Raw genomic sequence first — 56,445 nt, 5'->3', positions numbered from 1 at the left:
CCCATGCTCTATCGCGCCGAGCATCAGCGATAAAAGCTCCTTGCAGAGAGCGGGCAGGGGAGTGGCGACCACCATGGTGACGATGTCGTCGGCAAGACCAGCCTTGCTCTCCGGCGTCAACTCGTTGACGACAAGCACGATCCGGCCGCCGACATTCTCTTCACGGAATGCCGAAATCGCCCCCTCCATGCCGCCGCCGCAGACATAAAGGCCGACAAGGTCGGGGTGTTTCTGCAGCAGCGTCAGCGTTGCCTCATGGGTGATTTCGGCGGTCTCCAGATTGATCAATGTTTCGACGACATCGAATTCAGGGGCATTCTCCCGGAAATAGGAGCGGAAACCGATCTCCCGCAGCTCATGACCGTGAAAGCGATGGCTGCCGACGAAACAGGCGACTTTCCCCGGCTTGTCCGCCGTTCGCGCGATCATCCAGGCTGCGGTGCGTCCGACCTTGCGGTTGTTCACGCCGACATAGGCGTCGCGCACGCCGGTGGCGAGATCGGAGAGCAGCGAGAAGACGGGAATGCCGCGCTCCTTCAGTTCCTCGACCGCCGTGGTTACCGCAGGATAGTCAGGGCCGACGACGGCAACGGCCTGATTGCGTGCGCCAAGTGCCTTGATCTTCTCGTTGATGGCGGCAGGGGTCGTCGCAGCGGGGTATTCAATCTGAATCTGGAGACGGGCGGTGGTGACGGCACGCGCAGCTGCTTCGATTTCGCGGGCGAAGGCCTGATAGAAGGCCTGCGTCGGTTTCTGCAGCAGGAAGGCGAGCTTGTATTGCGGCAGATCCTCGAAGACACGCTGCCGGATGAGGCCGACAGCGTGATAGCCGATTTCCTGAGCCGCATCATAGACCCGTCGCGCCGTTTCCTCCCGTACGCGATGGCGAGCATTGAGAACACGGTCGACAGTGGCGACGCTGACGCCGGAGGCGCGGGCAAGATCGGAGATGGTGGGGCGGCGCATTGAGTGTTCCTGATGTATTCAATCATGAATGCGAGCCACTTGTGATGGCTTTTGATAGATTACATCAAGCCTGCATTGAGCCTCTCCCAAAGTCAACCTATTCTGCCGGCAACAGCATAACGGGAGGCGGACAATGGCGACCCAGCCAAAGAAGCGTGACTACGACCTGCTCGGGGAAAGCGGCCGCACCGCGGTCGAGATGGGACTGGCGGCTGCCGAATGGTATCACACCGAGATTGCGCGCAAGGAGATGAAGGCGCTGATGCAGCGCTCCGATGCGCCGGCGATCCGTGACACGGTCATCTGGCTCGGCAGCATGGTGGTCCTTGCCGGTCTCGGCATCTATTTCTGGGGCTCCTGGATCGCACTGCCCTTCTTCCTCGCCTATGGCGTTCTCTACGGCTCTGCCTCCGACAGCCGCTGGCACGAATGCGGCCATGGCACCGCCTTCAAGACACGCTGGATGAACGACGCCGTCTACCAAATCGCCTGCTTCATGATCATGCGCAATCCGGTGACCTGGCGCTGGAGCCACACGCGCCATCACACCGATACGGTCATCGTCGGCCGCGATCCGGAGATCGCCGTCATGCGGCCGCCGGATCTCTTTCGGCTGATCCTTAATTTCTTCGGCATCCTCGACGTCTGGCATGCCGTCCTCGACATGCTTCGCAACGCCGTCGGTGTGATCAGCGCGGCGGAAAAGACCTTCATTCCGGAAATGGAGCAGCCGAAGGCGATCCGCATCGCCCGTATCTGGCTGGCGATCTATCTTGCGACGATCGCGGTTGCGGTGGCCACCGGCTCGATCCTGCCGCTGATGCTGATCGGCCTGCCCCGCCTCTACGGCGCCTGGCATCATGTGCTGACCGGGCTCCTGCAGCATGGCGGCCTTGCCGACAACGTCATCGATCACCGGCTGAACAGCCGCACGGTGTATATGAACCCGATCAGCCGCTTCATCTATTGGAACATGAACTATCACGTCGAACATCACATGTTCCCCATGGTGCCCTATCACGCGCTGCCGCGGCTGCACGCGATGATCAAGCACGATCTGCCGGCGCCGAACCCGTCGATCTGGTCGGGTTACCGTGAGATGATCCCGGCTTTCCTGCGCCAGCTACGCAACGAGGATTATTTCCTGAAGCGGGAACTGCCGGCCACCGCCCGGCCCTACCGCGAAGAATTCCACAACGAACTCGCCCAGGCGGCACAATAGTCACAATCGAGGGAGCATAGAGATGAGCGGAAACTGGATCGAAGTCTGCGGCAAGGACGAGATCGACGAAGAGGATGTCATCCGATTCGATCATGGCGGGCGCACCTTCGCGGTCTACCGGAGCCCCGACGACGAATTCTTCGCCACCGACGGGCTCTGCACGCATGAACAGATCCATCTCGCCGACGGGCTTGTGATGGATGAAATCATCGAATGCCCGAAACATAACGGCCGCTTCAACTACAAGACGGGCGAAGCCAAGGGCGCTCCGGTCTGCGTCAATCTCAAGACCTATCCGGTGAAGATCGAAGGCGACACTGTCTTCATCGCGGTCTGAGGGAGGCGGACGTGGCTCATTTCGTCATCCTGGGTGCAGGCGAATGCGGTGCGCGCGCCGCTTTCGCTCTGCGGGAAAAAGTTTTTGCCGGCGAGATAACGCTTGTTGGCGCCGAACCCCTTCACCCCTACGAGCGACCGCCGCTTTCCAAGGTGTCTGCTACCGATGCCGGCGATCCGAAATTCATCGCCGCTGCGGAAAAATACGCCGAAAGCGGCATCCGGCTGCTGACCGGTGTTGAAGCCAGGGATTTCGATTCCTACTCCCGGACGGTCATGCTTTCGGATGGCACCGCGCTCTCCTACGACAAACTTCTGCTGGCGACGGGCGCGGCCGCGCGATCGTTCCCCGGCGCTCCGGAAGGCAATCCGCATATCCGTTCGCTTCGGACTCATGAGGACGCGGCCGCTCTGCGCGACGCGATGAGGCCGGGGCGGCATATCGCCATTATCGGCGGCGGCTTCATCGGGCTGGAACTTGCCGCGACGGCGCGCCTGCTTGGCGCCGACGTCACCGTTATCGAGGGGCTGGAGCGTGTGCTGAAACGTGGTGTGCCGGAGGAGATCGCCCATCTGCTGACCGAACGCCACCGCGCCGAAGGTGTCGATATCCGCTGCGGCGTCTCGATCGAGAGATTGACTGCTGAAAGCGGAAAGGCGGTCGTCAAACTGTCGACTGGCGAGATGATAGAGGCCGATCTCGCCCTCGTCGGCATCGGCGCACGGCCGAATGTCGACATCGCCGAAAGGGCAGGCCTCGCCATCGAAAACGGCATTGCCGTCGACACCTATTTGCGGACCTCGGCGCCTGATGTCTTTGCCGCCGGCGACTGCTGCTCCTTCCCGCTGCCGATCTATGGCGGCCGGCGTATCAGGCTCGAATCCTGGCGCAATGCCCAGGAGCAGGGCACATTGGCCGCAGCGAACATGCTCGGCCGCGACGAAGCCGTCTCATCCGTGCCGTGGTTCTGGTCGGATCAATACGACCTGACGCTGCAGATATCAGGCCTCGCCGAAGGGGCGGTCCGGCATCTGCGCCGCGACCTCGGCCCGGACGCCTTCATTCTCTTCCATCTCGACGCCGATGGCCGGTTGGTCGCCGCAAGCGGCATCGGACCGGGCAATGCAGTGGCGCGCGACATCAGACTTGCTGAAATGTTGATCGCGGCTGGCGCCCATCCGGACCCTGCGGCGCTGACATCAAGCAACGTCAAGCTGAAATCCCTTCTGGCCGCTTGAGCCTCCTGACATTTTCAAAGGAATCGATGATGAAAAAACATAAGCGCGCAACCGTTGCCGACCTGCTTGCGGAAAAGGGCAAGCGTCAGCTGACCATGCTGCGCGTCACCTCGCTCGAGGAGGCCGAAGCCGCCGAAAAGGCCGGGATCGACATGGTCTCGGTGCCGCCATCGCTGCTCGGTCCGGTCTTCCGCGAGATCGCCCCCACCCCCTTTGCCATTCCGGGTCTCGAATATGGCGACCATGTCTCGGCGGAAGACTATCTGCGCGCTGCCTTCGCCGCCCTGAAGGCCGGCGGCGATGCCGTCTATTGCGCGGCAAGCCTGCAGACGATCCGGCGCCTGCGTGACGAGGGTGTTCCCGTTTGCGGTCATCTCGGACTGATTCCCTCGAAGGCGACCTGGACCGGCGGCTTCCGCGCCGTCGGCAAGACGGCTGCGAGTGCGGCCGAGATCTGGCGGCAGACCAAAGCGCTGGAAGAGGCCGGCGCCTTCGCCGCCGAAATCGAAGTCGTGCCGGGAGACGTCGCCGCCGCCATCAGCAGCAACACCTCGATGCTGATGATCTCGATGGGGGCGGGCAGTGGCTGCGACGCGCAATATCTCTTCGCCGACGACGTGCTCGGCGCCAATCGCGACCACTATCCGCGCCACGCCAAGGTCTACCGCAACTTCGCCGCCGAACATGACCGGTTGCAGCGCGAACGCATTGCCGCCTTTACCGAATTCGCCGAGGACGTCAGGACCGGCGCTTATCCGGAAAAGCGTCATGGCGTCGGTATCGACGAGGCCGAACTGAAAATTTTCCTCGACCGGCTGACTGACGAGACTGGCAAGCGCTGATGCCTGCCCGGCGGCTCCTTCTCCCCAGCGCGGAGACGGAGAAAGTTGCATTGGCTTCCGTCGCCGCCTGTGGCAGGAATGATCCGTTCGATTCATTCGGAACGGAGTATTCGGTCCCCTGTGACGATCGGCTTTGCGCATGCGGAACTGATTGCGGTGCTCGTCGCGGTGACGGGGGATGAGCCGCGCGTCATGACCATCCGGTCCGGCAGTGCGCTGCCGTCGGGTCCCTTCGAAATGGGCCATCGCACCCTGCAATCGGGCTTGCGCGAGTGGGTGCAGGAGCAGACGGAACACCCGGTCGGCTACCTCGAGCAACTCTATACTTTCGCAGACCGCGACCGGAACAACGAGATTCTCGGCGGCCGGACGATCTCGATCAGCTATCTCGGCCTCGTCAACGAGCAGGCAGGCGCCGGCCGGCCGGGTTGGCACGGCTGGTACGACTATTTTCCCTGGGAAGACCATCGGCAGGGCAGGCCGGCGGTGCTGGACGAAATCGTGGTACGCCTCAGAAGCTGGGCGGATGCCGATCCGGCCCGGCGCGACCATCGCCATCGTCGCGCCGACTTCACCTTCGGCCTCGACGGCGGCGGCTGGAACGAGGATCTGGCCCTGCAACGCTACGAACTGCTTTACGAAGCCGGCCTCGTGGCCGAAGCCGGAGGCGGGGTGGAGGCCAATCTCGGCCGGGCAATGTTTGCCGATCACCGCCGCATTCTGGCGACAGGGATCGCTCGGCTGCGCGCCAAAATCAAATACCGTCCGGTCGTCTTCGAACTGATGCCGGAGAATTTTACGCTGCTGCGGCTGCAGCGCACCATCGAGGCCCTGGCCGGGCTGACGCTGCACAAGCAGAATTTCCGTCGCCTCATCGAACAGCAGGAACTGGTAGAGGAAACCGGCGGAACGGAAAGCGAGACCGGCGGCCGGCCGGCCAAGCTCTTCCGCTTCCGCCACACCGTGCTCGAAGAACGGGCGCTCGCAGGAACGAAATTGCCGCTCTCCCGCAATTGACATATGCTCACAGCGAGAATATGTCTTTGCCTATGATATGCTCAAATAGAGCATAATTAGGAGCCGGCCATGAATCACCCTGTTTCCGCATCCTCGCTGTACAACCGCGTCAGCCGCGTCATTCCCAAAGCCGAATGGATGTCGTTCGAGGACGACGTGGACGCCATCCTCGAGCTCAAGCGCCGCCGCAACGCCGTCATTCTCGCCCACAACTATCAGACACCCGAGATTTTTCACGGTGTGGCTGACATCGTCGGCGACAGCCTGGCGCTCGCCCGCAAGGCGGTCGAGGTCGATGCCGATGTCATCGTGCTGGCCGGCGTGCATTTCATGGCTGAAACCGCCAAGCTTCTGAACCCCAAAAAAACCGTGCTGATCCCCGATCTCGCTGCCGGCTGCTCGCTGGCGGATTCGATCACGCCTGAGGATATTGCGCTGCTGCGCCAGGCCCATCCCGGCGTCCCCGTCATCACCTATGTCAATACCTCGGCCGCGGTGAAGGCCGCCTCCGACATCTGCTGCACCTCGGGCAATGCCAAACAGGTGGTGGAGTCGCTCGGCGTGCCGAAGGTGCTGATGATCCCCGATGAATATCTCGCCCGCAACGTCGCCCGCGAGACGGATGTCGAGATCGTCGCCTGGCATGGGCATTGCGAAGTACATGAACTCTTCACCGCTGACGATGTTCGCCAGCTGCGTGAAAATCATCCCGGCGTGACGGTTCTCGCCCATCCGGAATGCCCGCCTGACGTCGTGGCGGAGGCCGATTTCGCCGGCTCCACCGCCGTGATGTCCGATTATGTCGGCAGGCAGAAGCCGGCGCGGGTCGTGCTGCTCACGGAATGCTCGATGAGCGACAATGTCGCCGTGCACCACCCCGACGTCGAGTTCATCCGCCCCTGCAATCTCTGCCCGCATATGAAGCGGATCACGCTTGCCAATATCCGCGCCGCACTTGAGGAGAATCGCCATGAAGTGACGGTCGATCCGGCAATCGCCGTCGGCGCCCGCCGCGCCGTCGAGAGGATGCTTGCGATATGACCGAGATCCTTGACCAGCTGACCGGCCGCACCGTCATCGTCGGCAGCGGCCTCGCCGGGCTGATGACGGCGCTGACGCTGGCGCCGGAACCGTCCGTCATCGTCACCCGCGCCGCCCTCGGCGCCGAGACCTCGAGCGCCTGGGCGCAGGGCGGCATTGCCGCCAGCATCGGCGCCGACGACAGCGTCGCACTTCATCTGGCCGATACGCTTTCAGCCGGCGACGGGCTCTGCGACCGAAGTGTCGCCGCCGGCATCATTGCGGAGGCGCCGGCAGCCATCGCAGCGCTGGAACAAGCCGGAGTCCGCTTCGACCGCAATGAAGCCGGAAAACTCTCGCTCGGATTGGAAGCGGCCCATAATCGCCGCCGCATCGTCCATGCTGAAGGCGATGGCTCGGGTGCGGCAATCATCGAAGCGCTGGTGCGGGCTGTGGCGCGGACGCCTGCCATCACCGTGCTCGAAGGTTTCGAGGCGCGACGGATTCTGATGGATGGCGAGCGCGTCGCCGGCCTGCACTGCGCGACCGCAGCCGGCAGGGCCGCCGTTCTTCCGGCTGCAAGGCTGGTACTCGCCACCGGCGGGATCGGCGGGCTTTATGATGCGACCACCAATCCGATGGGCAATTTCGGTCAGGGGGTTGCGCTCGCGGCAAGGGCGGGTGCCGATCTTGCCGATATGGAATTCGTGCAGTTCCATCCGACGGCGCTCGATTCGCGCCGCAGGCCCCTGGCGCTTGTCAGCGAGGCGGTGCGCGGCGAGGGGGCCTTGCTCGTTAATGAACGCAGCGAACGGTTCATGGCCCGCATATCGGGCGCCGAACTTGCGCCGCGCGATGTGGTGGCGCGCGCCATCAGCGCCGAGATCGCCCGCGGCGGCCGCGTCTTCCTCGATGCCCGCAAAGCGCTCGGCAGCCGCTTTGCCACACGCTTCCCCGTCATCGCTGCCCTTTGCGGCGAGGCCGGCATCGATCCGGCCCAAGACCTCATCCCGGTGCGTCCGGCCGTTCACTACCACATGGGCGGCGTCGCAACGGATGCGAATGGCCGCAGCTCGGTTCCCGGCCTCTGGATCGCCGGCGAGGCCGCGTCGACCGGTCTGCACGGAGCCAACCGGCTTGCCAGCAACTCGCTGCTGGAGGCGGCTGTCATGGGCATGCGGGCGGCGCGCGACATATCCGCCATGCCGGCGGGCGGCACCGGCGACGTCTCAGTAGAACAACTGCCGGCACCGGCCGACGCATCCCCCGTGCGGGCCGTCGTCTCGCGCCATCTCGGCGTGCTGCGCAATGCCGACGCCCTTCACGCAGCAATCGCCGCATTGCTGCCACTTGCCGAGGGTGACGGTCCTGCCGCTGATCCGGCCATCGTCGCATTGCTGATCGCCGTCTTTGCCAGCCTGCGGATTGAATCGCGCGGCGCCCACGCCCGCACCGATTTTCCCCTGAAGCTCGCCGATGCGCAGCGCCGCCGGATGCGCCTTTCCCAAGCGCTGGAGATTGCCCGTGCCACACCATCCTATCCGCTGGCCAGGAGCGCCTGACATGAGCCTCGTTCCGCTTCCGCGTCTGATTGTCGAACCCCTGGTGCGGGCAGCCCTGCTCGAAGATCTCGGCCTTGCCGGCGATATCACCTCGGCGTCGGTCGTTCCCTCAGATCACCGCTCCACAGTGGTCATGGCCGCCCGCCAGCCTGGCGTGATCGCCGGCCTCGATGCGGCCGACCTCGCCTTCACGCTCGTCGACCCCGAAATCGTCATGCGTCGCCACATCGAGGACGGCGACGCCGTCAAATCGGGCGACGTGATCGCCACAGTCGAAGGTCCGTCACGCGGGCTCTTGACCGGCGAGCGCACCGCCCTGAATTTCCTCGGCCATCTCTCGGGGATCGCCACCGTCACGGCCGGGATTGCCGCCGCCATCAGCGGCACCAAGGCCTTCGTCGCCTGCACGCGCAAGACGACGCCCGGGCTGCGGGCGCTGGAGAAATATGCAGTGCGGGCCGGCGGCGGCATGAACCACCGTTTCGCACTTTATGACGCGGTGCTGATCAAGGACAACCACGTGGCCATATCAGGCGGCGTCGCCGAGGCGATCCGCCGGGCGCGGGCCGGCGTCGGTCATCTGGTGAAGATCGAGGTCGAAGTGGACCGGCTCGATCAGTTGCAGGAAGCGATGGCCGTCGGCGTCGATGCCGTTCTGCTCGACAATATGACGCCGGACCAGCTGCGCGAGGCCGTCGCCATCGTCGCCGGGCGGGCAATCACCGAGGCATCCGGCCGGGTGACGCCGGCAACGGCCGCCGCAATCGCCGCTTCCGGCGTCGACCTTATTTCGGTCGGTTGGCTGACGCACAGCGCACCAGTGCTGGATATCGGCCTCGATTTCGTCGAGGCCGACGGCGCGGCGCAAACCAGCACCAAATAGATCGCGCAGATGCTGTGATCGATCAGGTCGCTTGCTGTTGGTTGCCGCTGTGGAGGCGGCAGCGGCTGGAATAACTGATGGAAATCACGTCGGGGGCAAAGTGTTGGCAAGCATTTCCGGCCGCTCATGTGAGAAAATGCAAATATTCGGTGTAAAAACTTCTTTTTGCGCTATGCGCGGGCCTATTATCGCTCTAACATGTTCCTGAGCGGCCGGTGCGCATGCGCGTCTGGTCTTCAGGGGTGAGAAGCGGGATGCAACGGACATCCGGACAGATGTCGACGAACAGGCTCTGCCTGCTCGGAAGACCGCGACTGCTGGCAGCGGGGAGGGAACTCCCCTTGCCGGAGAAGTCTTATTTTCTCTTCGCCATGCTCGCCGCCGAAGCCAATCTCGAACTCGACCGCGAAACCGTCAGGCGACAGCTCTGGCAATCGGAAGCTCCGGAAAAACGCGCAGGCAGTCTGCGCCAGCTGCTGGCGCGCATCGAGCAAAGCATTCCCGCCGATCTGCCACCGCTGCTGAAAGCGACCCGAACCCATATCGGGCTTGCCGACGGCTGGGAAGTCGACGTCCATATACTGAAACAGAAAGGGCCGCTCGCAGCCGACGACGGCGACATTCTGAATGGCGAATTGCTCGAAGGCGCGAAGTCGCCGACGCAGGGCGCCGAGGACTGGCTGACCTTCGAGCGCCAGCGTGTCGATGAATTGCGCGCCGCCCATCTGACCAGGCTGGTCGAAACCGCCGATGACAGATCGGATGAAGAGCAGGTGACCTTCGCCCGTCGCCTGCTGGAGCTCGACCCCGCCAGCGAAACGGCCTATCGGGCCCTGATGCGCACTTATGTCCGGATGAACGATCCGGCCGCGGCCCGGCAGTCCTATCTGAAGTGCAAGAGCCAGCTGAAGGACGACTTCGACACCGAGCCGGAGGAAAGCACTACCGCGCTTGCCCGCGAACTCGGCCTGATCCCTGCAGCTCAGGCCGCGGCGGCAGAGCGCCCGTCAGCGGCGCTCGGCGGCGTCGCGGATCCGCTCGGCCAGCCGCGGATCATCATCCTGCCGCCGGAAAGCATTTTCACCGATCCGCTGATGGAGCGCGTCGGCAGGGCCCTTCTCGAAGACGTCACCATCGGCCTCAGCCAGCAGCGCGGCTTCAAGGTGATCGCAGCCCACACGAGTCTCGAGATCCTCAGCCGGGCGGTCGATCCGTCGCGCGCCGTACCCGGGCCGCTCGACCTCAGCTTCGACTATGCGGTTTACGTCACCATCCAGGGCCGCGACGAGGATATCTATGCGACCTGCCGGCTGACCCGGACGACGACGTCGGAGGTGATCTGGGCTCTGGAACTGCCGCTGGTCATGCAGAAGATCAGCGAATCCTTCGCGCATCTGACACGGCGGATCGTCTCCTCGCTCGCCGACACGATCGAGCGCCACGAGCTTGCGATGCCCATCGGCGAAGCGCCGCCATCCGCTTACCGTCTCTATCTGGAAGGCAAGCGGCTGATCGCCCAGACCGACCTGCAGCATCTGCGCCAGGCGCGTAAATGGTTCAGATCCTCGCTTAATCGTTACGAGAATTTCTCGGCCGCTCATGCCGGCGTTTCGCGCGCGCTCGGCATGGAATGGCTCATCCGCGGCATGCAGGACACCGAACTGCTCGACGAGGCGAATGGCGCAGCCCGGCTGGCGCAGCAGAGCGACCCGAACAGCGGCCGAGCTTATCGCGAACTCGGCTTCGTGGCGCTGTACCGACGCCGTTTCGACGAAAGCCTGGAATATTTCCAGCAGGCTCAGGATCTCAATCCCAACGATGCCGACATCCTCGCCGATTATGCCGACGCGCTGTGCCACAACGGCGACTTTGACAAGGCGCTGGATCTGAACAATGCGGCTTTCAAACTCAATCCGCTGCCGCCGGATTACTACTACTGGAATCGTGGCGGCATTCACTTCGACCGCGGCGAATACGACCAGACGATCGAGGCGCTTGAGCCGGTGAAGTCCAAACAGGCGACCGCCCGGCTGCTCGCAGCCGCTCACGCCATGACGGGCGACATGAAAAAGGCCGGCAAATATGCTAACGTCGTGCTGGAGAATTTCCCCGATTTCCGCAGCGAAGACATCCGCCATTTCGTTCCCGACCGCGATCCCCGCTATACGGAAGCGCTGATTCATGGCCTGCAGCTGGCCGGACTTCCTTGATTGCACGGCCTTTTAACGAAGCCTGTAACGGTTAAATGACGCAGACAGTGTTCCCCTGCAATGGTTAACGGCAGCCGGCTGCCTATCCATTGGAGATGGACAATGAAAACCACTGTTGAAGCTCATGCAGCAATGCCCTCCCAGCCGCGTTTCTCGGCCGCAGCCAAGGCTGCGATGAAGCAGGACGAACTTAACGTCGCTGCAAACGCTCTCGAAAACCTGACACATGCGCTGAAGTTCCGCTAAGGGCGAGATCGGTATGTCCGCTTTCGCCGACCTTGACACGCTTGCCGATGATCTCAAGCGATCATCGGCCGGCGTCAGCGACTATCACGACCGTGCATTCACGCCGGCGCAGACCCTTGCAGCCATCAGGCCGTATCTGCGCGAATTTGGCATCACGCGCGTCGGCCTGCTGACCGCCCTCGACGTCCTTAACATCCCCGTCGCCTTCGCGACGAGGCCGAACAGCCATACGCTTTCGGTCTTCCAGGGCAAGGGCATCGACAATGATGCAGCCATGGCTTCGGCCGCAATGGAGGCGATCGAGACGCGGATCGCGGAAATTGCGCCTGCCGACCTGACGCGGGCGACGGTGGAGAGCATGCGGGCGGAACGCGCCGCCATGATCGATCTCGACAATGTCGCACGATGCGCGCCCGATGAAATCGGCGGTGATCCCATCCCCTGGTGCTCCGGACTTGACATCCTGTCCGGCAGCAGCGTCTTCGTCCCCTGGTGGCTCGTCGGCCTCGACCATCGCGGCGAGCGGCCGCGGGGCTTTGAGCAGTCGAGCGACGGGCTTGCCTCCGGCAATACGCCGTCCGAAGCGGTCCTCCACGGACTTTGCGAGCTGGTGGAGCGCGACGCCTGGGCTCTGACCCAGCTCAAATCGCCGCAGCGCCTCAAGGAGAGCCGCATCGACCCCTCCTCCTTCGGCGATGCGGTCATCGACGTCATGACAGACCGGATCACACGTGCCGGCATGCGGCTGCTGCTGCTCGACATGACAACGGATATTGGCGTTCCGGCCTTTCTGGCCATCATCATGCCCGGAAATCTTTCCGATCGCGTCGACGCGCGCTGGTCGCATGTCTGCGGTGGCTGCGGTTGCCATCCCGATCCTGTCCGCGCCGCGCTGCGCGCCATCACCGAAGCCGCGCAGAGCCGGCTGACCGCGATTGCCGGCAGTCGCGACGATTTCTCACCGCGCATCTATCAGCGGCTCGATCGGAGTACGGCGATGCAGCAACTGGTCGAACTCTGCCAGAGCGACGGCCGGATGCGCTCCTTTCAGAGCCGCCATCACCGTCCGGCGACGATCCAGGAGACCATCGGCCGGATAACCGACCGGCTGGCTGCGACCGGTATCGAGCAGATCGTCGTCGTCCCCTTCGCCCATCGGCCTTTGCCGGTCTCCGTCGTTCGGGTGATTGTGCCGGGCCTGGAGGTCGACATATCAGGTCAGTACGTCCAGCTCGGCCTGCGCGCCGTCAACACCATGAGAGGAGCCCAATCATGAAGGTTCTGTTCGTCGGTCCGAGCCTTGGTGGCGGTCTTGCCGCAGCGAGAAACATGTTTCCCTGCATCGATTTCCGTCCGCCCGCCGCCCGCGGCGACATCCTGAAGGCGGTGGAGGATGGCGCCACCGCGATCGGTCTCGTCGACGGCTATTTCGGCGATCTGCCTTCGGTCTGGCACAAGGAAATTCTCTATGCGCTCGAACATGATGTCGCCGTAGCCGGCGGCGCCAGCATGGGCGCATTGCGGGCTGCAGAATGCGCTCCGTTCGGCATGGTTGGCCTCGGTTCAATCTTCAAAGATTACGAGTCAGGACGGCTGCTGGACGACGAGGCGGTCGCGCTGGTGCACGCGCCGCAGGCGCTTGGCTGGCTGCCGCTTTCCGTACCCTGGGTCGATTTTGAGCCAACGATCGAGGCGCTTTATGCCAACGGCGATATTACCTCGGCCGAGCGCAAGAAGCTGCTGCTCTCCGGCCGCTTCCTGCACTTCTCCGAGCGAACCTATGCGCGCGTGGTCGACGAGTGCCATTTCCGCAAACCGCGCCGCGACCATCTCCTCGCCGCCCTCCGCAAGAGCCGGGTCGAACGCAAGCGAGACGACGCGCGGCTGGTGCTGGAATGGCTGCGCCGCGACGAATTCGCGCCCGTCAACCGTGACTGGCGCTTTGCCGCGACCTCGCACTGGGAACTTTTGCACGCCGAAGTCACACGTAATGTGACTCCTGTAACGCTTGAATAACGGTCGCAGCGAAAAGATGCAGTGGTGATGGAATCTGAGGCTTCACGGCCAAAGGGGCGGGAACAATGTTTGAACAACATAACGAAGGTACCGGCAGTGAATACGCAAGGATCTTCCGGCTGCTGTCAGCAGCCAAGGAGGAGGCTGAAAAGCTTCAGCTGCGTAATCTGATGCACCTGACGAACATGGCGCTGCTGCAGGTCGTAATCGATTGGGACGGCATAGACCCCGACAGGGAACTTGACGTCAACCTCGAGAAACTGCTCGGCAGCAAGGCCAAGATCGCAATGAAGGACGCTAGCGAGAATCTGATCCTGATCGATCGCCATTGACCTTCATGCAGCCCGTTGGGATCGCGTGAAGGAGATTCGGCCTATTCGGCCGCTTCACCGTCGACCTGTTCGGTGTGAGCGATTGCCTGGACAAGCTTCAGGATCTTCTTGCGAAGCGCTTCGTTTTTGATCGAGAAGAACGCCGCATTCAGGAGGACACCCTCGCGCGAAATAACGAATTCCTCGCTGGGAGCGGGGTTGTCGTTAGCCGTAACAGGGGTAGACAGGTCGTCGAAAAACGTCCTGACGTCGACATTGAGCGCACCGGCTATTTCAACCAGCATGCTGGCGGAAACGCGGTTGGAGCCTTTTTCGTATTTCTGGATCTGCTGAAACGTTACGCCGACACGATCGCCCAATTCCGTCTGCGAAACTTTGCGCAGCAGACGCTGTATGCGGATCGTCTTTCCCACATGAACATCCACTGCGTGCGGTTCTTCTTTCATTTGTTTTCCCTCCTGAGGACACGGACATGAGGTTATTCGCCATATCCGTGTCTGACAACTTTTAACTGAGACACACAAAGCTAGCAATTGTTTGGCTGTAAGTCGTCCCAAAGCGAAACACTGCATCGCTTCATATTAGCAGCAGCAAAAAACATGCCAAAGTAGCACTTTTGGGGAGTACATCATCCGATTTCAGGGGTCTCGAGCATGGCACACAGAGGTTTATGGTGGACTTCTCAGCCAAAGGATCGGAAAAGGCGTAAACAGAAATTTACAATGACCAAAGGCGCTGCGCATTGGCGAAGAGCAGTTTGGAGCGCTCCGCCTCGCTGCTGCCGGAGATGACGGCATGGGTGGCGGCAACCCAGGTGGAGAGGCCGCCGCCGAGCGTACAGACCGGCCAGTCGCTGCCCCAGACGACACGGTCCCAGCCGAAGCTTGCGATCACATGTTCGATATAGGGCGTCAGGGTCTGTGCTGCCCATGTCTCGGCATCGGCATAGGCAACGACGCCGGAAACCTTGCAGATCACGTTCGGCCGGCGAGCAATCTCCGATATGCCGGCTTTCCACGGCTGGAAGGCATCGGAGCGGATATCGGGAACGCCGCAATGGTCGAGAACGAACTGCACGTCGGGCGCGAGATCAACAAGAGCGACGACGCGACCAGCCTGATGCGGCAATGTGCAGAGGTCAAAGGTCAGGCCGCTGCCGCCGATGCGCCGAATATTTTCGCGGAAAAGGGCGCCTTCCGAAACTGTATCGGGCACGACATGAAGCACGCGGCGGAAACCCTTGACAAAGGGATCGGCCTTCTGACGCTCGAGGTAGGCGGCAAAACCTACCTCCTCGGGACGGCAGGAAACAATCGCCCCGGCAATCAGGCTGCCTTGCCTTTTGGCGATCGATGCAACGTGGTCAGTTTCGGCCTGCATGATGGCGGGATCGACATCGACCTCCATATGCAGCGCTGTCGTAATGCCGCAGCGCCGCGCCTCGACTGCATAGGTTTCATAGGGAAAATCGTGATCAAGAGCCGGCACGCCGGAGAGCCAGGGATAGGAAAGTGCTGAGCGATCAATGATGTGCAGATGAGTGTCGATGAGCACGCGTTCCTCCCAGGCCGGCTGTGCCTCAACCTATCCCCGGTGAATGCATCATTCAAATAGAAATTGTCAAAGGTTGGAGTGAGCGACGTCGGCGCCAGCAAGTTGTGAAAGCTCGGCGGCCGCCTTCTGCACCAGCGTGATCGTCTGGGTAATGTCGGGAGCGGACGGCGCATTGACAAGAGCGATAAACGGGCAGGTGAGGGCGGCGATGCAACGCCGATCCGGCCCGAGAACGGGCGCCGACAGATTGTAGACGCCGGATGTCTGAGCGCTCGCCATCATCTCGTAGCCGCGCTCGCGGATCTGATCGAGACGATCGTAGAATTCGACGCCGAGCTCGATATCTGCGCGGTTGCGCACATGTTCCGATATCATCATCTCCCGCTCCTCATCGCTGCGGAAGGCGAGCAGCACATGCCCAGAACCGGTATCGAACAGGCTGATATGGGCGCCGATGCGGATCGAGAACCCCCAATAATCCGGCGCCTCCTGCTGGGCGATGACGACGGCGGCCCCGCGATCGAAGACAGCGAGATGATTGGCCTGGCGCGTGCGCTGGGCGAGGTCGCGCATCAGCGGCGTGGCGTAGGAGGCGAGCCGGCGCACCGGCGCATGCAGTTGCGCAAGCCCGAAGAGCTTCAGCGTCAGCGAATAACGATCGCCATCCAGCCGGGTGACGTAACCGCGACGCACCAGACGGTCGAGCATGCGATAGAATTCATTGGGGCTGCGGTCGAGCCGCTTGGCGATTTCCGCCTGGGTGAGGCCGCTGTCGACGCCGGCGAGCAGTTCGAGGATATCGAGGCCCTTGTCGAGGGCAGGGGCCCGATAGCGGTCTGACTCGTCGATCTCCATTCCTTCCTCCTATGAATATAACTTTGCATATACGCAGAACCGAGGCCGGAAAAGGAAAACTTCGCTTGACCCTTAGCCAATCGTCTGTTTGTCTATAAACAGACAAATTATTGATGAAGACAACCTAGCCGGCGGAAACGACGAGAGGCGAGGCTTTCGCGGCTTGCCCTGGGCCGGCCGAAATGTGCAAAGAGGGAAAATGGCAGACTTTGATAGACGACCTATTCCATCCTGCGCGGCGTTCGGCAAAATAAGATCCGCATGCATCGTCTCGCATAGACAATTCCAGAAGAGGCCCATGACATGACAAACAGACTTTCCGGCAAGACCGTTCTCATTACAGCCGCCGGCCAGGGCATCGGCCGGGCGACGGCCGCAGCCTTTGCCGCGGCCGGTGCCAAGGTGCATGCGACGGACATCAACACCGAGGCGCTGGCGACGCTAGCCGCGGAAACCGGCGTCTCCACCCATAAGCTCAACGTGCTCGACGGGGATGCGGTCACGGCGCTCGTCGCCGAGATCGGCGCCGTCGACGTGCTGTTCAACTGCGCCGGCTTCGTGCACGCAGGCTCGATTCTCGAGATGCAGGATGCCGACCTCGAGTTCGCGTTCGACCTCAACGTCAAGGCGATGATCCGCACCATCCGGGCGGTGCTGCCCGACATGCTCGAGCGGAAGGATGGGGCGATCATCAACATGGCTTCCGTCGCCTCCAGCATCAAAGGTGTGCCGAACCGCTTCGCCTACGGCGTCACCAAAGCGGCTGTCATCGGGCTCACCAAATCCGTCGCCGCCGACTACGTCTCGCAAGGCATCCGCTGCAACGCCATCTGCCCCGGCACGGTGGAGAGTCCGTCGTTACAGGACCGCATGCGCGCCCAGGGCGATTACGATGCGGCGCGCGCGGCCTTCATCGCCCGGCAGCCGATGGGCCGGCTCGGCTCGCCGGAAGAGATCGCAGACCTCGCCGTCTATCTCGCCGGCGCCACCTACACGTCGGCCAGGCGATCGCCATCGACGGCGGCTGGACGATCTGACGTCAGGCAGTGACGGCCGGCGATAGCCGGCCGGCAGATAGCCGGCCGACCCGGCTATCGCAATTGGCCAATAAATCGGGAGGAACACAACATGACCCGCATCACCGACCTTCGCGTCTTCGATCTTCGCTTTCCCACCTCGCAAAGCCTGGATGGATCGGATGCGATGAACCCCGATCCCGACTATTCGGCCGCCTATGTCATTCTCGATACGGACGCCCCGGGCCTTGCCGGCCATGGCCTGACCTTCACCATCGGCCGCGGCAACGACATCTGCTGCATGGCGATCGAAGCGATGCGCCACCTCGTCGTCGGCGCCGACCTCGGCGAGGTGCTCGCCCATCCCGGCAAATTCTGGCGGCATCTGACGAGCGACAGCCAGTTGCGCTGGATCGGTCCGGAAAAAGGCGCCATTCACCTGGCGACCGGCGCGGTCGTCAACGCCGTCTGGGATCTGCTCGCAAAACAGGCCGGCAAGCCGGTCTGGCGGCTCGTCGCCAACATGTCGCCTGAGGAAATCGCCGATATCGTCGACTACCGCTACCTCACCGACGTGCTGACGCGCGATGAAGCGGTCGCTATCCTCAAGAAGGCTGAAGGCGGCAAGGCGGAACGTATCGCCATCCTCGAAAAGGAGGGTTACGCCTGTTACACGACCTCGGCCGGTTGGCTGGGTTATGAGGATGAGAAATTGAGTCGGCTCTGCCAGGAGGCGATCGATGCCGGCTTCAACCATATCAAGATGAAAGTCGGCCGCGATCTGGACGACGATATCCGCCGTCTGCGGATCGCCCGCGAAGTCATCGGTCCCGATCGCTACCTGATGATCGACGCCAACCAGGTCTGGGACGTCGGCCAGGCGATCGAATGGGTCAAGGCGCTTGCTTTCGCCAAGCCCTTCTTCATCGAGGAGCCCACAAGCCCCGACGATGTCGCCGGCCACCGCAAGATCCGCCAGGCAATCAGCCCGGTGAAGGTCGCAACCGGCGAGATGTGCCAGAACCGGATCATGTTCAAGCAGTTCATCGCCGAAGGCGCGATCGATATCGTCCAGATCGATTCCTGCCGCATGGGCGGGCTGAACGAGGTTCTCGCCGTCCTGCTGATCGCCGCCAAGTTCGGCCTGCCGGTCTGGCCGCATGCCGGCGGCGTCGGGCTCTGCGAATATGTGCAGCATCTGTCGATGATCGACTATGTCGCGGTGTCAGGCACCCGGGAGGGCCGCGTCATCGAATATGTCGATCACCTCCACGAACATTTCCTCGATCCCTGCCGGATCGAGAACGCCGCCTATATGCCGCCCAGCCTGCCCGGTTTTTCCATCGAGATGAAGCCGGATTCGATCAGCGACTATACGTTTCGGGGCTAATGCCTGTCGCCCAGAAGTGTACGGATCGAATTTGATGCGACGCGCTTAGCGCATCGGCCGACGCAGGTTGGAAGCGCTACAGCATCCGCCTGAAAAGACAGGCAGCGCTGGAGCACATCTCATGCCTCGTCCTTTACGGCGCTCGCGGCCATGTAGCTGAGATCCTCCCAGAGGCTTTCGGCGAAGCTGCGCAGGACCGTCAGCTCGAAGGTGTCGTCGCCAGTGCGGGCGATCTGCACCGAGATGTGACCGACCATCGTCATCACAGAACTGCCTTCCGCAAAGGCGGCAGGATCGAGATCGACCGCCGTGCCTTTGGAAAGAAGCAACCTTGAGGAGTGGCCGGAAACGCCGATGCGGATGCGGCCGTGGCTCTGGTCCGTGACGAAGGCTTTTCCCGCAAGCGCCGCCGTAAGAGCCTCAGACCTGCGTGGGCAAGCGGCTGGTCGCCGGCGACGAACCATTGCCTGAAACCGGCTTGCGGATCGAACTTTCCGCAAAGCCCGCTTTCGCCAGCTCAGCCGCAAGCGCCGCCGGTTCGATCGCGCCGAGCACATGCAGCAGATGGCCTCCGGCAGGGCTTCTAGCCGGATGCCTGATGCCGCTATGCTGCTATGTGCCGTCCCGGCGAGAACCGACCGGTGCTGGGGAAGATCAGGCATGGAGCTTCTCGTTTTCGGGATCGATAAAGACGGGATGGCAGAGCACCGCATCGGTGAATTCATTGCGCAGGCCGTTCCAGACCGTCACCTTTCGCCGACGCGCTCAGGCCCGCGCCGGACGAGCGCCAGGCCGATCGTATGGCCGAGGCTCGGCGAGAAGGCGCTTGACGTAACGTAGCCCTGATCGTTTTCGAGCGTCGCCGCAGCGCCCTCCGCCAGGATGTGCGAGCCGGTGCGAAAGCCGCTTGCCGGGTTGAGCGGCTTGACGCCGACGAGGCGCGGGCGCTCGGGATCCTGCAGGCCTTGCGCGCGAGCATCGCCTTGCCGATGAAATCGGGCTTGGTCGACGAAACCATGCGGCCGAAGCCGAGGTCGCCTGGCGTCACCGTGCCGTTGATTCCGCATGGGTGATATGGCCCTTTTCGATTCGCATGACGCCGAGCGCTTCGGCGCCGTAAGCGCAGATGCCGTGTTCTCGCCTGATGCCATGACGGCGTCGGCGACGCCTTCGCCGTAACCAGCAGGCACGGCAAGCTCGTAGGCGAGTTCGCCCGAGAAGGAGATCCGGAAGAGCCGGCCTTCGAGGCGGCCGCCAAACAGTGAACCTCGCGGGCGCTCATGAAGGGAAGGCGGCGTCGGATATGTCCTCGTCGACGATCTGCGAGAGAATGGCGCGCGACTTCGGCCCGGCCACGGCCATCTGCGCCACTGATCGGTCGAGGAGGCGAAGCAGACGTCGAGCTCTGGCCAGAGCGTCTGGGCGCAGAATTCGAGATGGGTGAGGACGCCCGCGGCAAGCGCGGTCGTCGTCGTCATGAAGAAATGCTCGTCGCTGAACCGGCTGGTGGTGCCGTCGTCATAGATAAAGCCGTCCTCGCGCAGCATGATGCCATAGCGCGCCCTGCCGACGGGGAGCTTGGCGAAGCTATTGCAATAGATCCGATCGAGGAAGGTCGCGGCATCGCGGCCGAAGATTTCGATCTTGCCGAGGGTCGAGACGTCGCAGAGGCCGGCATTCTTTCTGATGTTCAGCACTTCGCGATCGACGCTCTCGCGCCAGGTCGTCTCGCCGGCCCGCGGGAACCAGGAGGAGCGATACCAGAGACCTGTCTCGACGAAGACCGCGCCGTTCTTTTTCGCCCAGCCGTGCAGCGGCGATTTGCGCGCCGGCTGGAAATCTTTGCCGCGCGATGCCCCGGTCAAGGCGCCGAAGGAAACCGGCGTATAGAAGGGCCGGAAAGTCGTCGTACCCACCTCGGCGGGCGATACGCCGCGCGCCTCGGCGAGAATGCCGATGGCGTTGATGTTGGAAAGCTTGCCCTGGTCGGTCGCCATGCCGCTGGTGGTGTAACGCTTGGCAAGTTCGACATGACCGTAGCCTTCACGGACGGCGAGGCCGAGATCCCTGAGATGCACATCGTTCTGGTAATCGACAAAGGCCTTGCCCTTCGCGCCTTTAACCGACCAGAGCGGCTTCGTGCGCTGAGCCGTATCGGTGGCTGAGGCAAAGGCCGGTTCCGCTGCGAAACCGATCGACTTCAGGGCGGCGGCCGCCTTTGCGGCGCCATCGCCGAGGCAGGCGGTGATTTGCGCGAGGCCGGCAGCCGAGCCGGCAACGGCAAGACCATCCTGCGCAGCCGGAGCCAGAAAGGCGGATGCTCCTGCGACCATTGCGGTTTGCCGCCGCGATGGCAGGCAAGATGGATGATCGGGCTCCAGCCGCCCGACATGGCAAGTGCATCGGCTTCGATCCGACGCACACCGTCTTCGGACTCGACGCTGACGCCGTGCAGGCGCTTGCCGCCGAACGCATCGATCACCCGGGCGCCCTGCAGCACCTCGGCGCGGCCCTGCCAGGCCTTGCACGCATCCGCGCGGCTGTCGACGATCGCCGCAACGCCGAGTCCGGCCGCTTCAAGGTCGGCGGCGGTGCGGTAACCGGCATCGTTGGTGGTGAAGATCACCGTGCTTGTGCCCGGCGCCACTGCCTGCCGGTTGAGATAGCTGCGCATGGCGCCGGCCATCATCACGCCGGGAATATCGTTGCCGCCGAAGACGAGCGGCCGCTCCTCGGCCCCCGTCGCAAGGATCGCCTGCCGGGCAATGATGCGCCACAGCCGTTCCACCGGACGATCCGGATCGGGCATCGCCACATGCTTCTGCACCCGCTCCACCGCGCCGAACATATTGTCGTCGTACCAGCCGAAAACAGTCGTGCGCCGCAGGCGGCGCACATTCGCAAGCCCTTCGAGTTCGGCAAGCAGCTCGCCAAGAAAGGTATCAGCGGGTTTGCCTTCAACCGCGCCGCTTTCGGGAAGCAGGCTGCCGCCAAGTTCTGCTCCCTCGTCGGCGAGGATGACGCGCGCGCCTGCGCGGCCTGCCGTCAGCGCTGCGGCCAGACCGGCCGGGCCGGCGCCAATCACCAGTAGATCGCAGTGGGCCCAGCATTTCTCGTAGGCATCGGGATCGGGCTCATAGGAGGCCCGCCCGAGGCCCGCCGCCTTGCGGATCAGCGGCTCATAGAGCTTTTCCCAGAGCGCCGCCGGCCACATGAAGGTCTTGTAGTAGAAGCCGGCGCTGAGGAAGGGCGAGAGCAGCCCATTGACCGCGCCGAGATCGAAGCCGAGCGATGGCCAGCGGTTCTGGCTCTTGGCCGCCAACCCCTCATAGAGCTCGATCATTGTCGCGCGTGTGTTTGGCTCGGTGCGCCCGCCGCTGCCTGTCGTCACCAGCGCGTTCGGTTCGGCAGCACCGGCGGTCAGCACGCCGCGCGGGCGGTGATATTTGAAACTGCGGCCGACGAGCTTGATACCGTTGGCAAGCAGCGCCGAGGCGAGTGTGTCGCCCGGATGGCCTTCGAGCGCCTTGCCGTCGAAGGTGAAGCCGAGTGTTCTAGTGCGGTCGATGCGGCCGCCGGAGGAAAGACGGAAACTCGTCATACCGCTTCTCCGCCGATTTTGGAAAGGGCGGCATCCCGGACGCCATGGACCGCATGGGTGACGGTATCTCGTTCGACGATCAGCCAGCGACGGCATCCGGAAGAATGGTGCCAGTATTCGCTATGGCGGCCGCGCGGATTGTCGCGGAGGTAGACATAGTCGTACCAGGCATCGGCGCCGGCATCCGGCGCCGGCCGGACAAGGTTCGCATCGCCGCGGATCGAGAATTCCTCCCTGGGCCGGACGCCGCAATGCGGACAGGAAATCAGGCTTGCCATGGTCGAATGTCCTCAGTGCAGATTGGGCTGGGCGCCGACGCCCTTTTCGTCGATCGCATAGCCGCTCGCAAAGCGGTCGAGCCGGAAGGCGCGGGCCGTCTGGTGCAGTGTATTGCGGGCGATCAGATGGGCGTAACAGAAGCCGGAGGCGGGTGTGGCCTTGAAGCCGCCGTAACACCAGCCGGCGTTGAGATAGAGATTGTCGATATGGGTGCGGTCGATGATCGGCGAGCCGTCCATGCTCATATCCATGACGCCGCCCCAGGAGCGGAGGTAGCGCACACGCGACAGCGACGGGATCATCGCCAGTCCGGCTTCGGCGACGTGCTCGACCGTGGCAAGATTGCCGCGCTGGGCATAGGAATTGTAGCCGTCTATGTCCCCGCCGAAGACCAGCCCGCCCTTGTCCGACTGGGACACGTAAAAGTGCCCGGCGCCGAAAGTGACGACATTGTCGATGAAGGGTTTCAGCCCTTCGGAGACGAAGGCCTGCAGCACATGGCTTTCGATCGGCAGACGAAGGCCGGCCATATCAGCGACGACGGTGGAATTGCCGGCGGCCGCAAGCGCCAGCTTGCCGCAGCCAATGAAGCCTCTGCTGGTTTCGACGCCTGTCACCCGGCCGTTTTCCCTGCGGATGCCGGTCACCTCGCACTGGGTGATGATGTCGACGCCGCGGCTGTCCGCGCCGCGGGCATAACCCCAGGCGACTGCGTCGTGGCGCACCGTGCCGCCGCGCGGCTGGAAGAGGCCGCCCATGACGGGGAAACGGGCATTGTCGAAATCGAGGAAAGGCAATTTCCTGCGCACCGCCTGCCGGTCGAGAAGCTCGGCGTCGACGCCGTGCAGCCGCATCGCATTGCCGCGGCGCGTATAGGCGTCGCGCTGCGCGTCGGAATGAAAGAGGTTGAGAACGCCGCGCTGCGAGACCATGGCGTTGAAATTGAAATCCTGCTCCAAGCCTTCCCAGAGCTTCATAGACAGCTCGTAGAATGGGTTGTTGCCCGGCAGCAGGTAGTTCGATCGAATGATCGTCGTGTTCCGGCCGATATTGCCGGAGCCGAGATAGCCCTTTTCGAGGACGGCGACATTGGTTACGCCGAATTCCTTTGCAAGATAATAGGCCGTGGCAAGACCATGACCGCCGCCGCCGACGATGACCACGTCGTAATGCGGCTTAGGCGCGTGGTCGCGCCACGCTGGCGCCCAGCCTTTGTTGCCGCGAAGGCCGTTGAACAAAATCGAAAGAGCGGAATAGCGCATGGGTCAATCCGAATAGAACCGTCGGATGATGCCAGAAACTGCGTGGCCCACTTGCCCAAAAGGGGCATAAACGGTTAGAAAAGAGACATGCCTTCGTGCGATAGCAGAAATACCCAGGAGATTGGCTTCATCCTGATTCCGGGATTCGCGCTGATGTCCTATGCCTCGGCGACCGAGCCGCTCAGGGCGGCAAACCTTCTGGCGGGCCGCGAGATCTACCGCCTGTCGGTCTTCTCCCCGGACGGCGCGCCGGCGCTCTCCTCCTCAGGCGTCAGCGTGCCCGCGGAGCCTCTTCCCGCCAGGGGTTCGGATCTCGGGACGGCCTTCGTCTGCGCCGGCGGCTCGCCGCGCGACTGGGGCTATCCTGGGGTGCTTGCGTGCCTGCGGCAATTGTCGCGCGAAGGTGTCAGGATCGGCGGCATCTCGGGCGGTCCCTATCTCATGGCCGCCGCAGGTCTGCTTGCCCGCCGCGACTTCACCATCCATTGGGAACATGCGGCCGCCCTCCTCGAAGCTTTCCCCGATCTCACACCACGTCAGGCGCGCTTCGTGATCGACGCGAACCGCATCACCTGCGGCGGCGGCATTGCGCCTCTCGACATGATGCATGTGCTGATCGCCGAGCGCATGGGACCGGACTTCGCCCGTCGGGTCAGCGACTGGTATCTCCACACCGAAGTCAACGAGCCGGCGGCCCCCCAGCGTGGCTCGCTGGCCGAGCGTTACCGCGTCCACCACCCCGGCCTGCTCAGCATTCTCGAACGGATGGAGGAAACGATCGAAATGCCGCTCGACCGAGCCGCCATGGCGCGCATCGCCGGCGTCACCCCCCGCCATCTCGACCGGCTCTTTTCAGCCCATCTCGGCATAACCTTTCTCGATCAATACCACCGGATCAGGTTGCAGCATGCCCATCGGCTGCTGAAGCAGAGCCCGCTTTCCGTCTCGGAGATTGCGATGGCCACGGGTTTTTCCAGTCCGAGCCATTTTTCCCGGCTGTTCCGTGCCGTCTACGGCCTAGCTCCGCGCGAGGCGCGGCGGGAATAGTTTTCTTCACGGTTGAGGAAATTTCACTATGGCGATAGGGTTGCCTTTCGGCAAAACGAAGGCAGCAGCATGAAAACAAAGCTCGAGACGACAGGGCAACCGGAACAGTCGCAGGGCGGGCGCCCCGCCTTTTCCCAGGATCCGCACGCTGTTCGGGAGCCGAAGGAAAACAACCTCGAAATGGCGATCGGCCATGAGGTGCGCGCCTACCGCAAGAAACTCGGCATCACCGTCACCGATCTCGCGGCCGCGACCGGCATTTCCCTTGGCATGCTGTCAAAGATCGAGAACGGCAACATTTCGCCGTCGCTGACGACGCTGCAATCGCTGTCGCGGGCGCTCGGCGTGCCGCTGACGGCCTTCTTCCGCCGCTATGAAGAGCCGCGCAACGCCGTTTTCGTCAAGGCAGGGCAGGGCGTGGAACTCGAACGGCGCGGCACCCGCGCAGGCCATCAGTATAATCTGCTCGGCCATATCGACAACAACACCAGCGGGGTCATCGTAGAACCCTATCTCATCACGCTGACGGCCGATTCCGATGTTTTCCCGACGTTCCAGCACGAGGGCATGGAGTTTCTCTACATGCTCGAAGGCGAGGTCATCTACCGCCACGGCGACCAGCTTTTCCAGATGCAGCCGGGCGACAGCCTGTTCTTCGACGCCGATGCGCCGCATGGGCCGGAGCAACTGGTAAAACTGCCGAGCAGATACCTCTCGATCATCAGCTATCCACAGCAGAGCTCCAGAGGCTGATTTGCCTTAGAAGAAAAAATTATTCTTAACAGTTGATGGAGGCAATCGGACCTGCTAGTCCTTTCTCAAAATGAAAGGAGGCACTGGCTATGTGCGGCATTGTTGGATTGTTCCTCAAGGACAAGAGCCTTGAGCCTCAGCTGGGAAACCTGCTTTCGGATATGCTGATCACCATGACGGATCGCGGACCGGACTCGGCCGGCATCGCGATCTATGGCGGCTCTGCCGAGGGCAAGGCGAAAGTCACCATCCAGTCCGCCAATCCAGGTGTGGACTTCGACGGCCTGGCCGGCGATCTCGACAAAGCCGGCATCAAAGCCCACGTGTGGATCAAGAGCACGCATGCGGTCATTGAGTTTGATGCCTCCAAGCTTGGAGCAGTGCGCGAGGCGCTCGAACGCATCCGCCCGGCGGTCCGCCTCATGGGATCGGGCGAAACCGTCGAAATCTACAAGGAAATCGGTCTTCCGAAAGACGTCGTGGCGCGCTTCGGCGTCCGTTCGATGAGCGGAACCCACGGCATCGGCCATACCCGCATGGCGACGGAATCCGCCGTCACCACGCTCGGCGCTCATCCGTTCTCGACCGGCGCCGATCAGTGCCTCGTGCACAACGGCTCGTTATCCAACCACAACAACCTGCGCCGCGAACTGGTTCGCGAAGGCATGACCTTCGAGACGCAGAACGATTCCGAAGTCGCCGCCGCCTATCTGACGGCCGAAATGGCCAAGGGCAAGGATCTCGGCCAGGCACTGACAGGCGCCCTCGACGATCTCGACGGCTTCTTCACCTTCGTCGTCGGCACCAAGTCCGGCTTCGGCGTCGTGCGTGACCCGATCGCCTGCAAGCCCGCCGTCATGGCCGAGACGGACCAATATGTCGCCTTCGGCTCGGAATACCGCGCGCTGGTCAACCTTCCCGGCATCGAGAATGCCCGCGTCTGGGAGCCGGAGCCGGCGACCGTTTACTTCTGGGATCACGACAAGGCCGCCTGAAGGGGCACCTGAGAGCCAAGAGGCGGCTCGGGCCGTCTCTCCGACCAACGAGGTACCAATGCCCACATTCGATCTTTCCAACACCCCGCTTCGCGAACTGAACAGCGCCCTGCATGCCCTTTCCAAAGGCGCCAACGACACTGAATTCGAAGTTATCAATCCCCGCGGCAGTCATGCCGTCGCCGTCGGTATCGACAGCCCCGTCACGGTCGCGGTCCGGGGATCGGTCGGCTATTACTGCGCCGGCATGAATGACGGCGGCAGGGTGACGGTTCATGGCTCGGCCGGACCGGGTGTTGCCGAAAACATGATGTCCGGCACCGTCGTCATCGAGGGCGACGCCAGCCAATATGCCGGCGCCACCGGCCGGGGCGGCCTGCTCGTCATCAAGGGCAATGCGGCATCGCGCTGCGGCATTTCGATGAAGGGCATCGACATCGTCGTTCACGGCAGCATCGGCCACATGTCGGCCTTCATGGGCCAGTCCGGCCATCTCGTCGTCCTCGGCGACGCCGGCGACGCACTGGGGGATTCGCTCTACGAAGCCAAGCTGTTCGTCCGCGGCACGGTCAAGAGCCTCGGCTCCGACTGCATCGAGAAAGAGATGCGGCCGGAGCATCTGGAAAAGCTCGCCGAGCTGCTTGACAAGGCCGGCGTGACGGACGTCAGACCTGAAGAGTTCAAGCGCTACGGCTCCGCCCGCAAGCTCTACAATTTCAACATCGACAACGCCGACGCGTACTGAGGCGAGGGACATCAATGAGCTATCACAATCCCTATACCCCGCCGCGCAAGTCCGCGACCTTCGACGACCATACGCTCGCCGAAATCCGCCGCGCGGCAGCCACCGGCATCTATGACATTCGCGGCGCCGGCACCAAGCGCAAGGTTCCGCATTTCGACGACCTGCTGTTTCTCGGCGCCTCCATCTCGCGCTATCCGCTCGAAGGCTATCGGGAGAAGTGCGACACCTCGGTGGTACTCGGCTCGCGCTTCGCCAAGAAACCGATCATGCTGAAGACGCCAATTACCATTGCCGGCATGAGCTTCGGCGCGCTGTCCGGCAATGCAAAGGAAGCGCTCGGCCGCGGCGCGACGATCGCTGGCACGTCGACCACGACGGGCGACGGCGGCATGACCGATGAGGAACGCGGTCATTCGCAAACGCTGGTCTATCAATATCTGCCGTCGCGCTACGGCATGAACCCTAGGGATTTGCGCCGCGCCGACGCGATCGAAGTCGTGGTCGGGCAGGGCGCCAAACCTGGCGGCGGCGGCATGCTGCTCGGCCAGAAGATCTCCGACCGCGTCGCCAATATGCGCAACCTGCCGAAGGGCATCGACCAGCGTTCGGCCTGCCGCCATCCGGACTGGACCGGCCCTGATGATCTCGAAATCAAGATCATGGAGCTGCGCGAGATCACCGATTGGGAGAAGCCGATCTACGTCAAAGTCGGCGGCGCGCGCCCTTATTACGACACCGCCCTTGCCGTGAAGGCGGGCGCCGACGTCGTCGTGCTCGACGGCATGCAGGGCGGCACGGCGGCGACCCAGGATGTCTTCATCGAGAATGTCGGCATGCCGACGCTCGCCTGCATTCGTCCTGCCGTCCAGGCGCTGCAGGATCTCGGCATGCACCGAAAGGTGCAGCTGATCATCTCGGGCGGTATCCGCTCGGGCGCTGACGTGGCGAAGGCGCTGGCGCTCGGCGCCGACGCGGTCGCGATCGGCACGGCGGCGCTCGTCGCGATCGGCGACAACGATCCACGCTGGGAAGCGGAATATCAAAAGCTCGGCACGACGGCCGGCGCCTATGACGACTGGCATGAAGGCAAGGATCCGGCGGGCATCACCACACAGGACCCGGAGCTTGCAAGACGTCTGGATCCGGTTGCGGCCGGCCGCCGCCTCGCCAACTACCTCAAGGTCATGACGCTCGAAGCCCAGACCATCGCGCGCGCCTGCGGCAAGAACCACCTGCACAATCTCGAACCGGAAGACCTTGTTGCATTGACGATCGAGGCATCGGCCATGGCGCAGGTGCCGCTCGCCGGCACCAACTGGATCCCTGGCAAGGGAGGCTTCTGATTTCTACCAGCCGGGCAATACCCCGGCCGTCTCATATCCATAACGAAAGTGTCTCGAAGAAATCCAAAGGGGAACGAGAATGACACTGGACCTTGCTGCTTTTGCGAGAGACAAAGGCATCAAATATTTCATGATCAGCTACACCGACCTGTTCGGCGGCCAACGCGCCAAGCTGGTCCCGGCAGAAGCCATCGCCGATATGCAGAAGGATGGCGCGGGTTTTGCGGGCTTTGCAACCTGGCTCGATCTGACGCCTGCCCATCCGGACTTGTTTGCGGTTCCCGATGCTTCCTCCGTCATCCAGTTGCCCTGGAAGAAAGACGTCGCATGGGTCGCCGCCGACTGCGTCATGGACGATCGACCTGTCGAACAGGCGCCGCGTGTCGTGCTGAAAAGACTGGTGGCTGAAGCTGCGAAGGAAGGGCTCCGGGTGAAGACCGGTGTGGAGCCCGAGTTCTTTCTCATCTCTGCTGATGGCTCGGTGATTTCAGACCAGTTCGATACTGCCGAGAAGCCTTGCTACGACCAGCAGGCCGTGATGCGTCGGTACGATGTCATCGCCGAGATCTGCGACTATATGCTGGAACTCGGCTGGAAGCCCTATCAGAACGACCATGAGGATGCGAACGGCCAGTTCGAGATGAACTGGGAATATGACGATGTCCTGAAGACCGCGGACAAGCACTCTTTCTTCAAGTTCATGGTCAAGTCGGTCGCCGAAAAGCACGGCCTTCGCGCTACCTTCATGCCGAAGCCCTTCAAGGGCCTGACCGGAAACGGTTGCCATGCGCACATCTCGGTCTGGGACGTCGATGGCAGGGTAAACGCCTTCGCGGACAAGGAAATGGCCTTTGGGCTGTCGGCTCAGGGGAAAACCTTCCTCGGCGGCATCATGAAGCATGCCTCCGCGCTGGCCGCGATCACCAATCCGACGGTCAATTCCTACAAGCGCATCAACGCGCCGCGCACCACCTCAGGCGCCACATGGTCGCCGAACACCGTAACGTGGACGGGCAACAACCGCACCCACATGGTGCGCGTGCCGGGGCCTGGGCGCTTCGAGCTGCGCCTGCCGGACGGCGCGGTCAATCCATACCTCTTACAGGCGATCATCATCGCGGCCGGCCTCGACGGCATCCGCAGCCAGGCAGACCCCGGCCAGCACTACGATATCGATATGTATGCCGAGGGCCACCTGGTGAAGGACGCGCCGCGCCTGCCACTCAACCTGCTCGATGCGCTGCGTGCCTTTGATGCCGACGAAGGCTTGAAGGCGGCAATCGGGGCTGAGTTTGCTTCCGCCTATCTCAAGCTCAAGCACATGGAATGGAATGCCTACTGCTCGCATTTCACCCAGTGGGAACGCGACAGCACGCTCGATATCTGAGCAACCGGACCGACGTCTTCGCCATGCCGGGTTGGACAGCTCGGCATGACCGGACCCTCTGTACCTGAAAGGGCGAAGGAAGAGACAGCATGAAGAGCTTCGTACTTACCGTATCCTGCAAGTCGACGCGCGGCATCGTTGCGGCGATTTCGAGCTATCTGGCCGACAAGGGCTGCAACATCATCGACTCCAGCCAGTTCGACGACCTCGATACCGGCAGGTTCTTCATGCGCGTCAGCTTCATTTCCGAGGAAGGGCTTTCCGGCCCCGAAATCAGCGCCGATTTTGCCGCCGTCGCCGCCCCCTTCGCAATGGATTACGAATTCCACGACAGCGACAAGCGCATGAAGGTGCTCTTGATGGTGTCGCGCTTCGGCCATTGTCTCAACGACCTGCTCTACCGCTGGAAGATCGGGGCGCTACCGATCGACATCGTCGGCGTCGTCTCCAACCATTTCGATTACCAGAAGGTCGTGGTCAACCACGACATTCCCTTCCACTACATCAAGGTGACGAAGGAGAACAAACCGCAGGCCGAGGCCCAGCTCGTCGACCTCGTCGAGCAGACCGGCACCGAGCTGATCGTGCTCGCCCGCTACATGCAGGTTCTCTCCGACCAGCTCTGCAAGCAGATGTCGGGCAGGATCATCAACATCCACCACTCCTTCCTGCCGAGCTTCAAGGGCGCCAATCCCTACAAGCAGGCCTATGGCCGCGGCGTCAAGCTGATCGGCGCCACCGCCCATTACGTCACCGCCGACCTCGACGAAGGCCCGATCATCGAGCAGGACACGGCGCGCATCACCCATGCGCAGTCGCCCGACGACTATGTCTCGATCGGCCGCGACGTCGAAAGCCAGGTGCTGGCGCGCGCCATTCATGCCCATATCCACCACCGCACCTTCATCAACGGCAACCGCACCGTCGTCTTCCCGGCAAGCCCGGGAAGCTACGCATCCGAACGCATGGGGTGAGAGATGGTCGAGGTCATCGACGGCAAGAACGTAGCTGCATCGGTAATTCAGACGGTCAAGAGTACGACGGCGGCGCTGGAAAAGATGAGCGGCCTCACCACTGGCCTTGCCGTCGTCAATGTCGGCGACGATCCCGCAAGCCACGCCTATGTAGGCTCCAAAAGCCGCATGGCCAAGGAATGCGGCTTCAAGTCCGTCCAGCACACGCTGCCGGCGGAAACGAAGCAGGAAGAGCTCGCGGCCCTCGTTGCCACGCTGAACGCCGATCCGTCGATCCACGGCATCCTGGTGCAACTGCCGCTGCCGAAGCCGCTCGACAGCGAGCCGATCATCCAGTCGATCCTGCCGGAAAAGGATGTCGACGGCCTGAGCGTCGTCAATGCCGGCAAGCTTGCCACCGGCGACCTGAAGACCGGGCTCGTCTCCTGCACACCGGCCGGCGCCATGGTCTTCGTCCGCCGCACCCATGGCGAGGATCTCTCCGGCCTCAACGCCGTTGTTATCGGCCGCTCCAACCTGTTCGGCAAGCCAATGGCGCAATTGCTGCTCAACGCCAATGCGACGGTGACGATCGCTCACTCCAGAACCAAGAACCTCGCCGAGGTCTGTCGAAACGCCGACATTCTGGTGGCCGCCGTCGGCCGGCCGGAGATGGTCAGAGCCGATTGGGTCAAACCGGGTGCGACGGTGATCGACGTCGGCATCAATCGCGTGCCGGCGCCCGACAAGGGAGAAGGCAAGACCCGGCTCGTCGGCGACGTCGCCTTTGCCGAGGTCTCCACCGTCGCCGGCACCATCACGCCGGTTCCGGGCGGCGTCGGGCCGATGACCATCGCCATGCTGATGGCCAACACCGTCATCGCCGCCCACCGGACTGCCGGGCAGGTGCTGCCGAAGTTTTGAGTGGAATGCCGCCCGGCGGGCTTGCCATGGCGTGAAAGATTTATATAGTCAGGAAACAAATATTCCGTAGAGGAAATAAGAGGGAACGGAAATGGCTCTATCATGGCGTTTCTCCGCCTTGGCGGATAGGCATCGCGCTCTGGGATCGAAGCTCGAAGACTGGAGCGGTATGGGAACCGCCTGGACCTACGAGAAGGACATGTCGGAAGAGCATGTCGCGGTCCGCACCAAGGCCGGCATCATGGATGTCTCGGGCCTGAAGAAGGTGCATCTCGTCGGCCCGCACGCCATCGCCGTCCTCGACTACATCACCACCCGCGACCTGACGAAGATCTATCCCGGCCGCTCGGTTTACGCGACCATGCTGAATGACCGCGGCCACTTCACCGACGATTGCATAGTCTATCGGACCGGCCCGAATTCCTGGATGCTGGTGCATGGTTCCGGCTCCGGCCACGAGGAAGTCGTCAAGCAGGCGGCGGGCCGCAATTGCGCGGTGCTCTTCGACGACGACCTGCATGACCTGTCGCTTCAGGGTCCGCTTGCGGTCGACTACCTCGCCAAATATGTGCCCGGCATCCGCGACCTCAAATATTTCCACCACATGCAGACGACGCTGTTCGGCGCACCCGTGATGATTTCGCGCACCGGCTATACCGGCGAACGCGGCTACGAGATCTTCGTACGCGGCCAGGACGCCGTCATGGTCTGGGACAGGATCGTCTGGGAAGGCAAGGAGATGGGCATCATCCCCTGCTGCTTCTCGGTCCTCGACATGCTGCGCGTCGAAAGCTACCTGCTGTTCTACCCCTACGACAATTCGCAAATGTATCCCTTCGCCGACCAGCCGCCCGGCGACAGTCTTTGGGAACTCGGACTCGACTTCACCGTCAGCCCCGGCAAGACGGGCTTCCGCGGCGCCGAGGAACACGCCCGTCTCAAGGGCAAGGAGCGCTTCAAGATCTTCGGCATGCTGATCGATGCCGACGGACCGGCCGACCTCGGCGACGAGGTCTTTGCCGACGGCAAAAAGGTCGGCGTCATCACCTGCCCGAGCTATTCGTCGCTGACGAAGAAATCCATGGCGATCGCCCGCCTCGACGTTGACAAGGCGGTGCACGGGACGAACCTCGAAGTCCGCGGCAAGACCGTCAGGGCAGGCGCCACCGCCCATACGCTCCCCTTCGACGATCCGGAGAAGAAGAAGAGGACTGCCGTAGGTTAAGGAGCACGCCAATGCTCGTTGCAGGCATCAAGAGCCGACCAGTCTATCCAGGCCTGACCATCCAGCCGCGCGCCCGGCGGCACATTTTCGCGCTCGAAGGGGAGGGCGCCAAGGCTCTCCTCGATCAGCAGCTGGCGCTTGACGAGACCGTTCTTTCCCGCAGCGAGATTCTCTATGTCGCCCGCGGCTCGCAGGGAACCGGCCTCGACGAGGCGTTGCGCCGCCTCGGTGCCGACATGTTTTTCACGGCGCCGACCATCGCGACACTGCTCTTCCGGTTGAAAGGCTCACTCGCCACCGCCCAGATGGGCACCCGGCTATATCTCTCGGGCACGGAAGGCTTCATCGGCCAGGCGATGCTCGTGGCACTCGACTATGGCATGGATCACGCCTCGATCATCACCGAGCATCGCGGCTCGCTGGCCAGGCGGGTGCAATGTGTCCATTGCAAGGGCATCACAGACGACGTTACCACCAGCCCCTTCGCCTGCAGTCATTGCGGACTCTCGCTTCTGGTGCGCGATCATTATTCCCGGCGGCTCGCCGCCTTCCAGGGCGTCAATATCGACGCGGAAGAGCCCGGCAGCGGGCCCGATCCGGAGGAGTTGTTTCTTTGAGCGGTGGCACTGAAATTCCCGTCCGCGTGGCGCGGATCACGCCGATCGCCGAGGGCGTCAAGCGTTTCCGCTTCGAGCGCCTCGATGGCAAGCCGATGCCCTATTTTTCCGGCGGCGCCCATGTCATCGTCTCGATGAACGACGGCAGCCATACGCGCCGCAATGCCTATTCGCTGATGTCGCCGCCGCATGATTGCGCGGCCTATGAGATCAGCGTGCTGCATGTCGAGGATTCACGCGGCGGCTCCACCTTCATGCATGAGAAGGTCAGCGAAGGCGACGAGCTGAAGGTCAGCTATCCCGTCAACCTCTTCCAGCCGGACTGGCGCGGGCGCAAGCATCTTCTGATCGCCGGCGGCATCGGCATTACCCCCTTCATTGCGATGATGGAGCAGTTTTCCCGCGAGGGCGCCGCCTTCGAACTGCATTATGCCATCCGCACGCGCGACCGCGGCGCCTACTGGCGGGAACTCCTGGAGCGCTATGGTCCGCATCGCATCAAGATCTATTGCGATGCTGAAGGCGGCGCCATTCCGTTGACGCGCCTGCTCGACCGTCAACCGCTCGGCACGCATCTCTATGTCTGCGGCCCCACAGGCATGATCGACGGGGTGCTGAAAACAGGCCTCGACGCCGGCTGGCCGGAGCAGAACCTGCATTCGGAACGGTTCCTGTCGTCGCTGCCGGGCAAGCCCTTCACGATGGAGCTCATCCGTTCCGGCAAGACCGTGAAGGTCGGCCATCATGAAAGCATGCTGGAGGCAATTGAGGCGGCGGGCGTCGACGCGCCCTTCCTCTGTCGCGGCGGCGCCTGTGGTCAATGCGAGACCGCTGTCGTCACCTGCGACGGCAAACTGCTGCACAATGACGTCTATCTGACGAGCGAAGAAAAGGCATCCGGCAGCAAGGTGATGATCTGTGTTTCCCGCTTCGAGGGAACCGCACTGCATCTTGATCTCTGACGGCATCGAAAAAGGAGACCGGACATGGCAATCGCCTTCAAGCAGGAAACATTCCGGGACGATTTCAGTTATCGGAACAGCCCCGGAAACATCCGCCGCTTCCCGTTTCCCTTCGACCGCGACGAATACATGTATTCGGTCAACATGGAGCCGCATGTGCGCGGCCGGGCGGGCACCGTCTACGAAAACCTGATCGATGTTGACGAGCATTACGTCGCCGAGATGCACGATCGGGCGCTGGTGCTGAAGGAAGATCCGCTGCGCTATCAGGCGCTGCCGCACATGATGAGCGCGCAATGGGACACGCTCGAACTTTTGATGGAAGAGCAGGCAGCGGGTTACCCCGACCATTTCACATTGATCCGCAACGGCGACCAGTGGCGCTGGATCAACCGCCCGCTCGGCATCGACGACAGCTTCACCTTCGGCGATACCTCGACGCTGCCATATGAGCCCTTCGAATATATCACTCGCCAGGCCCAGGGCGATTTCTGCATCGTCGACCAGCGCGACGGCAATCTGTGGATGGATGCCGGCATGGTGACGACCCAGGCCGACTGGTCGCTCGATTTCGATATCGGCATGAACTTCATGGAATGGCACGGACCGGTGCCGCTCGCCCATCAGATCGGCGTCTTCGACCGTGCGCTGAAATTCCTCCTGAACCTGCAGCAGGGAAAGCCGACGCGGCGCTTCAACTGGACGATGACGATCAATCCGCGGCTCGATACCAGCCCGGAGAACTATCACAAATGGGGTCCCGACCGCACGACGGTGACGCCTGACAATGTTGGCCAGAAAGTGCATCTGCGGGTCGAGCTGCAAAGCCTCTGGCGCCTGCCGCGCTCCAACGCCATCCTCTTCGTCATCCGCTGCTACCTGATGAACATGGAAGAGCTCGTCACCGTGGCGAAATGGGCGCGGCGCTTCCCGCGGGTGCTGAAGACGCTGCCGCCGGAACTCATCGACTACAAGGGCCTCACCCGTTACCGCGAGACGACGATCGACTGGCTTTCCAAATATGACGATGGGGCTCCGACCAGCCCCGGTATTTATCCGGACTGAGAGAAATGCCGTAACATTTTGAATTTCTGGGTACATCCTCCTTCGATTTTAATCGAGGAGTTATCCAGGAGACGATGCCATATAATCAAGAGGGGAATGCTTCATGACAAGAGTAGCCGTCATCGGTGCCGGCCCGTCCGGGCTTGCGCAGCTGCGCGCCTTTCAATCGGCTGCCCAGAAGGGCGCCGAAATCCCGGAGATCGTCTGCTTCGAAAAGCAGTCGGACTGGGGCGGGCTCTGGAACTATACCTGGCGCACCGGCCTGGACGAATATGGCGAGCCGGTCCATGGCAGCATGTATCGCTATCTCTGGTCGAACGGGCCGAAGGAATGCCTCGAATTCGCCGACTATTCCTTCGAGGAGCATTTCGGCAAGCCGATCGCCTCCTATCCGCCGCGGGCCGTGCTCTGGGACTATATCAAGGGCCGCGTCGAGAAGGCGAATGTCCGCCACTGGGTGCGCTTCAGCACGCCGGTGCGCATGGTCCGCTTCGATGATGCCACGAAGAAATTCACGGTGACGGCGCATAACCGCATCGAGGACCGCATGTATGATGAGGAATTCGATTATGTGGTCGTCGCCACCGGCCATTTCTCGACCCCGAACGTGCCTTATTTCGAGGGCGTGAAGACCTTCAACGGCCGCGTCCTGCACGCCCATGATTTCCGCGACGCGCTGGAGTTCAAGGGCAAGGACATTCTGATCGTCGGCCGCAGCTATTCGGCCGAAGACATCGGTTCGCAATGCTGGAAATACGGCGCGAAATCTGTGACGACGAGCTACCGTTCAAAGCCGATGGGCTTCAAATGGCCTGAGAATTTCGAAGAACGGCCGCTGCTGACCAAGCTCGAAAACCGCACGGCGCATTTCCTCGACGGGTCGACCAAGGAAGTCGACGCCCTGATCCTCTGCACCGGATACCAGCACCATTTCCCCTTCCTGCCTGACGACCTCCGGCTGAAAACCGCCAACCGCCTCTGGGCCGACAGCCTCTACAAGGGCGTGATCTTCGACAAGAACCCGCAGCTCTTCTATATCGGCATGCAGGACCAGTTCTATACCTTCAACATGTTCGACGTGCAGGCCTGGTGGGCGCGCGACGTGATGATGGGCCGCATCACCCTGCCGCCGGAAGAAGAGCTGAAGGCCAATTTCGACATGTGGAGGGCGCGCGAGGAGACGCTCGAGGATGCTGAGCAGATGATCTGGTACCAAGGCGATTACGTGAAGGAACTGCTTGCCGAGACCGATTATCCCTCCTTCGACATCGAGGGCACAAACCGGACCTTCATGGAGTGGGAACATCACAAGGCCCACAACATCATGGGATTCCGCGACCACGCCTATCGGTCTCTGATGACTGGCAACATGTCGCCGACGCATCACACGCCCTGGATCGAGGCGCTCGACGATTCCATGGAGGAATATTTGCGCAACTGACGAGGCGGACCTGCATCGCGGGAGGAGGGTGTTCGTGCACTCTCCTCCCGCATCATGACCAATTGCCTGAAGCATCTCGCGCAGAATGTGCAGCGAGGTGGTCGGGCGAGCGCTGGAGAAGCGGACGGACTGGAGGATGGAATACCGCATCGGCGACGCCAGGCGCCATCTCATCTGGGTGACGGAGACCGGTGGCGGCATCTGGGACGAGAAGGGCGAACTTCTCGATCTCGAGGGCAGCATCATCAATATCCAATCGCTCTATCAGCGAATCGACGAACGGACCGCTGACATGCGCGTCACCGCTTCGAAAACCAATGAGATCCTGCAATCGCTTCGCTACCTCAGCTGCTCGCCGTCAAGCCGGCATCGAGGCGGCCCGTGCCGGCACGGCAGGGTCAGGCTTTGCCGTGCTTGCCACCGAGATGCGCACGCTCGCCAACTCCTCGGAAGAGGCCGCACGCGCCATTTCCAACGCGCAAGCAAGCCGGAAGGCTGAGCGTTAGGAAGCAGAGGCAGATTTGCGGCTCACGTCGAGGGGCCGCATCATTAACCGTCCGGGGCGCGCTGCAGTATCATGGTTTTTCAACGACTTGCGGAAATCCTTCGTCTGAAGAACCTCATCCCATTATCGGTAATGTTAGGGCCGCGTTAACTATTTGTTAACCATACCGGCGGTAGACATGGTCAACGATTTCTTCACACAGATGACCAAAGTGCTAACAGACGCTCGCTCTATCCGCATCAAGGGCCGCTCTTTCCTGGCGGTCATGCTGTCTCCGGACCTCCCGATCGATGATTGGTTGGCCAGGCTCGACGATCTGGCCGCACGATCGGCCGGCTTTTTCCTGGGACGTCCCGTCGTCCTCGACCTGACGGATCTGCAAATCGACAGGCCGCAGCTTAAGGAACTCATTGCTGAACTTGCCAAGCGCAATGTCAGCATCATGGGCATCGAGGGCGCCCGGCCGTCGATTCTGGGCGCGGGCATGCCTCCCGCGCTCAAAGGCGGCCGCTCGGCTTCCGACATCGAGGTTCAGGCAAGAGAGCCCGCCGATCCAGTCGGCAAGCCGGGAACGCCCGAGGTTCGCGCTGCGACAACGCAATCGATCGTCATCAGGGAACCGGTGCGCTCGGGGCAGTCGGTGATCTTCCCGGAAGGCGACGTCACCATCGTCGGCTCGGTCGCCTCGGGCGCGGAAGTCATCGCCGGCGGCTCCGTCCATATCTACGGCGCATTGCGCGGCCGAGCCATGGCAGGCTCCATCGGCAACGCATCGGCGCGGATCTTTTGCCGCAAGCTCGAAGCCGAGCTGGTGGCGATCGATGGGATCTACAAAATGGCGGAAGACATGGCCCCCAATCTTCGCGGACAGGCTGTTCAGCTCTGGCTCGAAGAGGACGCGATCATGGCGGAAAAACTGATCTGACCCGGCTGCGGCCACGGCAAAGGAGAGAGAAATGGGGAAAGTGATCGTCGTCACGTCAGGTAAGGGCGGGGTTGGAAAGACGACCTCGACCGCCGCATTGGGAGCGGCGCTGGCGCAACGCAATGAAAAGGTGGTCGTCGTCGATTTCGACGTCGGCTTGCGCAACCTCGACCTCGTGATGGGCGCCGAGCGGAGGGTCGTCTACGACCTGATCAACGTCATCCAGGGCGACGCGAAGCTCACCCAGGCGCTGATCCGCGACAAGCGGCTTGAGACGCTGTTCCTGCTGCCGGCCTCGCAAACCCGAGACAAGGACAACCTGACGGCCGAAGGCGTCGAGCGCGTCATCAACGACCTGAAGCGCTACTTCGACTGGATCATCTGCGACAGCCCCGCCGGGATCGAGCGCGGCGCGACACTTGCCATGCGCCATGCCGACGTGGCCGTCGTCGTCACCAATCCGGAAGTCTCGTCGGTGCGCGATTCCGACCGCATCATCGGCCTGCTCGATGCCAAGACCGCCAAGGCCGAACGCGGCGAGCGGATGGAAAAACACTTGCTGCTCACCCGCTACGACGCCAACCGCGCCGAGCGCGGCGACATGCTGAAGGTCGACGACGTCCTGGAGATCCTCTCCATCCCGCTCCTCGGTATCGTGCCGGAAAGCATGGACGTCCTGCGTGCGTCCAACATCGGTGCGCCGGTCACGCTGGCGGAAAGCCGCAGCGCAGCTGCGATGGCTTATTTCGATGCGGCTCGCCGGCTCGCCGGCGAAACCCTGCCGATCACGATCCCCGAGGAAAAGCGCAATATTTTCGGCAAGATCTTCGGACGGAGGGCAGCATGAACATTTTCCGTCTTTTCAATAAACAGCGCACGGCGCCGGCCGCCCGCGAACGCCTCCAGGTCCTCCTTGCCCATGAGCGCTCGTCGGCGGGATCGGACTTGGTCTCCCTGCTGCGCGAGGAAATCCTTGCGGTGATCGCAAAGCATGTCGAGCTCGACCACGACAAGGTGCAGGTGACGATCGACCGCAACGAGTTCGTCTCCACGCTTGAGATCGATGTCGAAATCCCGCTGAACGCGGCCGTGCAGGCCGCCTGAAGGCAAGATTCAGGAGACGACCGACGCGCTGACATCGGCGTCTCCTGAGCGCGAAGCAGGCATTACGAGCGCGGCCGCGTCTTCTGCGGGTCGTAATGCGAAAGCGGCACGATTGTCGCCGGCAGGCGCTTCTGGTGGCCGTCGAGCTTGCCGATCTCGACTTCAGTGCCCGGGCTTGCATGCATCACGTCGATGCGGGCGAGCGCGATCGTCTTGCCGAGAACAGGCGAGCGCGTGGCGCTGGTGACGACACCGACTTGGGCGCGGCCGATATGGATGCAATCGCCATGGCCGACCGCCTCGTTCGCCTGGATGTCGAGGCCGACGAGCAGATGGCGCGGGTGCTCCTTGCGTCGGATCAGCGCCTCGCGGCCGATGAAATCGTCCTGTTTGGATTTCAGCGGCACGGTAAAGCCGATGCCGGCCTCGAACGGATCCGTCTGGTCGGTGAATTCGTGGTGGGCGAAAATCAGGCCCGCCTCGATGCGGACCATGTCGAGCGCTTCCAGCCCCATCGGCTTCAGCCCGTGCGGCTGGCCTGCCTCCCAGACGGCGTCGAACACCGTCAACGCATCCTTCGGATGACAGAAGATTTCGTAGCCGAGCTCGCCGGTAAAGCCGGTGCGCGAGATCACGACCGGGGGCCCCTCGAATCCGCCGATGCGGCCGACGGTGAAGCGGAACCATTCGAGCTCACCGATCGCGGGCTGGCGCGGCGCCGTCCAGATGATCTCCTTCAGGATATCGCGGCTCCTGGGGCCTTGCAGGGCGATGTTGTGCAGCTGGTCGGTCGATGAGCGGACCCAGGCCTTGAAACCCTTCTTCTCGGCCTGCTGACGCAGCCATATGCCGCTGAAATCATCGCCGCCGATCCAGCGGAAGTTTTTGTCGCCCAGCCTGAAGAGCGTGCCGTCATCGATCATGCCACCATTTTCGTAGCACATCGCGGAATAGACGACCTGGCCTGTCGAGAGTTTGCGCACGTCGCGCGTCAGGCAGTATTGCAGCAATTCCTCGGCATCCGGACCCGTCACCTCGAACTTCCGCAAGGGCGAGAGATCGATGACGGCGGCGCGTTCGCGGCAGGCCCAGTATTCCTCGACCGGGCCTTCGGACGAGAAGCGGTTCGGCAGCCAGTAGCCGCGATATTCCGTATAATCTCGCGTTAACGCCGAGAGGCGGGGATGGAAGGCGGTTTCGCGCGTCAGTTCGACTTCGGCATCTGGGGTCATGCGATAGGCTACCGCTCGTGAGAATTTCTCTTTTCCGGAAAAGGTGCGGACGTGGATATCCGTCGGATCCCAGCCGTTCGCCGCATCGATATCGTCGGGGCAGGACGATGAGACGCAGACGAGATCGGTCAGTGCCCGCATCAGCACGTAATCGCCGGGACGCGACCAGGGCTCGTCGAGATAGAGCTGGTTGTTGTGGTCAATATTGGTGTTGTAGAAATAGTTCAGCGCTTCCCAGCCCTTGCGGCCGGCAATGCCGTAGGGCGCCAGCGCCGCATTAAAATTGTCGGTGCAGTTGACGTGGCCGGGATAACCCATGTCGTCGTAATAGCGTGAATTGCAGGCGGTTGCGAAAGCGTCGTGGCGGCCGACCGTATCCTGGACGATCTCGACCAGCGGCTCGAAGTCGCGGTCGAATGCCTTGGACGGCAGGCCGGGCATGGGATAGCTGCGGCCGAGCAGCGTGCGGGTGACGGTCGAATCGAGCGCGAGATCGAGGCCCTTGTCGACCTTACGGGCGGCAAAGGCCTGGAAATCGGTGCACTGGCGCCCATAGACATCGATGATCTGGATGAATTCACCGGCGCGCACGAAATAGGCGGCGGCGCTCGCCGCCCGGACGCGGATATCCTCGATCGGATCCGCCGCCGGCTCCGGCAGGGCGGAGGCATAGTCGCGGATCAGCAGGCTGCGCTTGACCCGGATCTCGATCGGCGTCGCCGTCTCCTGCGCCTCCGGCGACATGGCGCCGGCGGGTGCCGCAACGATCAGCAGGCCCTTCATGGCAATCGTGAACTCCGCCCGGCTGCCCGGCGTCGATCCTGCCCCGAAGATGCGGAGCGCTCCGGCCGCTGCGAGATCGGCGCCGCGCCGCTGAAGTGCCGCGCCTGTGCGGGCAGCACTCTCATCCTCTGCCTGAAGAATGGTCTTCAAGCCCTCGGCCGAATTGGTGAATGCCGTTCCGATACCGTCTGCCTGGAAGCGCCCCTTTTCGTCAAGGAAGGAGAGTTCGCAGATCTGCCCGCCTTCGCTGTCGATGACGCTCACGCGGTCGCCGGCCTCGACGCGTACGACGACCGATCCGCCGCCCTTCGCTCTGTAACGCTCCGTGCCCTCTGGCAGGGCTGGAATACCGGGATAATGGACGAGGCTCGGAACGACCGTACGCAGGCCCGGCATGGCAGGATGAAGTTCTCGCATTCTACCCTCATGGGGGATCGCCATGCCCTTCGGCACACACCCATACAGGTTACAAAATGCCTGCGGAAAGTAAAGTCATGTTGACTAAAAAGAAAAAATCTTCACTATGCATCAAGAGTTCAGACTCGGAGAATCCGTCGGGAGCGCGGATCACCAAAATCATCCGAGCGGGCTTAAGACTGTCAGGGAGACACGTTCAGGGAGACGTACAGAGATACGTCCGGAACAATCGAATGGGGAATTTCACCGATGACAGATGTTGTGGAGGCCGGAATTGCATCCGGCACCGAAGGTAAGCTTATACGCGCGCTAGACTGGAAGGGCGCATTCTGGGTGGCTGCGGGCGTGCCGCCGCTCGTTCTCTTCTCCATTGGCGGCATCGCAGGCACGACGGGCAAGCTCGCCTTCGTCGTCTGGATCATCTCGATGGTGATGGGTTTCCTGCAATCCTTCACCTATGCCGAGATTGCCGGCATGTTCGGCAACAAATCCGGCGGCGCCTCGGTGTACGGCGCCACCGCCTGGCTGCGCTATTCGAAATTCATCGCGCCGCTGTCGGTCTGGTGCAACTGGTTTGCCTGGTCGCCCGTGCTTTCGCTTGGCTGCGCCATCGCCGCCGGTTACATTCTCAATGCATTCTTCCCGATTCCGGCAGCCGATTCGCAGATCGTCCTCGACTGGATCGCCGCGCACGCCGCTTCCGTTACGGCCGACAGCCCGCGCGTCGCCGAATATATAGCAGCCCATGCCGGCACGACGCCTGAAGACGCCGTCAAGGCGCTGCTCGGCGCCGATGGTGTGGCTGCTCTGACGCCCGGGATCCGCAACTGGTCGCTCGCAAGCTTCAGCATCCCCTTTCTTGCCACCGCCAACATCAATGCCACCTTCTTCATCGGCGGTGTCCTGATGCTGATCATCTTCGCGATCCAGCATCGCGGCATCTCGGAGACGGCAAGCGTACAGAAGTGGCTGGCGATCATCGTGCTGGTGCCGCTGCTGATCATCGGCCTCTATCCGATCATCAGCGGCCAGATCGTTTCTGCAAACGTCACCGGCCTCGTGCCGCCGACAGCGGCCTATGCCGCCAGCGATGGCAGCTGGAGCAATGGCGGCTGGACGCTTTTTCTCGGCGGCCTCTACATCGCCGCCTGGTCGACCTACGGCTTCGAGACGGCGGTCTGCTACACTCGCGAACTGAAGAACCCGAAGACCGACACCTTCAAGGCGATCTTCTATTCCGGTCTGGCCTGCTGCCTGTTCTTCTTCCTGGTGCCCTTCGCCTTCCAGGGGGTTCTCGGCCATGCCGGCATGCTGGCCCCCGGCATCGTCGACGGCACGGGCGTTGCTGAAGCGCTTGGCGGCCTGATCGGCGCCGGCCGGGTCATCACCCAGCTGCTCGTGATATTGATGATCCTGGCGCTCTTCCTCGCCATCATGACGGCAATGGCCGGTTCCTCACGCACGCTCTACCAGGGTTCGAAGGACGGCTGGCTGCCGAAATATCTCGACCACGCCAACGAGCATGGCGCCCCGACACGGGCGATGTGGACCGATTTCGCCTTCAATCTCTTCCTTCTGGCGATCGCATCGGACGTCGGCGGCTACTTCTTCGTGCTCGCCGTCTCGAATGTGGGCTACATCATCTTCAACTTCCTGAACCTCAATTCCGGCTGGATCCACCGGATTGATTCCGGCCACATCGAACGCCCCTGGAAGGCGCCGAGCTGGCTGATCGGTCTCAACACCGTGCTCGCTTTCGTCAACGCGCTCTTCCTCGGCGCCGGCGCCAAAGTCTGGGGTTACTCCAATGCACTTTGGGTCGGGTTCATCTTCGCCGCCCTGATCCTGCCGGTCTTCGCCTATCGCCACTATGTGCGTGACGGCGGCAAGTTCCCGGCCGGCGCGATGGAGGATCTCGGCCTCATCGGGCAGGATCTCGGCGTCAAGAAAGCCGGCATGCTGCCCTATCTCGCACTCGCCGGGGGCCTCGCGATCGTCCTGATTGCCAACTGGTTCTTCCAGCTTCCGGCTTAAAATCGCCTCCCAAGCAGAAGAGCCGCCAAGCCGCCATGGAAACATGGCGGCTTTTTCATGCACTGATTCTTTGATTTGATCCGGATGACGGTCAGCCGATCCGACCTAGGGGCAAACCCACTCTGCCATCGTCAGACAATGGTCTCGCCGCCGTCGACGACGAGAATCTGCCCGGTCATGTAAGACGAGCGGTCCGAGACTAGGAATAGAATGGGCTCGGCGATTTCGGAGACATCAGCCCAGCGTCCGAGCGGCACCTTCTCGGCGACATAGGCCTCGATCGCGCCACGCCCGCCCATCTGGGCGATGAAGGGTTCGTTGAACGGCGTATCCACCCAGCCCGGGCAGAGCGCGTTGACGCGGATGCCGAATCTGGCGTAGTCGCCGGCCATCTGCCGGGTCATCGCGATGACCGCATGTTTCGTCGTCGTATAGGCGATCATCTCGCGATCGTAGAGTACGCCCGACGAGGAAGAGGTGTTGAGGATGACGCCGCGGCCCGCCTTCTTCATCAGCGGCATGACGAAGCGAGACGCCATGAAATGCGCTCGGACGTTCAGGCTCCAGGACCTGTCGAAACCCTCGACAGCCACCTGCTCCAGGTCGCCTGCCACCTGTGCGCCGGCATGATTGTGGAGGATGTCTATCCGGCCGTGACGTTCGGCGACCGCAGCGATGCCGGCTTCGAGTGCCGTGTCGTCGGTGACGTCGAGAACAAGGCACTCAGCCCTGCCGCCGGCGGCCTCAATGCGACCGACGGTTTCGGCCGCACTGGCGGCATTCAGGTCGGCCACGACGACGAAAGCACCTTCTCCTGCCATAATGAGCGCGCCGGCCTGGCCGATGCCCGAGCCCGCTCCGGTGACGATCGCGACGCGATTTTCAAGAATCATTCGTGCTTCCCGTTCAGTTTGTTGTTTTCTCGCGCATCAGAAAGCGCGCGATGAGGATCAGTCCCAGCGATGCGACAAGCACCATCGTGGCGATGGCGTTGATCTCCGGCGTCACGCCACGACGGATCGAGGCGAAGACATAAATCGGCAGTGTCGTGTTCGAACCTGCGACGAAAAAAGCGATGATGAAATCGTCAAAGGAGAAGGTGAAGGCGAGCAGAAAACCTGCCAGGATTGACGGCAGGATCTGCGGCAGCACAATCTGGCGAAAAGTGGTGAAAGGCGTGGCGTAGAGATCGCTCGACGCTTCGACGATGTCACGGCCGAGGCTGGCAATGCGTGCTTTGACGATCATTGTCACCAGCGCCATGGTGAAGAGGCCGTGGGCGGCGATGATCGAGCCATAGCCGAGTGAAAGCTTCGGCGCCTGTTCGCCTGGCCAGACGGCGGCGATCAGTGGATTGACGAAGCCGAAGACCTCGACCAGCGCCACCAGCGTCGCAATGCCGATGACGACGCCGGGAACGACGATCGCCGCAGCGAACAGCCCATCGAAGACCGCTCGCGCCCGGGCGCCGAGCCGCTCCATGCCGATCGCCGCCATCGTGCCGAAAATGGCCGCCAGCCCGGCGCTGGTAAAGGCGATGGTCAGGCTGTTCTGCAGTGCTTCCATCAGGAAGGTGTTGGCAAGCGCCTTGCCATACCATTGCGTCGAGAAGCCGGTGAAATCGCTGGCATTGCGGCCGGCATTAAAGGAGAACAGCACGACTAGCGCGATCGGCGTGTAGAGGAACAGGTAGACTGCGGTGACCAGAGCGCGCATCAGACGAGATCCACTTGGCGGGTACCGGCAACGCGCCAGGCAATGCGCATGGCGATCAACACCACGATGACGACGACAACGACGAGAGTGACGGCGATTGCAGAGCCGAACGGCCAATTGCGCGACTGCAGGAAGAGATCGACCAGCGCATTGCCGATGAAGAAGACTTTGCCGCCGCCAAGCAACTGCGGGATCAAATATTCGCCGAGCAGCAGGATGGTGACGAGGGCGATGCCGGTCATCACGCCTGGAAGCGACAGCGGCAGCGTGATGCCGAAAAAGGTCGAAAGCGGCCGCGCGCCGAGATCGGCGGAGGCCTCCAGAAGGCGGCGGTCGAGCTTTTCGAGGCTGACATAGATCGGCATGATCATCAGCGGCAGGTAGCCGTAGACGATGCCGAGCAGCACGGCGCCCGGTGTGTTCAGCAGCCTGACATTTTCGATTCCGACCATCTCCAAGAGATGCGGAATGCCGCGCGCGCCCAAGATGTACATCCAGGCGTAGGTGCGCACGAGAAGGCTTGTCCAGAAAGGTACGACTACGAGGGAGACCAGCAGCAGCCGGTATTTGGCGCTCGCCTTGACGGCCAGGTAATAAGCAACCGGATAGGCGACGAGCAGGCAGGCGAAGGCGCCGATCGGCGCAAGGATCAGCGTGTTCTTGAAGGCTGCGGCGCGCGAACCGAGATTGGCAAACTGCGCAAAGGTAAAAGCCGCCTGATAACCACCTTCGGGCGCCCGCTCGCCGAAGGCAAAGACGATGATAGCGATGAAGGGCAGCACCAGGAACACGAACAGCCAGATGCTGGCCGGACTGACAAGAGCCGCAGTGACAAGGCGCCGATTGGTGGCAGGAGTAAAAGGCATCGAAAGGTTCTTTATCCGCCGATTTTCAGCACGGGGCCGGCCCCTCGCGCCAAGGCGGCGGGGCCGGAGTTGGGAACGGCGATCAAGCCGACTTGAAACGCGCCATCAGCTCCGCCCGGCCGGGATCGGTCAACGTCACCGCCGCGCCGAATTCCAACGGCGTCAATGACGCCTCGTCCGGATAGACGATCTTGTTCGCTGTGATCTCCTTCGGCAGCAGTGCTATGATCCGGCTATCGGTCGTCGGTGCCCCATTGGCGACGTGTTCCTTGACGGCATTGGCCGGATCCATGAGGTAGTTGAGCAGCGCGTAACCCGCCGCCTTGTTCGGCGCGTCCTTCGGGATGGCGTAATAGTCCGTCCAAATCTCGCCTCCGTCGGTGCCAAGCACATAGGCGATCTCGGGAACGTCACGGTTGAGCTGCGCCCCATCATTGGTCCAGCACATGGTGAGCCAGGCATCGGTGGCGCGCATGGCGGGTTGGTAGTCGCTGTTGATGGCGAAGAGGTGCGGTTTGACTTTAATCAGCAGTTCCTCGGCCTTGGCGAGTTCGTCCGCCTTGATCGAATTGAAATCGTATCCGAGCGAAACCAGCGCGCTGCCGATCGTCGTCAACTGATAGTCGTGCACCATGGCGCGGCCGTCGGCTTCCGTCTGGGCGATGTCAAAGAAGTCCTTCCAGCTCGAAAGCTTGGTCTTGATCTTCGCGGTGTTGACCGAGAACCCGGTCGTACCCCAGTTCTTCGGCACGGCGTAGGTCTTGCCGTCGATCATGCCTTCCTTGGTGAAGCGCGGATTTTCCGTCGCCTGGCTGAAATTCGGGATCTTGGAGAGATCGAGTTCGTCGATCAGGCCGAGCTTATGGTAGGTGGAGATCGTGTAGTTGGTCGGCACGAAGAGTGACCAGCCGGAGGCGCCCGCCTGGAGCTTGGCCAGCATTTCCTCGTTGGAGCCGAAGACGTTGACCTCGACGGCAACGCCGGTCGCCGCCTTGAAATTCTCGAAGGTCGCAGGGTCGTGGTAATTCGGCCAGGTGGCGATCGACATCTGGGTGCCGAGGTCCTCGGCATAGGCGGGCGTCGCCAGCGCACCGGGGAAACGCGACAGCACGGCGGTCGCAAGCCCGAGGCCGGTGACGCCGAGGAAGTGGCGGCGGCTAACGGAGCCGCGCTTCAGGCGCATGAACTCGTCCATGAAGCCTTCAGGAGTAATGGGCGGATTATCCTTGTAGTCCTTGCTCATGATGCTGTTCCCTTGTTCTGGTTTATGCACTCGATGCTGAAGAAACTTGGGGTGAAGAAACCTTTGCTGGAAAAACGTGGGCCATATCGGGATCGAAGCCGAGGAAGACCGCTTCACCTGGCTCAACCAGATCGCTCTCATTCGTGCCGCGCCGGTCGGCGGTGACGAGGAAATCGCCGAGACCCGGAACAGTGACGGCATATTCGGCCGAGGAGCCGAGGAAGATGCGGTGCGTGACCGTGCCGGCAAAGGACGTGCTGCCATCCGCAGCCCGCGTCAGCCGGATCGCCTCGGGACGGATCGCAACGATGACGTCGCCCGTCGCAAGGCCAGGGCGGGCGATGGCTGCAAGCGTCGAACCGTCGCCAAGGCGCAGCGTCGTGCCACCGGCTTCCATCGTTGCACCGATCCGGTTGGTCTTACCGACGAAATCGGCGACGAAAAGATCGGCCGGGCGGTCGTAGACCTCCTGCGGCGTGCCAAGCTGACGAATGCGCCCGGCGCTCATGACGCAGACGACGTCCGCCATCGACAGCGCTTCTTCCTGATCATGGGTGACGAGCACGAAGGTGATGCCGAGCTCGCGCTGCAGCGTCTGCAATTCGATCTGCATGGCCGAGCGCAGCTTCTTGTCAAGCGCGGCCAGCGGCTCGTCAAGCAGCAGCACCGAAGGCCGGTTGACGATCGCGCGCGCCAAGGCCACCCGCTGCTGCTGGCCGCCGGACATCTCGTGGATGCGGCGCTTCGCGAAACCGCCAAGCCGCACCATCTCGAGCGCCTCTGCCGCGCGGCGATTGATCTCGGCCGCCGCAATCCTTGGCCGCATCTGCCGCAAGCCATAGGCGACGTTCTGTTCGACGTTGAAATGCGGAAACAGAGCATAATGCTGGAAGACCATGTTGACGGGGCGGCGATAGGCCGGAACGCCGTTCATCTCCCGCCCGTCGATCAGCACGGCGCCCTCGCTCGGCTGCTCGAAGCCGCCGATCATGCGGAGACACGTGGTCTTGCCGCAGCCGGAAGGGCCGAGCAACGCGAGGAAAGCGCCCTTCGGTACATTCAGGTTTATGTCGCTCACGGCGGTCACCGCGCCATAATTCTTGGTGACCGAACGGAATTCGATATCGTTCGTCGAAGCGGATGCCACGCGTCTGTTCCCTGCGGTTGGTTGGGTTGGGCAGTCTAGCGCTGCCTTTTTGCCACCGTCGTTGGGGAAAGAGTAAGCTCGGGCCCTCGGCGCGGTATATACCCCGAAAGAGGTATTCTGCCTCCCATCTCTTCGTGGAAGGTGTATATGAAACTTAGCGTGTTCCTGCTGAGACGGTTTGGGGAGGCTATCGATGAGCATTGATCTCGAGGCGCTGTTTCAGGCTTTCGACGTCACCGTCGGAAAGCCCGCCATGGCGGATGCGGAGTTTGGAGAGACGTTCCGCCGGATGATGGCGGCGCTGGTGCGCTTCGATTATGTCGTGGTTTTTGCCTATCGCGGCAAGGAGCGGCCGATCGATCTCTACAGCACCTTCGACCCAGACGAAAACGTCGTTTTCGTCACCCTCTATCAGGTCGGTCCGTACCTGCTCGATCCGTTTTACCATACCGCCCGCGCGCGCCGCCCGGGCGTCTTCCGCATGCGCGAGCTGGCGCCCGACCGCTTCTTCTCCAGCGAATATTACCGGAGCTACTATGTCCAGACGGGACTTGCCGAGGAGATCGGCTTCTTCGTGACACTCGACGACGACATCACCGTCGTGCTGTCGCTGATGCGCCGGGAAAAGACCGGCCCGTTTCCGCCGGCTGAATTCGCGCTTCTGAAAAAGGCCGAACCTTTGGTGGCGAGCCTTGTCCGGCATTTCTGGCCGGGGCTCGGCGCCCGCTTCGACGCGCAACGCGATGCTGGCTTGCGAAAGGGGAGGAAAAGCGGTGCGGCGGCGCAGGCGCTGCAGCCGGCCGACACTGTCTGGCGCGACCTCAAGTTGACGAGCCGCGAAACCGCGATCGTCGATCTGGTATTGCAGGGACATTCCTCGGAATCGATCGGCCTCAGGCTCAACATCTCGACGGGCACGGTGAAGGTCCATCGCCGCAACGTCTACCGCAAGCTCGGCATCTCCTCGCAGACGCAGCTTTTATCGATCTACCTGAAGACAATCGGCAGCACGGGCGACCGACCAGCAGCCCAAAGCACGAGTCGATAAGCCTCGGCCCGGACGACCTGTCCGCCTCGGCATGAAGCAGACAGGCTTCGTTCAGTTGCGGCCGCAGGGCTCAGCGGCCGCCTTCGATCTTGCGGTGGCGCTGGTTGGTGCCGCCCTTGCCGTAGGGATAGTCCATCGGTTGAGGGGCGCTGACCTCGTTCAGCTTCGCCATTTCCTCCTTGGATAGCTCGACCTTCATGGCGCCGAGGTTGTCGGCGAGCTGTTCGGAGGTGCGGGCGCCGAGAATGACCGAGGTGACGGCCGGCTGTGCCGCCGTCCAGGCGAGCGCCACCTGCGCCATGCTGATGCCGCGCGCCTTGGCGATCTCCTCGACCGCGCCAATGATCGCCCAGGTGCGTTCCTGCGCGTTGCGCGGCGCATAGGATTCGCTGCCGCGATTGGGGTTCTCGCCGAGGCGGGTTGCGCCCGTCGGCATCTCGTCGCGCTTGTACTTGCCCGTCAGCCAGCCGCCGCCGAGCGGCGACCAGGGCAACAGGCCCATACCGGCATCCTGGCAGGCCGCGACGATTTCGAGCTCGATGTCGCGCGCCAAAAGACTGTACTGCGGCTGCAGCGTCACCGGGCGTGTATAGCCGCGCGCCTTGGCGATCTCGGAAGCCTTGGCGATGTGCCAGCCGACATAGTTGGAGAAGCCGTAATAGCCGATCTTGCCGGAGGAAACCGCATCGTCGAGGAAGCGCAGCGTCTCTTCGATCGGCGTCAGCGCATCCCAGGCATGCATCTGGTAGAGGTCGATCTGCTCGACGCCGAGGCGGCGCAGCGAGTCGTCGAGCGCCTGGCCGAGATGCCGCCGCGACAGGCCGATATCGTTGGGTCCGTTGCCCATCGGAAAACGCCCCTTGGTGGCGACGATCGCCTGGCGGGCCTCAGTCGGGCGCGCCTTCAGCCAGCGTCCGATGATCTCTTCCGACTTGCCGGCGCTGTAGACGTCGGCCGTATCGATGAAATTGCCGCCCCAGGCGAAATAATCGTCGAGCAGCTTGTGCGAGGCCGCTTCGTCGGCCTCCGCGCCAAAGGTCATCGTGCCGAGGCAATAGGCCGTAACGACGGTCCCGCTAGGGCCGAGCTTGCGATAATCCATGTCTTCCTCCTCATGCGGAGACCCTCGGCGGACGGCCAAAATCGTCGGGGTAGAAGCCGGGGCTCCCGCATCAATGACAATATCGTGCTTGAAGCGGCCTCTGCCGCTGGATGAGGTACAGCGCCCCAGGCTGGGGTAGAACGGGGGCGAGGGCAGAATAACCAATACCATCCGCGCGACAAGTGGGAAAAAATATTCCCGCCTGCCATCGGGGTCGGCGGTTATCGATCTCTCGACAGCGAGCGGGCGATCCGATCGGCTGCGACGACGCCGCTCTCGTAGGCGCCATGCGCCGTCGAATAACGTGAACGCGAACAGGCTTCGCCGGCAAAGAAAATCCGCTCATCATGCGGTTCGGCGAGGACGCCGCGCCGATCTGAGGCACCCGGTTCCGCATAGGAATAGGAACCGCCGATCTGAGGCGTCGCGGCCCAAGCCGACATCGCCACCACCGACAACTGCTTGCGGATATCTGTGCCAAATTGTGCCGCCAGCTCATCCGCAGCGAAGGAAAGGGCAGCCTCCGCCCCCGCCCGCTCCAGATCATGCGCGAGATCGCCGGCAAAATAGGCCTCGACGACAGAAGCGCCGAACGGCCGCAGCTGATAGGTGCCGGTCGCACCGCGACTGGCGGAGCCGAGCATATGCGTATCGGCCGGCAGCACCTCCGGATCGGCGAGGCTGAGGAAGAGCTTATCGGCAAGCCCCAGCGGCAAACGAGCTGCTGCCTCGATCTTGTCAGGCAGGGGAGGATCAAAGGCGATACTGCCGGCGGCCAGTACGTTGGTCGAAACGGTCAAAAGGACGGCGCGCGCCCGGAGCACGCCTCGGTCGGTCGCGATGCCGATATAGCCGGCATGACGGTGGTCGATGCGTCTGACTTCAATGCCAAGCCTTGCCGGAACCGGCCTGCCAAAGAGGGATAGTAGGGCTCCATAGCCTTCACGCACCCGCCAGTCCGGGCCGGGGCCGGGGTCATATCTGTTGAAGTCGACGATCGAAGACCGCTCCAGTTCTGCGCCGGTGATGTAAGTGCCGATCGCCCGGATCTGGCCGTTCCAGCGATTGCCGGGCTCGAGCTTTGCAGCCAAGTCGGTATCTTTGCCTTCATGGCTTTCGAGGCGTTCGAAGTAAGCGCCGATCGCTTCCTGAGCGTCATGAACATCCTCGGCATCCCTCTGAAGCTGCCGGCCGCCATTCCAGGGGGCCGGGCTGCGGTCGACCGTCAAACCGACTTCGCTGGCTATTTCAGTCCAGGCATTGGTCCGTGCGCCATGCAGCCAGCCGCAACCAAGGTCGAGCCCGACATCACCGCCGCCCGGTAACCCGACTGTCCAGGCTCTGCCGCCGAGTCGATCTCCGGCTTCGAGCAGGAGGATGGAGAGATCGGGACGGATTGCCTGCAGACGGCGGCCGGCGGCAATGCCTGCGGCCCCGGCGCCGATGATGACGACGTCCTGGTCGGCATTCTTGTTAGTGTCAGCGTGCATGCATTCTCCTTCGGCCGCTCATCGTGCATACGGCTTTAATCGACAGAGAGCCTGGGGGGAAAGCTGGAGGTCTAGCCCTCGTGCAGCAGCGCGACAGACTGTTGCAATGTTGGACCGCTTCATAGGCGAGATCAACAGCCAATGTGAAGGTTCCATGTCACGTTTCGATAGACGACGCTTTCTTCTCGCCTGGCTTCGCGCACCTCTGCGCATCGCCTCGATCACGCCGTCAGGTGACCGTCTTGCTGGCCTGATGACCAAGGAAATTTCTCCCGCCACCGGGCCGGTTCTCGAACTCGGCCCGGGCACCGGCGTCTTCACCGGAGCGCTTCTCAAGCGAGGAATCGCCGAAAGCGATCTGACGCTTGTCGAATACGAGGCGGATTTCGCCGCCTTGCTTCAAGGCCGCTTTCCCAGCGCCAAAGTCCTGCAGCTCGATGTCCGGGAGATGTGGAGGGGAGCGCTGTCGGGACGCTTTTTCGGTAGCGTTGTCAGCGGGCTTCCGCTTCTCTCTATGAGGCCGGACGACGTCTATGCGCTACTCGAAGGCTGTTTTTCCAACCTCAGGCCGTACGGTGCCTTTTACCAGTTCACCTATGGGCCTAAGTGCCCGGTGCCGGCCGAAATCCTCGACTCCCTCGGTCTCGTCGCCACGCGAATCGGTCGGACGTTGCGCAACATGCCGCCCGCCGCAGTCTATCGCATCAGCCGACGATACCAGCCCCTGCTCCAGATCGAGCAGCGCCGCGCATGATGACAGGCATGATTTCGCGTCGATCAGCGAACCGGCATTCGACGCGTCGCAGACGCGCCGGAAGTGCTATGGTTCCACCTATGGATCGACGCCGACAGGATGTGAAATGCGCATATTGCTGATTGAGGATGAACCTCGCATGGCCGCGGCGCTGAGGGTCGCGCTGACGAGACACGACATGGTGATCGACCACGTCTCGACGCTCTGCGACGCCGAGCTGGTGATCGGCGACGGTGCTTATGACGCCCTTCTCCTGGATCGGCAACTGCCCGATGGCGACGGCCTTGATCTCGTTCCGAAGATCCGCAGAAGGGGGCTGACCCTGCCGATCATCGTCATCACTGCAAAGGGAGAAGTCCCTGACAGGATCACCGGGCTTGAAACCGGCGCAGACGACTATCTCGCCAAGCCTTTCGTCTTCGACGAACTCCTGGCGCGGCTGCGCGCCGTCATGCGCCGATCGGAGACCCTGCGTCCGACACTGATTTCAATCGGCCGGCTCTCCTTCGATCCGACCTATTGCGACGTCAGCGTTTCCGGCAGGCGGCTGAATATTCCGCGCCGGGAGGCACTGGTGCTCGAATGCCTCGTGCGCCGGGCCGGTCGCATGGTCCCGCGGCCAACCTTAATGGAAGCAGTTTTCGGCTTCGACGATGAAATCCAATCCAACGCGCTCGATTCCCACATATCCCGATTGCGGCGCAAACTGGCCGCGTCGGAGGCCGGCGTGGTCATCAACGTCATCAGGGGCGTAGGTTATCTGCTGCGGGAAGCGTCATGAACAAATCATGCTCTTATTCGCTGCGCAAACGCCTGTTCTGGCGACTTCTAGCGGTGCAGTCGGTCGTCCTGATTCTGGTCGTCATCCTACTGATCTCGGTGGGCAAGATATTCTATTTCAGATCAACGGAGGGCACGATCGATATCCTGCGCCGCGCCGTCTTCCGGCAGCCTTCGGGAGAACTGAGCCTACGGGAGACGGAGGACCTGCGGCATCTTCGAAAGGACGCGCCCGATCTCTGGTTCACCATTCGCGACAGGCAGGGACATAACTTGAACGAGGGCCGGGTTCCGGAGGGATATGCCGGCATCGGCAATAGGCTCGATCATATCGGTGAGGCCGAGTTCGGCGGGAATCTCAGCGATCACGCACCTCCGGCCGCCCGGATGAAATGGATCGCCATGGATTGGGGAGAGGTGCAGTTCCTGACCGGCACCGACGGTCCTATACCCCTTACATCCATCCTGTTCGGTGCCTCACTCATCGTTGCAAAGCTCGTCATTCCTATCGTCGCCGTGATGGCATTGGGCGCGCTGATCGCAACGCCGATCGTGGTGCGACGGTCGTTGGTCGGGATCAACCGTGCCGCGCTCGAGGCCGATATGATCGATATCGGCCAGCGCGGCGGCCGGCTTTCGGCAGACGAGATTCCGGACGAAATTGCGCCGCTGGTGCGCGCCGTCAACCGCGCGCTTGGCCGCCTCGACGAAGGCTATGAGCGGCAGGAACGGTTTCTGACCGACGCCGCCCATGAATTGCGCACGCCGATCGCTATCCTGAACACGAGACTTGGATCCCTGCCGCACGGTCCAGTCAAGACCGACCTGCTGGAAGATGCCGCCAGGCTTGCCATACTCACCGAACAGATGCTCGATCTTCAGCGGCTGAAACAGGGCAAGACCCAATTTACCAAAGTCGATCTCGGCCAGCTGGCGCGGAAGGTGATCATCGAAATGGCGCCGCTCGCCTTTGCCGCCGGCTATACGGTGCAGTTCGATGTCGACCACGCCGGAGAGATCGAGGGCGATCCGCTGGCGCTGCAGCGGGCTCTGATGAATATCCTGCAGAACGCGATCAATCACGGCGGCAGGAAAGGCACCATCTCGCTGACCGCCGGCCGCAACTGGATCGAAGTCAGCGACGAGGGACCGGGCATTCCCGCCGATTTGCAGGAGCGCATATTCGAGCCATTCTTCAAACGCCATCACGACGGACACGGCGCCGGCCTGGGCCTCAATCTGGTCCGCGATATCATGTACATGCACCGTGGCGAGGTGACGATCGGCAACCGCAGTCCCGGCGCGCTCTGCCGCCTGAGTTTCCCCGCGGGATAAGCTGCATGCCCGATGGATTAAGCCGCGTCTCCGTGACATATGAGTCGAATGGACGTGCACAGAGATTCGCAACTCGACATGTTTGCCAAGGCATCGCCCGCAATGGCCGACGCACGTGGTCCATCGCGCCGGCGGCCGTCACCGCAGGTAGGCCGCTCCGATGAAGACATGGCGCGCGCGCTTGAAGAGAGCGGCAACTATCGTATCCTGAGGAAACTCGCAGCGCGGCCAGTCGCGGCAGCGAGACAGCCGGGCTTTTCGCGGCTCGGCGTCATCCTCGATACCGAGACGACGGGTCTCAACTACCGCAGCGATGAGATCATCGAAATCGGCGCCGTTGCTTTCACCTTCAATGATGAGGGTGTGATCGGCGACGTGGTAGGCATCTATGGCGGCCTGCAGCAGCCGTCGAGGCCGATCCCTCCCGACATCACCAGGCTGACTGGCATTACCGATGTCATGGTCGAAGGACAGCTCATCGACATGGCGTCACTGAGCGCTCTGATCCAACCGGCGGACCTCATCATTGCCCACAATGCCGGGTTCGACCGGCCGTTCTGCGAGGCCTTCTCGCCCATCTTCGCCGGCAAGGCCTGGTCTTGCTCGGTTTCGGAGATCGACTGGAGCGCCCGCGGCTTCGAGGGCACGAAACTTGGTTA

Annotated in this window: 52 protein-coding genes and 3 pseudogenes (2 of these 55 only partly in view); 38 read left to right on the top strand and 17 right to left on the bottom strand. The window is 62.4% G+C overall.

Going from position 1 to position 56,445, the window contains the following annotated elements; translation table 11 throughout:
* Positions 1–966 carry the 5' portion of a LacI family DNA-binding transcriptional regulator gene (locus tag J2J98_RS26020; RefSeq protein WP_064707386.1) on the bottom strand. Its footprint begins 63 nt before the window's first position, so only the first 966 of its 1,029 coding nucleotides appear in the window; it begins with the start codon at positions 964–966; the stop codon falls past the left edge of the window.
* A gap of 133 nt (positions 967–1,099) precedes the next feature.
* Here J2J98_RS26020 and J2J98_RS26015 point away from each other — a divergent pair, with 133 nt between their 5' ends.
* The 13 genes from J2J98_RS26015 to J2J98_RS25955 all read left to right on the top strand — a co-directional run bounded on the left by J2J98_RS26015 (position 1,100) and on the right by J2J98_RS25955 (position 13,891).
* Complete coding sequence (locus tag J2J98_RS26015) at positions 1,100–2,188, top strand: fatty acid desaturase family protein (protein ID WP_207603646.1); 1,089 nt, start codon at positions 1,100–1,102, stop codon at positions 2,186–2,188.
* A gap of 22 nt (positions 2,189–2,210) precedes the next feature.
* Entirely contained in the window at positions 2,211–2,525 is a 315-nt protein-coding gene (locus tag J2J98_RS26010; RefSeq protein ID WP_138396202.1) for a MocE family 2Fe-2S type ferredoxin, read from the top strand.
* Between the two features lie 11 nt (positions 2,526–2,536).
* Positions 2,537–3,763 carry an NAD(P)/FAD-dependent oxidoreductase gene (locus J2J98_RS26005; RefSeq protein WP_207603645.1) on the top strand — a complete coding sequence of 409 codons (1,227 nt, stop codon included), beginning with the start codon at positions 2,537–2,539 and terminating at the stop codon, positions 3,761–3,763.
* 26 nt (positions 3,764–3,789) lie between these two features.
* Positions 3,790–4,605: a 3-methyl-2-oxobutanoate hydroxymethyltransferase gene (locus tag J2J98_RS26000; protein WP_207603644.1), complete on the top strand. Its 816-nt coding sequence runs from the start codon at positions 3,790–3,792 to the stop codon at positions 4,603–4,605.
* 120 nt (positions 4,606–4,725) lie between these two features.
* A complete protein-coding gene (locus tag J2J98_RS25995) occupies positions 4,726–5,622 on the top strand; it encodes an NUDIX hydrolase (RefSeq protein WP_207603643.1) in 897 nt (298 codons plus the stop codon).
* Between the two features lie 69 nt (positions 5,623–5,691).
* Positions 5,692–6,663 (top strand): quinolinate synthase NadA, encoded by a 972-nt coding sequence (nadA, locus tag J2J98_RS25990; RefSeq protein ID WP_138396205.1) that lies wholly within the window; start codon positions 5,692–5,694, stop codon positions 6,661–6,663.
* Positions 6,660–8,204, top strand: a complete 1,545-nt coding sequence (locus J2J98_RS25985; RefSeq protein WP_207603642.1) for an L-aspartate oxidase — start codon at positions 6,660–6,662, stop codon at positions 8,202–8,204. Before nadA ends, J2J98_RS25985 begins: the two co-directional genes overlap by 4 nt.
* Before the next feature lies 1 nt (position 8,205).
* Positions 8,206–9,087: a carboxylating nicotinate-nucleotide diphosphorylase gene (nadC, locus tag J2J98_RS25980; protein ID WP_138396207.1), complete on the top strand. Its 882-nt coding sequence runs from the start codon at positions 8,206–8,208 to the stop codon at positions 9,085–9,087.
* Positions 9,088–9,341: 254 nt separating this feature from the next.
* Positions 9,342–11,297 (top strand): AfsR/SARP family transcriptional regulator, encoded by a 1,956-nt coding sequence (locus J2J98_RS25975; protein WP_207603641.1) that lies wholly within the window; start codon positions 9,342–9,344, stop codon positions 11,295–11,297.
* Between the two features lie 102 nt (positions 11,298–11,399).
* Complete coding sequence (locus J2J98_RS25970; protein WP_167358959.1) at positions 11,400–11,543, top strand: hypothetical protein; 144 nt, start codon at positions 11,400–11,402, stop codon at positions 11,541–11,543.
* Positions 11,544–11,556: 13 nt separating this feature from the next.
* On the top strand, positions 11,557–12,819 hold the full coding sequence (locus tag J2J98_RS25965) for a YcaO-like family protein (protein ID WP_207603640.1): 1,263 nt from the start codon (positions 11,557–11,559) through the stop codon (positions 12,817–12,819).
* Positions 12,816–13,559, top strand: coding sequence for a TfuA-like protein (locus J2J98_RS25960; RefSeq protein ID WP_064707396.1), 744 nt, complete (start codon positions 12,816–12,818; stop codon positions 13,557–13,559). The genes J2J98_RS25965 and J2J98_RS25960 overlap by 4 nt, the downstream gene beginning before the upstream one ends.
* A gap of 65 nt (positions 13,560–13,624) precedes the next feature.
* Positions 13,625–13,891, top strand: a complete 267-nt coding sequence (locus tag J2J98_RS25955; protein WP_004668299.1) for a hypothetical protein — start codon at positions 13,625–13,627, stop codon at positions 13,889–13,891.
* Between the two features lie 41 nt (positions 13,892–13,932).
* On the opposite strand, the gene J2J98_RS25950 is transcribed toward J2J98_RS25955, so the two are convergent.
* From J2J98_RS25950 to J2J98_RS25940, 3 genes are all read right to left on the bottom strand, one after another.
* Positions 13,933–14,337 carry a helix-turn-helix domain-containing protein gene (locus J2J98_RS25950; RefSeq protein ID WP_011428287.1) on the bottom strand — a complete coding sequence of 135 codons (405 nt, stop codon included), beginning with the start codon at positions 14,335–14,337 and terminating at the stop codon, positions 13,933–13,935.
* 271 nt (positions 14,338–14,608) lie between these two features.
* Positions 14,609–15,445: an amidohydrolase family protein gene (locus J2J98_RS25945; RefSeq protein ID WP_064707397.1), complete on the bottom strand. Its 837-nt coding sequence runs from the start codon at positions 15,443–15,445 to the stop codon at positions 14,609–14,611.
* Between the two features lie 66 nt (positions 15,446–15,511).
* Positions 15,512–16,300, bottom strand: a complete 789-nt coding sequence (locus J2J98_RS25940) for an IclR family transcriptional regulator (RefSeq protein WP_207603639.1) — start codon at positions 16,298–16,300, stop codon at positions 15,512–15,514.
* A 303-nt stretch (positions 16,301–16,603) separates the two neighbouring features.
* Here J2J98_RS25940 and J2J98_RS25935 point away from each other — a divergent pair.
* Positions 16,604–17,337: pseudogene (locus J2J98_RS25935) on the top strand (SDR family oxidoreductase).
* Positions 17,338–17,428: 91 nt separating this feature from the next.
* Positions 17,429–18,706 (top strand): L-fuconate dehydratase, encoded by a 1,278-nt coding sequence (locus J2J98_RS25930; protein ID WP_207603638.1) that lies wholly within the window; start codon positions 17,429–17,431, stop codon positions 18,704–18,706.
* Between the two features lie 119 nt (positions 18,707–18,825).
* On the opposite strand, the pseudogene J2J98_RS25925 reads toward J2J98_RS25930, so the two are convergent.
* From J2J98_RS25925 to J2J98_RS25910, 5 genes and pseudogenes are all read right to left on the bottom strand, one after another.
* Positions 18,826–19,368: pseudogene (locus tag J2J98_RS25925) on the bottom strand (sarcosine oxidase subunit gamma family protein).
* A gap of 84 nt (positions 19,369–19,452) precedes the next feature.
* Positions 19,453–20,784 (bottom strand): glycine cleavage T C-terminal barrel domain-containing protein, encoded by a 1,332-nt coding sequence (locus tag J2J98_RS30490; RefSeq protein ID WP_246569460.1) that lies wholly within the window; start codon positions 20,782–20,784, stop codon positions 19,453–19,455.
* Positions 20,785–20,906: 122 nt separating this feature from the next.
* Positions 20,907–22,307 (bottom strand): 2Fe-2S iron-sulfur cluster-binding protein, encoded by a 1,401-nt coding sequence (locus J2J98_RS30485; protein ID WP_246569453.1) that lies wholly within the window; start codon positions 22,305–22,307, stop codon positions 20,907–20,909.
* Positions 22,304–22,585 carry a sarcosine oxidase subunit delta gene (locus tag J2J98_RS25915; RefSeq protein WP_064707403.1) on the bottom strand — a complete coding sequence of 94 codons (282 nt, stop codon included), beginning with the start codon at positions 22,583–22,585 and terminating at the stop codon, positions 22,304–22,306. The genes J2J98_RS30485 and J2J98_RS25915 overlap by 4 nt, the downstream gene beginning before the upstream one ends.
* 12 nt (positions 22,586–22,597) lie before the next feature.
* Positions 22,598–23,848 carry a sarcosine oxidase subunit beta family protein gene (locus J2J98_RS25910; RefSeq protein WP_207603637.1) on the bottom strand — a complete coding sequence of 417 codons (1,251 nt, stop codon included), beginning with the start codon at positions 23,846–23,848 and terminating at the stop codon, positions 22,598–22,600.
* 87 nt (positions 23,849–23,935) lie between these two features.
* Here J2J98_RS25910 and J2J98_RS25905 point away from each other — a divergent pair, with 87 nt between their 5' ends.
* From J2J98_RS25905 to minE, 17 genes and pseudogenes are all read left to right on the top strand, one after another.
* Complete coding sequence (locus J2J98_RS25905; RefSeq protein WP_207603636.1) at positions 23,936–24,895, top strand: GlxA family transcriptional regulator; 960 nt, start codon at positions 23,936–23,938, stop codon at positions 24,893–24,895.
* A 69-nt stretch (positions 24,896–24,964) separates the two neighbouring features.
* The gene (locus J2J98_RS25900; protein ID WP_064713300.1) at positions 24,965–25,648 is read left to right on the top strand and encodes a helix-turn-helix domain-containing protein; all 684 of its coding nucleotides are present in this window, start codon (positions 24,965–24,967) and stop codon (positions 25,646–25,648) included.
* Positions 25,649–25,737: 89 nt separating this feature from the next.
* Complete coding sequence (locus tag J2J98_RS25895; RefSeq protein ID WP_207603635.1) at positions 25,738–26,643, top strand: class II glutamine amidotransferase; 906 nt, start codon at positions 25,738–25,740, stop codon at positions 26,641–26,643.
* 58 nt (positions 26,644–26,701) lie between these two features.
* Positions 26,702–27,388 carry a GltB/FmdC/FwdC-like GXGXG domain-containing protein gene (locus tag J2J98_RS25890; RefSeq protein ID WP_207603634.1) on the top strand — a complete coding sequence of 229 codons (687 nt, stop codon included), beginning with the start codon at positions 26,702–26,704 and terminating at the stop codon, positions 27,386–27,388.
* 14 nt (positions 27,389–27,402) lie between these two features.
* A complete protein-coding gene (locus J2J98_RS25885; RefSeq protein WP_207603633.1) occupies positions 27,403–28,731 on the top strand; it encodes an FMN-binding glutamate synthase family protein in 1,329 nt (442 codons plus the stop codon).
* A 79-nt stretch (positions 28,732–28,810) separates the two neighbouring features.
* A complete protein-coding gene (gene glnT, locus J2J98_RS25880) occupies positions 28,811–30,118 on the top strand; it encodes a type III glutamate--ammonia ligase (RefSeq protein ID WP_207603632.1) in 1,308 nt (435 codons plus the stop codon).
* Between the two features lie 89 nt (positions 30,119–30,207).
* Positions 30,208–31,092, top strand: a complete 885-nt coding sequence (gene purU, locus J2J98_RS25875; protein WP_207603631.1) for a formyltetrahydrofolate deformylase — start codon at positions 30,208–30,210, stop codon at positions 31,090–31,092.
* A 3-nt stretch (positions 31,093–31,095) separates the two neighbouring features.
* Positions 31,096–31,995 carry a bifunctional methylenetetrahydrofolate dehydrogenase/methenyltetrahydrofolate cyclohydrolase FolD gene (folD, locus tag J2J98_RS25870; RefSeq protein ID WP_207603630.1) on the top strand — a complete coding sequence of 300 codons (900 nt, stop codon included), beginning with the start codon at positions 31,096–31,098 and terminating at the stop codon, positions 31,993–31,995.
* Positions 31,996–32,086: 91 nt separating this feature from the next.
* Positions 32,087–33,220 carry an aminomethyl transferase family protein gene (locus J2J98_RS25865; RefSeq protein ID WP_207245838.1) on the top strand — a complete coding sequence of 378 codons (1,134 nt, stop codon included), beginning with the start codon at positions 32,087–32,089 and terminating at the stop codon, positions 33,218–33,220.
* Positions 33,221–33,231: 11 nt separating this feature from the next.
* Positions 33,232–33,837: a dimethylamine monooxygenase subunit DmmA family protein gene (locus tag J2J98_RS25860; protein WP_207603629.1), complete on the top strand. Its 606-nt coding sequence runs from the start codon at positions 33,232–33,234 to the stop codon at positions 33,835–33,837.
* A complete protein-coding gene (locus tag J2J98_RS25855) occupies positions 33,834–34,799 on the top strand; it encodes a PDR/VanB family oxidoreductase (RefSeq protein WP_207603628.1) in 966 nt (321 codons plus the stop codon). Before J2J98_RS25860 ends, J2J98_RS25855 begins: the two co-directional genes overlap by 4 nt.
* Positions 34,800–34,823: 24 nt before the next feature.
* Entirely contained in the window at positions 34,824–35,864 is a 1,041-nt protein-coding gene (locus J2J98_RS25850; RefSeq protein WP_207603627.1) for a heme-dependent oxidative N-demethylase family protein, read from the top strand.
* 103 nt (positions 35,865–35,967) lie between these two features.
* Positions 35,968–37,305 carry an NAD(P)-binding domain-containing protein gene (locus tag J2J98_RS25845; RefSeq protein WP_138395577.1) on the top strand — a complete coding sequence of 446 codons (1,338 nt, stop codon included), beginning with the start codon at positions 35,968–35,970 and terminating at the stop codon, positions 37,303–37,305.
* Positions 37,306–37,390: 85 nt separating this feature from the next.
* Positions 37,391–37,811 (top strand): annotated as a pseudogene (locus J2J98_RS25840) (methyl-accepting chemotaxis protein); the annotation flags it as partial.
* A 201-nt stretch (positions 37,812–38,012) separates the two neighbouring features.
* Positions 38,013–38,735: a septum site-determining protein MinC gene (gene minC / locus J2J98_RS25835; RefSeq protein ID WP_207603781.1), complete on the top strand. Its 723-nt coding sequence runs from the start codon at positions 38,013–38,015 to the stop codon at positions 38,733–38,735.
* Positions 38,736–38,766: 31 nt separating this feature from the next.
* A complete protein-coding gene (gene minD / locus J2J98_RS25830) occupies positions 38,767–39,582 on the top strand; it encodes a septum site-determining protein MinD (protein ID WP_064707418.1) in 816 nt (271 codons plus the stop codon).
* Positions 39,579–39,839, top strand: a complete 261-nt coding sequence (gene minE, locus J2J98_RS25825) for a cell division topological specificity factor MinE (protein ID WP_011428260.1) — start codon at positions 39,579–39,581, stop codon at positions 39,837–39,839. The genes minD and minE overlap by 4 nt, the downstream gene beginning before the upstream one ends.
* A 62-nt stretch (positions 39,840–39,901) precedes the next feature.
* On the opposite strand, the gene J2J98_RS25820 is transcribed toward minE, so the two are convergent.
* A complete protein-coding gene (locus J2J98_RS25820; RefSeq protein WP_207603626.1) occupies positions 39,902–42,271 on the bottom strand; it encodes a trimethylamine N-oxide demethylase in 2,370 nt (789 codons plus the stop codon).
* 249 nt (positions 42,272–42,520) lie between these two features.
* Here J2J98_RS25820 and J2J98_RS25815 point away from each other — a divergent pair, with 249 nt between their 5' ends.
* A complete protein-coding gene (locus J2J98_RS25815; RefSeq protein ID WP_207603625.1) occupies positions 42,521–44,305 on the top strand; it encodes a trimethylamine N-oxide permease in 1,785 nt (594 codons plus the stop codon).
* A gap of 131 nt (positions 44,306–44,436) precedes the next feature.
* Here J2J98_RS25815 and J2J98_RS25810 read toward each other — a convergent pair whose 3' ends face one another.
* From J2J98_RS25810 to J2J98_RS25790, 5 genes are all read right to left on the bottom strand, one after another.
* The gene (locus J2J98_RS25810; protein ID WP_207603624.1) at positions 44,437–45,198 is read right to left on the bottom strand and encodes an SDR family NAD(P)-dependent oxidoreductase; all 762 of its coding nucleotides are present in this window, start codon (positions 45,196–45,198) and stop codon (positions 44,437–44,439) included.
* Positions 45,199–45,211: 13 nt separating this feature from the next.
* Positions 45,212–46,021, bottom strand: coding sequence for an ABC transporter permease (locus J2J98_RS25805; protein WP_064707422.1), 810 nt, complete (start codon positions 46,019–46,021; stop codon positions 45,212–45,214).
* Positions 46,021–46,887, bottom strand: coding sequence for an ABC transporter permease (locus J2J98_RS25800; protein WP_207603623.1), 867 nt, complete (start codon positions 46,885–46,887; stop codon positions 46,021–46,023). Before J2J98_RS25800 ends, J2J98_RS25805 begins: the two co-directional genes overlap by 1 nt.
* 82 nt (positions 46,888–46,969) lie before the next feature.
* Complete coding sequence (locus tag J2J98_RS25795) at positions 46,970–48,130, bottom strand: ABC transporter substrate-binding protein (protein ID WP_207603622.1); 1,161 nt, start codon at positions 48,128–48,130, stop codon at positions 46,970–46,972.
* Between the two features lie 22 nt (positions 48,131–48,152).
* A complete protein-coding gene (locus J2J98_RS25790) occupies positions 48,153–49,277 on the bottom strand; it encodes an ABC transporter ATP-binding protein (RefSeq protein WP_207603621.1) in 1,125 nt (374 codons plus the stop codon).
* A gap of 193 nt (positions 49,278–49,470) precedes the next feature.
* Between J2J98_RS25790 and J2J98_RS25785 the strand changes: the two genes are divergently transcribed.
* Entirely contained in the window at positions 49,471–50,325 is an 855-nt protein-coding gene (locus J2J98_RS25785; RefSeq protein ID WP_064707426.1) for a helix-turn-helix transcriptional regulator, read from the top strand.
* 70 nt (positions 50,326–50,395) lie between these two features.
* Here the strand turns inward: J2J98_RS25785 and J2J98_RS25780 are convergent, their stop codons facing one another.
* Both J2J98_RS25780 and J2J98_RS25775 read right to left on the bottom strand, forming a co-directional pair.
* Entirely contained in the window at positions 50,396–51,427 is a 1,032-nt protein-coding gene (locus J2J98_RS25780; RefSeq protein ID WP_064713318.1) for an aldo/keto reductase, read from the bottom strand.
* 221 nt (positions 51,428–51,648) lie between these two features.
* Positions 51,649–52,917 carry a flavin monoamine oxidase family protein gene (locus J2J98_RS25775; protein ID WP_207603620.1) on the bottom strand — a complete coding sequence of 423 codons (1,269 nt, stop codon included), beginning with the start codon at positions 52,915–52,917 and terminating at the stop codon, positions 51,649–51,651.
* A 154-nt stretch (positions 52,918–53,071) separates the two neighbouring features.
* On the opposite strand from J2J98_RS25775, the gene J2J98_RS25770 reads away from it, so the two are divergent.
* The 4 genes from J2J98_RS25770 to J2J98_RS25755 form a co-directional block, all read left to right on the top strand.
* Positions 53,072–53,671: a class I SAM-dependent methyltransferase gene (locus J2J98_RS25770; protein WP_207603619.1), complete on the top strand. Its 600-nt coding sequence runs from the start codon at positions 53,072–53,074 to the stop codon at positions 53,669–53,671.
* A 106-nt stretch (positions 53,672–53,777) separates the two neighbouring features.
* Positions 53,778–54,452: a response regulator transcription factor gene (locus J2J98_RS25765; protein WP_207603618.1), complete on the top strand. Its 675-nt coding sequence runs from the start codon at positions 53,778–53,780 to the stop codon at positions 54,450–54,452.
* Positions 54,449–55,786, top strand: a complete 1,338-nt coding sequence (locus J2J98_RS25760; RefSeq protein WP_207603617.1) for a sensor histidine kinase — start codon at positions 54,449–54,451, stop codon at positions 55,784–55,786. The genes J2J98_RS25765 and J2J98_RS25760 overlap by 4 nt, the downstream gene beginning before the upstream one ends.
* A 48-nt stretch (positions 55,787–55,834) precedes the next feature.
* On the top strand, positions 55,835–56,445 hold the 5' portion of the coding sequence (locus tag J2J98_RS25755; RefSeq protein WP_207603616.1) for a 3'-5' exonuclease. 370 nt of this gene lie beyond the right edge of the window; the window shows 611 of its 981 coding nt (coding positions 1–611); the start codon lies at positions 55,835–55,837; the stop codon falls past the right edge of the window.

It is taken from the genome of Rhizobium bangladeshense, from assembly GCF_017357245.1.
Taxonomy (GTDB): domain Bacteria; phylum Pseudomonadota; class Alphaproteobacteria; order Rhizobiales; family Rhizobiaceae; genus Rhizobium; species Rhizobium bangladeshense.
Note: the sequence above shows the minus strand (reverse complement) of the source record. Positions and strands in the feature narration are given on the sequence as shown.

Excerpts from the sequence above, each read along its gene's own strand:
- J2J98_RS26015 (WP_207603646.1), top strand. The coding sequence starts at position 1,100 with ATGGCGACCCAGCCAAAGAAGCGTGACTACGACCTGCTCGGGGAAAGC.
- J2J98_RS26010 (WP_138396202.1), top strand. The coding sequence starts at position 2,211 with ATGAGCGGAAACTGGATCGAAGTCTGCGGCAAGGACGAGATCGACGAA.
- J2J98_RS26000 (WP_207603644.1), top strand. The coding sequence starts at position 3,790 with ATGATGAAAAAACATAAGCGCGCAACCGTTGCCGACCTGCTTGCGGAA.
- nadA (WP_138396205.1), top strand. The coding sequence starts at position 5,692 with ATGAATCACCCTGTTTCCGCATCCTCGCTGTACAACCGCGTCAGCCGC.
- J2J98_RS25985 (WP_207603642.1), top strand. The coding sequence starts at position 6,660 with ATGACCGAGATCCTTGACCAGCTGACCGGCCGCACCGTCATCGTCGGC.
- nadC (WP_138396207.1), top strand. The coding sequence starts at position 8,206 with ATGAGCCTCGTTCCGCTTCCGCGTCTGATTGTCGAACCCCTGGTGCGG.
- J2J98_RS25975 (WP_207603641.1), top strand. The coding sequence starts at position 9,342 with ATGCAACGGACATCCGGACAGATGTCGACGAACAGGCTCTGCCTGCTC.
- J2J98_RS25970 (WP_167358959.1), top strand. The coding sequence starts at position 11,400 with ATGAAAACCACTGTTGAAGCTCATGCAGCAATGCCCTCCCAGCCGCGT.
- J2J98_RS25965 (WP_207603640.1), top strand. The coding sequence starts at position 11,557 with ATGTCCGCTTTCGCCGACCTTGACACGCTTGCCGATGATCTCAAGCGA.
- J2J98_RS25960 (WP_064707396.1), top strand. The coding sequence starts at position 12,816 with ATGAAGGTTCTGTTCGTCGGTCCGAGCCTTGGTGGCGGTCTTGCCGCA.
- J2J98_RS25955 (WP_004668299.1), top strand. The coding sequence starts at position 13,625 with ATGTTTGAACAACATAACGAAGGTACCGGCAGTGAATACGCAAGGATC.
- J2J98_RS25950 (WP_011428287.1), bottom strand. The coding sequence starts at position 14,337 with ATGAAAGAAGAACCGCACGCAGTGGATGTTCATGTGGGAAAGACGATC.
- J2J98_RS25940 (WP_207603639.1), bottom strand. The coding sequence starts at position 16,300 with ATGGAGATCGACGAGTCAGACCGCTATCGGGCCCCTGCCCTCGACAAG.
- J2J98_RS25930 (WP_207603638.1), top strand. The coding sequence starts at position 17,429 with ATGACCCGCATCACCGACCTTCGCGTCTTCGATCTTCGCTTTCCCACC.
- J2J98_RS30485 (WP_246569453.1), bottom strand. The coding sequence starts at position 22,307 with ATGACGAGTTTCCGTCTTTCCTCCGGCGGCCGCATCGACCGCACTAGA.
- J2J98_RS25915 (WP_064707403.1), bottom strand. The coding sequence starts at position 22,585 with ATGGCAAGCCTGATTTCCTGTCCGCATTGCGGCGTCCGGCCCAGGGAG.
- J2J98_RS25910 (WP_207603637.1), bottom strand. The coding sequence starts at position 23,848 with ATGCGCTATTCCGCTCTTTCGATTTTGTTCAACGGCCTTCGCGGCAAC.
- J2J98_RS25905 (WP_207603636.1), top strand. The coding sequence starts at position 23,936 with ATGCCTTCGTGCGATAGCAGAAATACCCAGGAGATTGGCTTCATCCTG.
- J2J98_RS25900 (WP_064713300.1), top strand. The coding sequence starts at position 24,965 with ATGAAAACAAAGCTCGAGACGACAGGGCAACCGGAACAGTCGCAGGGC.
- J2J98_RS25895 (WP_207603635.1), top strand. The coding sequence starts at position 25,738 with ATGTGCGGCATTGTTGGATTGTTCCTCAAGGACAAGAGCCTTGAGCCT.
- J2J98_RS25890 (WP_207603634.1), top strand. The coding sequence starts at position 26,702 with ATGCCCACATTCGATCTTTCCAACACCCCGCTTCGCGAACTGAACAGC.
- J2J98_RS25885 (WP_207603633.1), top strand. The coding sequence starts at position 27,403 with ATGAGCTATCACAATCCCTATACCCCGCCGCGCAAGTCCGCGACCTTC.
- glnT (WP_207603632.1), top strand. The coding sequence starts at position 28,811 with ATGACACTGGACCTTGCTGCTTTTGCGAGAGACAAAGGCATCAAATAT.
- purU (WP_207603631.1), top strand. The coding sequence starts at position 30,208 with ATGAAGAGCTTCGTACTTACCGTATCCTGCAAGTCGACGCGCGGCATC.
- folD (WP_207603630.1), top strand. The coding sequence starts at position 31,096 with ATGGTCGAGGTCATCGACGGCAAGAACGTAGCTGCATCGGTAATTCAG.
- J2J98_RS25865 (WP_207245838.1), top strand. The coding sequence starts at position 32,087 with ATGGCTCTATCATGGCGTTTCTCCGCCTTGGCGGATAGGCATCGCGCT.
- J2J98_RS25860 (WP_207603629.1), top strand. The coding sequence starts at position 33,232 with ATGCTCGTTGCAGGCATCAAGAGCCGACCAGTCTATCCAGGCCTGACC.
- J2J98_RS25850 (WP_207603627.1), top strand. The coding sequence starts at position 34,824 with ATGGCAATCGCCTTCAAGCAGGAAACATTCCGGGACGATTTCAGTTAT.
- J2J98_RS25845 (WP_138395577.1), top strand. The coding sequence starts at position 35,968 with ATGACAAGAGTAGCCGTCATCGGTGCCGGCCCGTCCGGGCTTGCGCAG.
- minC (WP_207603781.1), top strand. The coding sequence starts at position 38,013 with ATGACCAAAGTGCTAACAGACGCTCGCTCTATCCGCATCAAGGGCCGC.
- minD (WP_064707418.1), top strand. The coding sequence starts at position 38,767 with ATGGGGAAAGTGATCGTCGTCACGTCAGGTAAGGGCGGGGTTGGAAAG.
- minE (WP_011428260.1), top strand. The coding sequence starts at position 39,579 with ATGAACATTTTCCGTCTTTTCAATAAACAGCGCACGGCGCCGGCCGCC.
- J2J98_RS25820 (WP_207603626.1), bottom strand. The coding sequence starts at position 42,271 with ATGCGAGAACTTCATCCTGCCATGCCGGGCCTGCGTACGGTCGTTCCG.
- J2J98_RS25815 (WP_207603625.1), top strand. The coding sequence starts at position 42,521 with ATGACAGATGTTGTGGAGGCCGGAATTGCATCCGGCACCGAAGGTAAG.
- J2J98_RS25810 (WP_207603624.1), bottom strand. The coding sequence starts at position 45,198 with ATGATTCTTGAAAATCGCGTCGCGATCGTCACCGGAGCGGGCTCGGGC.
- J2J98_RS25805 (WP_064707422.1), bottom strand. The coding sequence starts at position 46,021 with ATGCGCGCTCTGGTCACCGCAGTCTACCTGTTCCTCTACACGCCGATC.
- J2J98_RS25800 (WP_207603623.1), bottom strand. The coding sequence starts at position 46,887 with ATGCCTTTTACTCCTGCCACCAATCGGCGCCTTGTCACTGCGGCTCTT.
- J2J98_RS25795 (WP_207603622.1), bottom strand. The coding sequence starts at position 48,130 with ATGAGCAAGGACTACAAGGATAATCCGCCCATTACTCCTGAAGGCTTC.
- J2J98_RS25785 (WP_064707426.1), top strand. The coding sequence starts at position 49,471 with ATGAGCATTGATCTCGAGGCGCTGTTTCAGGCTTTCGACGTCACCGTC.
- J2J98_RS25780 (WP_064713318.1), bottom strand. The coding sequence starts at position 51,427 with ATGGATTATCGCAAGCTCGGCCCTAGCGGGACCGTCGTTACGGCCTAT.
- J2J98_RS25775 (WP_207603620.1), bottom strand. The coding sequence starts at position 52,917 with ATGCACGCTGACACTAACAAGAATGCCGACCAGGACGTCGTCATCATC.
- J2J98_RS25770 (WP_207603619.1), top strand. The coding sequence starts at position 53,072 with ATGTCACGTTTCGATAGACGACGCTTTCTTCTCGCCTGGCTTCGCGCA.
- J2J98_RS25765 (WP_207603618.1), top strand. The coding sequence starts at position 53,778 with ATGCGCATATTGCTGATTGAGGATGAACCTCGCATGGCCGCGGCGCTG.
- J2J98_RS25760 (WP_207603617.1), top strand. The coding sequence starts at position 54,449 with ATGAACAAATCATGCTCTTATTCGCTGCGCAAACGCCTGTTCTGGCGA.